General features: G+C 61.7%; 37 protein-coding genes. 19 read left to right on the top strand and 18 right to left on the bottom strand.

From position 1 onward, the window contains the following. Positions 1-296 precede the first annotated feature (296 nt). The 5 genes from AC3WKX_RS28350 to AC3WKX_RS28370 are packed head-to-tail and all read left to right on the top strand — an operon-like array spanning position 297 to position 5,851. On the top strand, positions 297-1,946 hold the full coding sequence (locus tag AC3WKX_RS28350) for an AMP-binding protein (protein WP_102604356.1): 1,650 nt from the start codon (positions 297-299) through the stop codon (positions 1,944-1,946). Between the two features lie 22 nt (positions 1,947-1,968). Continuing rightward, on the top strand, positions 1,969-2,736 hold the full coding sequence (locus AC3WKX_RS28355; RefSeq protein ID WP_003217603.1) for an SDR family NAD(P)-dependent oxidoreductase: 768 nt from the start codon (positions 1,969-1,971) through the stop codon (positions 2,734-2,736). 10 nt (positions 2,737-2,746) lie between these two features. Beyond that, positions 2,747-3,931, top strand: coding sequence for an acetyl-CoA C-acyltransferase (locus tag AC3WKX_RS28360; protein WP_102604355.1), 1,185 nt, complete (start codon positions 2,747-2,749; stop codon positions 3,929-3,931). Positions 3,932-3,940: 9 nt separating this feature from the next. Next, positions 3,941-5,068: an acyl-CoA dehydrogenase gene (locus AC3WKX_RS28365; protein WP_102604354.1), complete on the top strand. Its 1,128-nt coding sequence runs from the start codon at positions 3,941-3,943 to the stop codon at positions 5,066-5,068. A 9-nt stretch (positions 5,069-5,077) separates the two neighbouring features. Continuing rightward, positions 5,078-5,851: an enoyl-CoA hydratase gene (locus AC3WKX_RS28370; protein ID WP_003217608.1), complete on the top strand. Its 774-nt coding sequence runs from the start codon at positions 5,078-5,080 to the stop codon at positions 5,849-5,851. Between the two features lie 139 nt (positions 5,852-5,990). On the opposite strand, the gene AC3WKX_RS28375 is transcribed toward AC3WKX_RS28370, so the two are convergent. The 12 genes from AC3WKX_RS28375 to arnC all read right to left on the bottom strand — a co-directional run bounded on the left by AC3WKX_RS28375 (position 5,991) and on the right by arnC (position 19,282). After that, positions 5,991-7,142 (bottom strand): acyl-CoA dehydrogenase family protein, encoded by a 1,152-nt coding sequence (locus AC3WKX_RS28375; RefSeq protein ID WP_102604352.1) that lies wholly within the window; start codon positions 7,140-7,142, stop codon positions 5,991-5,993. A 3-nt stretch (positions 7,143-7,145) separates the two neighbouring features. After that, positions 7,146-8,249: an enoyl-CoA hydratase/isomerase family protein gene (locus AC3WKX_RS28380; protein ID WP_102604351.1), complete on the bottom strand. Its 1,104-nt coding sequence runs from the start codon at positions 8,247-8,249 to the stop codon at positions 7,146-7,148. Between the two features lie 124 nt (positions 8,250-8,373). Then, on the bottom strand, positions 8,374-9,090 hold the full coding sequence (locus tag AC3WKX_RS28385; RefSeq protein ID WP_102604350.1) for an HPP family protein: 717 nt from the start codon (positions 9,088-9,090) through the stop codon (positions 8,374-8,376). 176 nt (positions 9,091-9,266) lie between these two features. Continuing rightward, positions 9,267-9,446, bottom strand: coding sequence for a type VI secretion system contractile sheath small subunit (locus AC3WKX_RS28390; protein ID WP_256344058.1), 180 nt, complete (start codon positions 9,444-9,446; stop codon positions 9,267-9,269). A 521-nt stretch (positions 9,447-9,967) separates the two neighbouring features. Next, the gene (locus AC3WKX_RS28395; RefSeq protein WP_102604349.1) at positions 9,968-11,590 is read right to left on the bottom strand and encodes an ArnT family glycosyltransferase; all 1,623 of its coding nucleotides are present in this window, start codon (positions 11,588-11,590) and stop codon (positions 9,968-9,970) included. 3 nt (positions 11,591-11,593) lie between these two features. Further along, a complete protein-coding gene (locus AC3WKX_RS28400) occupies positions 11,594-12,973 on the bottom strand; it encodes a UDP-glucose dehydrogenase family protein (RefSeq protein ID WP_008433443.1) in 1,380 nt (459 codons plus the stop codon). Continuing rightward, entirely contained in the window at positions 12,970-13,383 is a 414-nt protein-coding gene (gene arnF, locus AC3WKX_RS28405) for a 4-amino-4-deoxy-L-arabinose-phosphoundecaprenol flippase subunit ArnF (RefSeq protein WP_003217623.1), read from the bottom strand. Before arnF ends, AC3WKX_RS28400 begins: the two co-directional genes overlap by 4 nt. Next, positions 13,380-13,727 carry a 4-amino-4-deoxy-L-arabinose-phosphoundecaprenol flippase subunit ArnE gene (gene arnE, locus AC3WKX_RS28410; protein WP_087693002.1) on the bottom strand — a complete coding sequence of 116 codons (348 nt, stop codon included), beginning with the start codon at positions 13,725-13,727 and terminating at the stop codon, positions 13,380-13,382. The genes arnF and arnE overlap by 4 nt, the downstream gene beginning before the upstream one ends. Further along, a complete protein-coding gene (gene arnT / locus AC3WKX_RS28415) occupies positions 13,724-15,379 on the bottom strand; it encodes a lipid IV(A) 4-amino-4-deoxy-L-arabinosyltransferase (protein ID WP_102604348.1) in 1,656 nt (551 codons plus the stop codon). The genes arnE and arnT overlap by 4 nt, the downstream gene beginning before the upstream one ends. Further along, positions 15,376-16,260 carry a 4-deoxy-4-formamido-L-arabinose-phosphoundecaprenol deformylase gene (gene arnD, locus AC3WKX_RS28420; protein ID WP_102604347.1) on the bottom strand — a complete coding sequence of 295 codons (885 nt, stop codon included), beginning with the start codon at positions 16,258-16,260 and terminating at the stop codon, positions 15,376-15,378. The genes arnT and arnD overlap by 4 nt, the downstream gene beginning before the upstream one ends. After that, on the bottom strand, positions 16,260-18,251 hold the full coding sequence (gene arnA, locus AC3WKX_RS28425; protein WP_102604346.1) for a bifunctional UDP-4-amino-4-deoxy-L-arabinose formyltransferase/UDP-glucuronic acid oxidase ArnA: 1,992 nt from the start codon (positions 18,249-18,251) through the stop codon (positions 16,260-16,262). Before arnA ends, arnD begins: the two co-directional genes overlap by 1 nt. Next, the gene (gene arnC / locus AC3WKX_RS28430) at positions 18,248-19,282 is read right to left on the bottom strand and encodes an undecaprenyl-phosphate 4-deoxy-4-formamido-L-arabinose transferase (RefSeq protein ID WP_008433430.1); all 1,035 of its coding nucleotides are present in this window, start codon (positions 19,280-19,282) and stop codon (positions 18,248-18,250) included. The genes arnA and arnC overlap by 4 nt, the downstream gene beginning before the upstream one ends. Before the next feature lie 469 nt (positions 19,283-19,751). Here arnC and AC3WKX_RS28435 point away from each other — a divergent pair, with 469 nt between their 5' ends. The 3 genes from AC3WKX_RS28435 to AC3WKX_RS28445 all read left to right on the top strand — a co-directional run bounded on the left by AC3WKX_RS28435 (position 19,752) and on the right by AC3WKX_RS28445 (position 21,898). Then, positions 19,752-20,540 carry a M949_RS01915 family surface polysaccharide biosynthesis protein gene (locus tag AC3WKX_RS28435; protein WP_023658829.1) on the top strand — a complete coding sequence of 263 codons (789 nt, stop codon included), beginning with the start codon at positions 19,752-19,754 and terminating at the stop codon, positions 20,538-20,540. Positions 20,541-20,643: 103 nt separating this feature from the next. After that, positions 20,644-21,558, top strand: coding sequence for a site-specific integrase (locus AC3WKX_RS28440; RefSeq protein WP_102604345.1), 915 nt, complete (start codon positions 20,644-20,646; stop codon positions 21,556-21,558). A gap of 115 nt (positions 21,559-21,673) precedes the next feature. Beyond that, positions 21,674-21,898, top strand: coding sequence for a DUF2188 domain-containing protein (locus AC3WKX_RS28445; protein WP_003217639.1), 225 nt, complete (start codon positions 21,674-21,676; stop codon positions 21,896-21,898). Positions 21,899-22,017: 119 nt separating this feature from the next. On the opposite strand, the gene AC3WKX_RS28450 is transcribed toward AC3WKX_RS28445, so the two are convergent. Together AC3WKX_RS28450 and AC3WKX_RS28455 are read right to left on the bottom strand one after the other, a co-directional pair. Beyond that, positions 22,018-22,875 (bottom strand): SDR family oxidoreductase, encoded by an 858-nt coding sequence (locus AC3WKX_RS28450; RefSeq protein WP_003217640.1) that lies wholly within the window; start codon positions 22,873-22,875, stop codon positions 22,018-22,020. 99 nt (positions 22,876-22,974) lie between these two features. Further along, complete coding sequence (locus AC3WKX_RS28455; protein WP_102369062.1) at positions 22,975-23,247, bottom strand: DUF2790 domain-containing protein; 273 nt, start codon at positions 23,245-23,247, stop codon at positions 22,975-22,977. Between the two features lie 229 nt (positions 23,248-23,476). Between AC3WKX_RS28455 and AC3WKX_RS28460 the strand changes: the two genes are divergently transcribed. From AC3WKX_RS28460 to AC3WKX_RS28500, 9 genes are all read left to right on the top strand, one after another. Further along, positions 23,477-26,398: a TonB-dependent receptor gene (locus AC3WKX_RS28460; protein WP_023658830.1), complete on the top strand. Its 2,922-nt coding sequence runs from the start codon at positions 23,477-23,479 to the stop codon at positions 26,396-26,398. Between the two features lie 169 nt (positions 26,399-26,567). Beyond that, positions 26,568-27,329, top strand: coding sequence for a GntR family transcriptional regulator (locus AC3WKX_RS28465; RefSeq protein ID WP_008433419.1), 762 nt, complete (start codon positions 26,568-26,570; stop codon positions 27,327-27,329). Next, positions 27,326-29,056 carry a fumarate reductase/succinate dehydrogenase flavoprotein subunit gene (locus AC3WKX_RS28470; RefSeq protein ID WP_003217648.1) on the top strand — a complete coding sequence of 577 codons (1,731 nt, stop codon included), beginning with the start codon at positions 27,326-27,328 and terminating at the stop codon, positions 29,054-29,056. Before AC3WKX_RS28465 ends, AC3WKX_RS28470 begins: the two co-directional genes overlap by 4 nt. A gap of 40 nt (positions 29,057-29,096) precedes the next feature. Beyond that, positions 29,097-29,342, top strand: coding sequence for a 4Fe-4S dicluster domain-containing protein (locus AC3WKX_RS28475; RefSeq protein WP_003217650.1), 246 nt, complete (start codon positions 29,097-29,099; stop codon positions 29,340-29,342). Positions 29,343-29,464: 122 nt separating this feature from the next. Beyond that, positions 29,465-30,871: an ABC transporter substrate-binding protein gene (locus AC3WKX_RS28480; RefSeq protein WP_087692993.1), complete on the top strand. Its 1,407-nt coding sequence runs from the start codon at positions 29,465-29,467 to the stop codon at positions 30,869-30,871. Between the two features lie 12 nt (positions 30,872-30,883). After that, a complete protein-coding gene (locus AC3WKX_RS28485; RefSeq protein WP_003217654.1) occupies positions 30,884-31,666 on the top strand; it encodes an ABC transporter permease in 783 nt (260 codons plus the stop codon). Continuing rightward, positions 31,666-32,505, top strand: coding sequence for an ABC transporter ATP-binding protein (locus tag AC3WKX_RS28490; protein WP_102604344.1), 840 nt, complete (start codon positions 31,666-31,668; stop codon positions 32,503-32,505). Before AC3WKX_RS28485 ends, AC3WKX_RS28490 begins: the two co-directional genes overlap by 1 nt. Beyond that, complete coding sequence (locus AC3WKX_RS28495) at positions 32,502-33,455, top strand: HEAT repeat domain-containing protein (protein ID WP_102604343.1); 954 nt, start codon at positions 32,502-32,504, stop codon at positions 33,453-33,455. Before AC3WKX_RS28490 ends, AC3WKX_RS28495 begins: the two co-directional genes overlap by 4 nt. Next, positions 33,452-33,751: a DUF971 domain-containing protein gene (locus AC3WKX_RS28500; protein WP_102604342.1), complete on the top strand. Its 300-nt coding sequence runs from the start codon at positions 33,452-33,454 to the stop codon at positions 33,749-33,751. The genes AC3WKX_RS28495 and AC3WKX_RS28500 overlap by 4 nt, the downstream gene beginning before the upstream one ends. 39 nt (positions 33,752-33,790) lie before the next feature. On the opposite strand, the gene AC3WKX_RS28505 is transcribed toward AC3WKX_RS28500, so the two are convergent. Both AC3WKX_RS28505 and hisD read right to left on the bottom strand, forming a co-directional pair. Beyond that, positions 33,791-35,182: a GntP family permease gene (locus AC3WKX_RS28505; RefSeq protein ID WP_003217660.1), complete on the bottom strand. Its 1,392-nt coding sequence runs from the start codon at positions 35,180-35,182 to the stop codon at positions 33,791-33,793. Positions 35,183-35,302: 120 nt separating this feature from the next. Further along, positions 35,303-36,610, bottom strand: coding sequence for a histidinol dehydrogenase (hisD, locus tag AC3WKX_RS28510; protein ID WP_003217662.1), 1,308 nt, complete (start codon positions 36,608-36,610; stop codon positions 35,303-35,305). A gap of 203 nt (positions 36,611-36,813) precedes the next feature. On the opposite strand from hisD, the gene AC3WKX_RS28515 reads away from it, so the two are divergent. Continuing rightward, positions 36,814-37,893 carry a LacI family DNA-binding transcriptional regulator gene (locus AC3WKX_RS28515; protein WP_102604341.1) on the top strand — a complete coding sequence of 360 codons (1,080 nt, stop codon included), beginning with the start codon at positions 36,814-36,816 and terminating at the stop codon, positions 37,891-37,893. 40 nt (positions 37,894-37,933) lie between these two features. Here the strand turns inward: AC3WKX_RS28515 and AC3WKX_RS28520 are convergent, their stop codons facing one another. Beyond that, positions 37,934-39,136, bottom strand: coding sequence for a multidrug effflux MFS transporter (locus tag AC3WKX_RS28520; protein WP_003217667.1), 1,203 nt, complete (start codon positions 39,134-39,136; stop codon positions 37,934-37,936). A gap of 198 nt (positions 39,137-39,334) precedes the next feature. Beyond that, positions 39,335-39,694: a winged helix-turn-helix transcriptional regulator gene (locus AC3WKX_RS28525; protein ID WP_008433396.1), complete on the bottom strand. Its 360-nt coding sequence runs from the start codon at positions 39,692-39,694 to the stop codon at positions 39,335-39,337. A 98-nt stretch (positions 39,695-39,792) separates the two neighbouring features. On the opposite strand from AC3WKX_RS28525, the gene AC3WKX_RS28530 reads away from it, so the two are divergent. Next, positions 39,793-40,542, top strand: coding sequence for an SDR family NAD(P)-dependent oxidoreductase (locus AC3WKX_RS28530; RefSeq protein WP_003217670.1), 750 nt, complete (start codon positions 39,793-39,795; stop codon positions 40,540-40,542). Positions 40,543-40,943 lie beyond the last annotated feature (401 nt).

Here is a 40,943-nt window from a genome sequence, read left to right on the forward strand (position 1 = left end):
AACGACCTTCGCGAGCAAGCCCGCTCCCACATTTGGACCGTGCCCGCTTTAGCTTTTGATTTTGCTCTTCAACACTCTTTTGCGCTGTTCAAAAGTGAGCCGCTGTAAGAGCGGAACCAATACAAGCCATCACCCAAAAAACGGATATACACACACACCAAACAGCGCCCCCCATTGGCCAAACCAGTCAACCAAGTTGAAAGCTTTGACCATTGCCCACCCACCGCTCTAGAGCGACTATTTCACCGGTCTACGTACCCATCCTGAAAATAAAAAACACACAGGGATTTGAAGCGATGCGTGATTACTCGGCTGCCACCACCCAGTTCAACTACCAACACACCGTCGACGCTGCCTTGTCGGGCAACCTGCAGGCCCTCAACGCCTGCGTCGAATGCTGCGACCGCCACGCATTACCTGGCCGCATCGCACTGTTCTGGGAGGGCAAGGACGGCCGCAGCGCCACCGTCACCTTCACCCAACTGCAAGACCAGGCCGCACGCTTCGCCAACTTCCTCCTGGCCCAGGGCGTCAATCGCGGCGACAAGGTGGCAGGCCTCCTGCCACGCACCGCCGAGCTGCTGGTGGTCGTCCTCGCCACCTGGCGCATCGGCGCGGTCTATCAGCCGCTGTTCACCGCCTTCGGCCCCAAGGCCATCGAACACCGCCTGAACAGCTCCGGCGCCGCGCTGGTGGTGACCGATGCAGTAAACCGTCCCAAACTGACGGAAGTGGCCGACTGCCCGACCATCGTCACCGTCGCCGGCCCCAACGGCGAAGGCATCGTGCGCGGCGATTTCAGCTTCTGGGCCGAGTTGCCCAACTATGTCAACCTCTGCGAACCCGTATTGCTGGGCGCCGACGATCCGTTCCTGCTGATGTTCACCTCAGGCACCACCGGCCCGTCGAAAGCCCTGGCCGTGCCGCTCAAGGCAATCGTCGCGTTCCAGAGCTACACCCGCGACGCCGTCGACCTGCGCCCCGAAGACGCATTCTGGAACGTCGCCGACCCGGGCTGGGCCTACGGCATCTATTTCGGCGTGACCGGCCCCTTGTCCATGGGCCACCCCATCACCTTCTACGATGGCCCGTTCACCCTCGAAAGCACATGCCGTGTCATCAACAAATACGGGATTACCAACCTCACCGGTTCTCCCACGGCCTATCGCCTGCTGATCGCCGGGGGCGAGCAGTTCGCCAAGTCGATCAAGGGCAAGCTGCGTATTGTCAGCAGTGCCGGCGAGCCGCTGAACCCGGAAGTGATCCGCTGGTTCGCCGATAACCTCGGCGTGACCATCCACGACCACTACGGCCAGACCGAGTTGGGCATGGTGCTGTGCAATCACCATGGCCTGGAGCATCCGGTGCACGTCGGCTCCGCGGGCTTTGCCTCGCCGGGCCATCGCATTGTGGTGCTGGACGACAACCATCAGGAGTTGCCCGCCGGCCAACCGGGCATCCTCGCCATCGACCGCGAGCAATCGCCGATGTGCTGGTTTGCCGGTTATGACGGCGTCAAGACCAAGGCCTTCGTCGGCAAGTACTACCTCAGCGGCGATACGGTGGAGCTGAACCCCGATGGCAGCATCAGCTTTGTCGGGCGCAGCGACGATGTGATTACCACCTCCGGCTATCGCGTGGGGCCGTTCGACGTAGAGAGCGCCTTGATCGAGCATCCGGCCGTGGTGGAGGCCGCCGTAGTGGGCAAGCCATGTCCGGAACGCACCGAGATCGTCAAGGCGTTTGTGGTGCTCAGCGAGCAGTACCGCGCCGAGCCGGCCCTGGCCGAAGAGCTGCGCCAGCACGTGCGCAAGCGCCTGGCCGCTCACTCGTACCCGCGGGAAATCGAATTTGTCAGCGAGCTGCCCAAGACCCCGAGCGGCAAGCTGCAACGCTTCATTTTGCGTAATCAGGAAATTGCCAAGGCCCAGGCGGCCACGGCGTGACCCATTCTTCAAGGAAACAATGATGCAGATTGAGAACAAGGTTTTTCTGGTCAGCGGTGGCGCTTCAGGCCTCGGCGCGGCAACCGCCGAGATGCTCGTGGCGGCCGGAGCCAAGGTGATGCTGGTGGACCTGAACGCCGACGCAGTGGCCGCCCAGGCGCAAAAGCTCGGCGCGCAGGCCCGCAGCGCGGTCGCCGATATCAGCCAGGAAGCCGCTGCCGAAGCGGCGGTACAGGCCACCGTCGCTGCCTTTGGCGGTTTGCATGGGTTGGTCAACTGTGCCGGTGTGGTGCGGGGCGAGAAAATCCTCGGCAAAAATGGCCCGCACGTGCTGGCCAACTTCGCCCAGGTGATCAACGTCAACCTGATCGGCAGTTTCAACCTGCTGCGCCTGGCTGCAGCGGCTATCGCTGAAACCGAGGCGAATGCCGATGGCGAGCGCGGTGTGATCATCAATACCGCTTCAGTGGCAGCGTTTGACGGCCAGATCGGCCAGGCGGCCTATGCCGCGTCCAAGGGCGCGATTGCCAGCCTGACCCTGCCGGCGGCCCGCGAACTGGCGCGCTACGGGATTCGGGTGATGACCATCGCCCCCGGTATTTTCGAAACTCCGATGATGGCGGGCATGACGCCGCAAGTGCGCGAATCCCTCGCCGCCGGCGTGCCATTCCCGCCGCGCCTGGGCAAGCCGGGCGAGTACGCCGCGCTGGTGCGGCATATCATTGAAAACAGCATGCTCAACGGCGAGGTGATCCGTCTCGACGGGGCCTTGCGCATGGCAGCCAAATAAGGAGATTTTCATGACTGATCCAATCGTTATTGTCAGCGCGGTACGCACCCCGATGGGCGGGTTCCAGGGTGATCTCAAAGGCCTCACCGCTCCGCAACTGGGCGCTGCGGCGATTCGTGCAGCGGTCGAACGCGCCAGTATCGCTTCCGATGCCGTGGATGAAGTGCTGTTCGGCTGCGTGCTGCCCGCCGGCCTCGGCCAGGCGCCGGCACGCCAGGCGGCGCTGGGTGCTGGCCTGGACAAGTCCACGCGCTGCACCACCCTGAACAAGATGTGCGGCTCGGGCATGGAAGCCACGATCCTGGCCCATGACGCGTTGCTGGCAGGCAGCGTGGAGGTGGCCATCGCCGGTGGCATGGAGAGCATGTCCAACGCGCCGTACCTGCTGGACCGTGCCCGCAGCGGCTATCGCATGGGCCACGGCCGGGTGCTCGACCACATGTTCCTCGACGGCCTTGAAGACGCCTACGACAAGGGCCGCCTGATGGGCACCTTTGCCGAGGACTGCGCCGAGCACAACGGCTTTTCCCGCGAGGCCCAGGACGCGTTCGCGATTGCGTCCCTGACCCGTGCGCAACAGGCGATCACCGACGGCAACTTCATCGCCGAAATCGTCCCGGTGCAGGTCACCGTGGGCAAGGAACAGAAAACCATCATCCACGACGAACAGCCGCCGAAAGCCAAGCTGGACAAGATCGCCACCCTGAAGCCGGCCTTCCGTGAAGGCGGTACGGTGACGGCAGCCAACTCCAGTTCGATTTCCGACGGTGCGGCGGCGCTGCTCCTGATGCGCCAGTCCGAAGCGCACAAGCGCGGGCTCAAGCCTCTGGCGGTGATCCATGGCCACGCGGCGTTTGCCGATGAGCCTGGCCTGTTCCCGGTAGCGCCGGTGGGGGCGATCCGCAAGCTGATGAGCAAGACCGGCTGGAACCTCGACGAAGTCGACCTGTTTGAAATCAACGAAGCCTTTGCCGTGGTCAGCCTGGTGACCATGAGCAAGCTGGAGATTCCCCACAGCAAGGTCAACATCCACGGCGGTGCCTGTGCCCTGGGCCATCCGATTGGCGCGTCCGGCGCGCGGATCCTGGTGACCCTGCTTTCGGCCCTGCGCCAGAAAGGCCTCAAGCGCGGCGTTGCAGCGATCTGCATCGGCGGCGGTGAAGCCACGGCCATGGCCGTTGAATGCCTGTACTAAGGAACACCTATGCTGCCGAATGACGAACAACTGCAAATCAGCGAAGCCGCCCGGCAATTTGCCCAGGAACGCCTTAAACCGTTCGCTGCCGAGTGGGACCGCGAGCATCGCTTTCCCAAGGAAGCCATTGGTGAAATGGCCGAGCTGGGCTTTTTTGGCATGCTGGTCCCGGAGCAATGGGGCGGCTGTGATACCGGCTACCTGGCCTACGCCATGGCCCTGGAAGAGATCGCTGCCGGTGACGGCGCCTGCTCGACCATCATGAGCGTGCACAACTCCGTGGGCTGCGTGCCGATCCTCAAGTTCGGCAATGATCAACAGCGCGAGCAGTTCCTCAAGCCCCTGGCCAGTGGTGCGATGCTCGGTGCGTTTGCCTTGACCGAGCCCCAGGCCGGTTCCGACGCCAGCGGCCTGAAAACCCGTGCCCGGCTGGAGGGTGATCACTACGTCTTGAATGGCTGCAAGCAGTTCATCACCTCCGGGCAAAACGCCGGGATCGTGATTGTGTTTGCAGTCACCGATCCGGCTGCCGGCAAACGCGGCATCAGCGCCTTTATCGTGCCCACCGACTCGCCGGGCTACAGCGTCGCGCGGGTCGAGGACAAGCTCGGCCAGCATGCTTCCGACACCTGCCAGATCCTGTTTGAGGATGTGCAGGTGCCGGTGGCCAATCGTTTGGGCGAGGAGGGCGAAGGCTACCGGATCGCCCTGGCCAACCTCGAAGGCGGGCGTGTCGGCATTGCTTCGCAGGCGGTGGGCATGGCGCGGGCGGCATTTGAAGCGGCCCGGGACTACGCCCGCGAGCGGGAAAGCTTTGGCAAGCCGATCATCGAGCACCAGGCCGTGGCCTTCCGCCTGGCGGACATGGCGACGCAAATCGCCGTGGCGCGGCAGATGGTGCATTACGCCGCCGCCCTGCGTGACAGCGGCAAGCCGGCGCTGGTGGAAGCGTCCATGGCCAAGCTGTTTGCTTCGGAAATGGCCGAAAAGGTCTGCTCGGCAGCCTTGCAAACCCTCGGCGGTTACGGTTACCTGAGCGACTTTCCCCTGGAGCGGATCTACCGCGATGTGCGGGTCTGCCAGATTTACGAAGGCACCAGCGATATTCAACGCATGGTCATTTCACGCAATCTCTGAGGAGTCTCTATGAGTTACGAAAGCATTTTGCTGGACGTGCAGGGCCGGGTCGGGCTGATCACCCTCAATCGCCCGCAAGCGCTGAACGCCCTGAACGCGCAACTGGTCAGCGAGCTGAACCAGGCGCTGGACAGCCTGGAAGCCAACCCGGAAATCGGCTGCATCGTACTAACCGGCTCGAAAAAAGCCTTTGCCGCCGGTGCCGACATCAAGGAAATGGCCGAGCTGACCTACCCGCAGATCTACCTCGACGACCTGTTCAGCGACAGCGATCGCGTGGCCAACCGCCGCAAGCCGATCATCGCGGCGGTCAACGGGTTTGCCCTGGGTGGCGGCTGTGAACTGGCCTTGATGTGCGACTTCATCCTGGCGGGTGACAACGCCAAGTTTGGCCAGCCGGAAATCAACCTCGGCGTGCTGCCGGGCATGGGCGGCACCCAGCGCCTGACCCGCGCCGTGGGCAAGGCCAAGGCCATGGAAATGTGCCTGACCGGGCGCTTTATCGATGCGGTGGAAGCCGAGCGCTGCGGGATCGTCGCGCGCATCGTGCCGGCGGATGAGCTGTTGGACGAAGCACTGAAGGTCGCGACCCTGATCGCCGGCAAGTCGGTGCCCATCAGCATGATGGTCAAGGAAAGCGTGAACCGTGCGTTTGAAGTGAGCCTTTCCGAAGGCGTGCGCTTTGAGCGCCGGGTGTTCCACGCGGCGTTTGCCACGCTGGATCAGAAGGAAGGCATGGCGGCGTTTGTGGCCAAGCGTGCGCCGGAGTTCAAGGACAAGTAAACACTGTCCTGAAACGCTGAAGATCAAAATGTGGGAGCGGGCTTGCTAGCGAAGGCGGTATTACAGTCACCCGATGTATCGACTGATCCACCGCCTTCGCGAGCAAGCCCGCTCCCACATGGGGTATGCGAAATACCTGTTACAGCTGGTAGTTTTTCAATTCTCTGGCAATCACCATCCGCTGAATCTCGCTGGTGCCCTCGTAAATCTGGGTAATCCGCGCATCCCGGTAGTAACGCTCCACCGGGTAGTCCTCCAGATAGCCATAACCCCCATGAATCTGCATGGCTGAAGAGCACACCTTCTCGGCCATTTCCGAGGCAAACAGCTTGGCCTGGGAGGCCTCCGACAGGCATGGCTTGCCCGCACTGCGCAATCGGGCGGCATGCAGGATCAGCAGGCGCGCCGCATTCAGGCGGGTTTGCATGTCGGCCAGCAAGTTGGCCACGCTCTGGTGCTCGATGATCGCCTTGTCGAACTGCACCCGGTCACGGGCATAGGCCAGCGCGGCCTCAAAGGCGGCACGCGCAATACCCAGCGCCTGGGCGGCAATCCCGATGCGTCCGCCTTCGAGGTTGGACAGGGCGATGGCCAGGCCCTTGCCGCGTTCACCCAGCAGGTTGGCTTCCGGTACGGTGCACTGGTTGAGGGTGACGGCACAGGTGTCCGAGGCACGAATGCCCATCTTGTGTTCGGTACGGTCCACCACGAAGCCCGGGGTGTTGGTCGGCACCAGGAACGCCGAGATGCCTTTCTTGCCCAGCTCCGGGTCGGTCACTGCAAACACGATCGCCAGCTTGGCGCGCTTGCCGTTGCTGACAAACTGCTTGGCGCCGTTGATCACCCACTGGCCGTCCCGCAGTTCGGCGCGGGTGCGCAGGTTGTGCGCTTCGGAACCGGCCTGGGGTTCGGTAAGGCAGAAGCAACCGATGGCCTGGCCGCTGGCCAGTTCCGCCAACCAGGTTTCCTTTTGTGCTTGTGAGCCGTAGTTGAGAATTGGCCCGCAACCCACTGAATTATGGATACTCATCAGTGCGCCGGTAGCGCCGTCGCCAGCGGAAATCTCTTCCACTGCCAGGGCGTAGGCCACGTAGTCGACGTAGGTGCCGCCCCATTCTTCAGGCACCACCATGCCCAGCAAACCCAACTCGCCCATCTTGGCGACCAAAGCATCGTCGATCCAGCCGGCCTTTTCCCAAGCCTGGGCGTGGGGGGCGATTTCGCCACGGGCAAAGTCCCGCGCCATGTCGCGGATCATCACTTGTTCTTGTGTAAATTCAATATCTTGCATGACTTAGTTCCCGTTCTTGTCGAAGTCGCGGAAGAAGCTTTCGACATGATCAGCCTCCAACGCCTGCAGGGTTGGAGGGTTCCAGCGAGGGGTTTTGTCCTTGTCGATCAGCAGGGCGCGGACGCCTTCGATCAGGTCGCCACGGGCAAACCATTGGCGGTCCAGGTGCAGTTCCAGGGCAAAGCATTGCTCCAGCGGCAGGTGGCGCCCGCGACGCAGCATCTGCAGGGTCACGGCCATGGCCAGGGGGGAGCGCGTCTGCATCAGGCTGGCGGTGGTCAATGCCCAGTCATGGCTGTCGGCGACGGTGACTTGCTGCAATTGCTCGACGATGCTCGGCACGTCCGGCAAGGCAAAGAAGTGATCGATGGCTGGGCGTAGCGCCGCCAGGGGGGCGTCGGGCAATTGTTGCACCGCGAGGCTGGCCAGCAGGCCTTGCAGGTCCTTGAGGGGAGAATCGTGCCATTCCAGGCGGTCCAGACGCTGGTCGAGGTCGGCGAGCCGGGCGCTGTCGAGGTACCAGTCCGCCAGGCCGCAATACAGGGCGTCGGCGGCACGAATCTGCACGCCGGTCACCCCGAGGTAGATCCCCAGTTCCCCGGGAATGCGCGGCAGGAAATAGCTGCCGCCCACGTCAGGGAAATACCCGATGGCCACCTCGGGCATTGCCAGGCGGCTGCGGTCGGTGACCACCCGCAGGTCGGCGCCTTGCACCAGGCCCATGCCACCGCCAAGGACGAAGCCGTCCATCAGTGCCAGGACCGGTTTGCGATAGTTGTGAATGGCGAGGTCGAGGGCGTATTCCTCGACGAAGAAGTCTTCGTGGAGGGTGTCGCCGCTCTTGAAGCTGTCGTACAGCGAGCGAATGTCGCCGCCGGCGCAGAAGGCTTTTTCACCGGCACCGCGCAACACCACGGCATGCACCTGGGGATCCTCCGCCCACGCCTGCAAATGCCGGCTGAGGCTGCGGACCATGTCCAGGGTGAGGGCGTTAAGGCCTGCGGGGCGATTGAGGGTCAGGTGGCCAATATGGTTGCGTACGTGCGCCAGGACCTCGTCTTGCACAATCCCGGCGCTGCTTGCCTCGGATGAAACCTGAGCAGTCATCTCTAACTCCCTGCTTTTATTGTTCTTTATCAAGATGTTCGCGGGCGAACCATCTCGCGATCGTACCAGTGCAAATTTGCCCAGTACAAGTCGGAATCATGCAGGTCGTTTTTGCATTTTTGCCTTATGGAGGAGGCTGGCCCTGGTGCTGGAAAACCGCGCCGATGGTGCGCCGCCGGGCATACCGCTCGCTGGCCTGGATCAGCTCTTCCAGTTCCTGCGGGGTAACGTCCAGGAACTGCTCGCGCTCGGCGAGGGCCTGCTTGAGGTCCTCGGCGCTGATCCCGGGGTTTTCGGTGGCCATTGGCATAAAGATCGGCGCAGCCGGTTCGCGGGTGCCCTTGGGGTAACGCGTGCGCGTGGCGTTGTTGTAGGCCAGCGCGCAGGCCAACAAGGCCGTGGCTCCCAGCATGACTGCGGCAAGTTCGTGCCAGCCCATGGCAATCGAGGCGGGGTCAGCCAGCACCAGGCTCATGGCCAGGCCGCCCGCCGGTGGATGCAGGCAGCGCAGCCAGCAGATCAGGATCACGGTCATCCCGGCAGCCAGGCATGCGCTGCCCAGCGTTCGGCCCAATACCCGGGCCACCAGCAGCGCAACGATCCCGGCACACAGGTAGCTGCCGATGATCGACCAGGGCTGGGCCAGCGCGCCGGAGGATACGGCAAACAGCAGCACCGCCGAGGCTCCCAGCGGGCCTATCAGGTGCAGGGCCACCTCGGTGCCGAACACCTGGGCGCATACCCAGACGCTGAACAGTGTGCCCAGGGCCATGCCGATGGCGGCACGACTCCATTCGGCAGGGCGGGTATTGATGGCAGCGGGTAACCAGCGAGCGAGCATTGACAGACGATCCGTGAAAAGCGGGCGAAAAAAAAGGCTTGCCTGGTTTCCCGGAAAAGCCCTTTAAAGAAGTTCCTGCATTTGGGGGAGGAACCTGCGCAGTGTGCCAATCGATGAAGACTGCTGCCAATGCATATTAATGCAGGTCAAGTGCAGTATTTTTGCAGTAAAACGTGTCAGCCAAACGGTATCAGGCGGGTTGGCGGTGGCATGGGGTTGCTGATCTTGCCCAGCACACGGTCATCGGTTTCCTCGTTGATCAGCAGGTTTTGTACATTTTCCCGCAGCGATGGATTGTTGGCCAATGGCCCCTTGAGCACCACCAGTGCATCACGCAGTTCCATCAGCCGATCCAGTTTTGGCAGCGGGATGTAACCCGCATTGACTCTGTCGCGGGACAAAGGCGCGACAGCGTCAGAGGTTGAGGGGTCGGGCAATCGACGGTCGGACACAAAACATTCCTCTAAATGAAATAAACGGCAGCGCTGAATGCTGTTTAAAAGGTCTTTATTGTTATTTCGACTGTTCGTTTAAGCGGGGCATGTCTTGATTGATGGCTTGCTGCTACGTTCGTCGAGTTTCTTTCGAAAGTAACAGGAATGCCTTACACCGCACCTTTGGAACTTCTGAAAATAGTTAAAAGGTATTAAATAATTAACTCGCTTGGCAGGCGAGTCTACAGTCGAGGGCTAGGGGCGGGAAGAGGGCGTCTTATCGGTAGCAGCGTATAGATGCGTAGGATGTTTCTCGATAGTTGCTACGCTAAAAGTTTCGAAGTTGAATGGGCAAAGAAGTTTCTTACATACACTTGGATTTATAACTACTGAATGTACTGGCGCGGGATAAGCGGTTGGTTCCGCTTATCCCGCGCCCTGTATCAAGGTTGTGCGGGTTTGATCAAATGCAGCAGTACGTAAGGGTTCTTGTCGAACTGGCCGGTCAGTACCGGCTGCAGTGAACGAAAACGCGGGTCGCTCAACGCTTCATAGTCCGACTGGCTCATGATCAGCCATGCAGGAGCCTGGATCGGCGCCAGGTCGGCAGGCAACTGGGTAAACAACGGCACCCGGTCGCAATCGAGGTTGACCATGAACTTGATGGCTTTTGCGTCCTTGCCGAGTGCGTGTAATACCAGCGGCGCCGGTTGTTGCTGGGTCAGCGCATGGGCCTGGAGGGTAAAGGTGCGCGTGTCATACAACCGGCGCTCCAGCGGCTCGACCATCACGATATACGCCAGCCACACCGCCAATACCGCGGCGAAGGCCGGGCCCACGTAGCGAAGCCGCCGGTTGAACAGCAAGCCCAGTGCCAGCACCTGGATCGCGATCAGGATCCCGAACACCGGATTGAGGCTGCCAATCTGCTCGGGGAAGCGGTGACGCGCCACGAACAAGCCTGCGATCAGCAGCCCCGGAATGACCGTCCACAACCCCAGCATCAGCCAGCGCAGCCCGGCGAACAGTCTGCCTCGCGACACCTGGAACGGATACGCGGCGATGATTGCTGCCAGGGGCAGCATCGGCAGTACATAGCGCGCTTTTTTTGCTTGGGGCACAGACAAGCCGATCATCACGATCAAGCCTGCAGCGAGGCAGTACAACACCAGCTTCAGCGCCGGGCCCTTGTCCTCCCGGCCACCGGCGACAATCGCAACCAGCGCGAGTATTGCCAGCGGATACGCCGGTGCGTAGTTGCCCAGCGAACTGCTGAAATAATACAGCGCGCTGCCGGAGCCTTCGGTGCCATCCATGCGACCCAGGAACTGCATGCGGATTACGTCCTGCATGAACGTTTCACCGCCACTGAGCTTGGCCAGCAGCAACAGCAGGCCCACGCACGCCGCCAGTAACGCCAACGCGAGCAGGCCGAAACTGAACAGCTGGCGCCATTGCCGGTTGATCAGGTAATAGCTGCACAGCATGCCGGTGGGAATGACCAGGCCAATCGGTCCCCGGATTGCAAACCCCAGGATCAGCAGCGCAAATAGCCAGTGCAGGCGCTTGGCGGCGCCGAAGTGGTCATGGGCATAACCCAGGTAAAACACCGCCAGGGCCACGGCAGCCAACATCTGGTCGAGGGACACCGCGCGGGTTTCGCTGATGAAGGTGCTGCTGAGCAGCATCACCGCGATGCTCAGCAGCGCCCAGCGCCGGGAGTAGGGCGCCGTCAGCCGGTAGACCAGCACCACGAGCAGCGCCGAAGCGATGGCCGTGGGCAGCCAGGCCGTCAGGCTGGTGACCTGCCCCAGGGGCAGGGACAGCAGCCAGGTCAGCAGCGTCGAGGTGGCCAGGTAATCGGCATAAGGTTGCCCGTACGTCGTCGGGAAGAACCCCGGCCCATGGCGCAGCATCTCCTGGGCGAACAGCACGAAGCGCGAGTCAAAGCCGATGATTGCCTGGTTCCAGTTGCCTGCGATAAACAGGACCAGTGCCAGGAGCCCCAGCACCCATGAGTGTCGGCGGATCGTCGGGCTGAGCAGGGGCGGATGAGCTTTGTCCACGTCTCAGGCTTCCTCGGCCTGAGGCGCCCAGTTTTGCTGGGGGATCGGCAAGTTGCAGGAATCGCCACGGCCCATCGGGAAGTACTGGATGCCTTTGCGTGCCAGGCGTTCGCCGTCGTACAGGTTGCGGCCGTCGAAGATCACCGGGGTTTTCAGGCGTTGCTGGATCAGGTCGAAGTCCGGTGCCTTAAACTGTTGCCATTCGGTGCAGATGATCAAGGCGTCAGAGCCACTCAGGGTGGATTCCGGGGTGCCCATCAGCATCAGGCGCGGATCATCACCGTAGATGCGCTGGGTTTCCTGCATGGCCTCCGGGTCAAACGCACGTACATTCGCGCCGGCGGCCCACAAGGCTTCCATCAGCACCCGGCTTGGCGCATCGCGCATGTCGTCGGTGTTGGGCTTGAACGCCAGGCCCCACAAGGCGAAGGTCTTGCCGCGCAGGTCGCCCTTGAAGAATGCATTGGCGCGTTCGAACAGCTTGCTCTTCTGGCGCTGGTTGATGGCTTCCACGGCTTCCAGCAGGTCGCTGGAGCAGTTGGCGGCCTTGGCGCTGTGGATCAGGGCGCGCATGTCCTTGGGGAAACACGAGCCGCCATAACCGCAACCTGGGTAGATGAAGTGGTAGCCGATACGCGAGTCGGCACCAATGCCCAGGCGCACGGCTTCGATGTCGGCGCCCAGGTGTTCGGCCAGTTCGGCGATCTGGTTGATAAAGCTGATCTTGGTGGCCAGCATGCAGTTGGCGGCGTACTTGGTCAGTTCGGCGCTGCGCAGGTCCATGAAGATGATGCGGTCGTGGTTGCGGTTGAACGGTGCATACAGCTCACGCATCACCTCGCGCACCTCCTCACGTTCGCAGCCGATGACGATCCGGTCCGGGCGGCGGCAGTCGGCAACGGCCGAGCCTTCCTTGAGGAATTCCGGGTTGGAGACGATATCGAACTCCAGGTGGCGGCCGGCAATGCGCAGGGCTTTTTCCATGTGCGCACGCAAAGTGTCGCCAGTGCCTACAGGTACGGTGGATTTTTCCACGAGGATCACCGGGTCGATACGGTGGCGAGCCACTGCATCGCCCACGGACAGCACGTATTTCAGGTCGGCCGAGCCGTCTTCGTCCGAAGGGGTACCCACGGCGATGAACAGCACTTCGCCGTGTTCGACCGCGAGTTTTTCGTCATAGGTAAACGTCAGGCGTCCGCCTTCGAGGTTTTCCTTGACCATGGCCGCCAGGCCCGGCTCGAAAATGCTCACATGGCCCTGTTGCAGCAACTTGACCTTTTTCTCGTCAACGTCCATGCAGATGACATCGTGGCCGACTTCGGCCAACACGGTGGCCTGTACGAGACCGACGTAACCGCTACCAAATACACTGATTTTCATGGGGCATTCCTGGGACTTGTGGTGCTAGCACGACGAGAGTTGATAGTCAGGACTCCGAGAATGACCAAGGCCACTCCCGCAGTTTTTGAAAGCGAAAAATGTTCGTTGAACACCGGCAGGCTGGCGGCCAGCAGGTAGACCAATGCGTAGCTGATGCTGAGCAGCGAGTAGGCACGGCCCAGCGGCAGGTCTTTGAGCGCGCCAAGCCAGCAGAGCATCGACAGGGCATAGGCGATGATCGCCAGGATCACCACGCCCAGTGCGCCGAGGTCGATGGCACCCGTGTCGAGTGCTGTCAGCCATTCAGCAGGCAGTGGCAGGCGCGTCATGCTCCAGCGCATGCCCAACTGGGCACCGCTGACCAGTGCCACGCTGCCCAGGGCCAGGGCAAAACCGCGAGCGCGACTCATACCTGGCGCCCCAGCAGCACCACACCGGCAATCACCAGCAGCACGCCGAACCAGTGGCGACCATCGATGTGTTCATGGAACACAAAGCGCGCCACCAGGGTGACCAATACAAAATTGAGGCTCAGCATCGGGTAGGCGATGCCGACTTCCAGGCGTTGCAGCACCAGCAGCCACACCAGCAAACCCAGGCCCAGGCACACCAGCGCCGACCACAGCCACGGCGAGCGCAGCTTCGGGGCCCAACCGTCGGGCTGGTCACGCCAGCCTTCCACGGCAAACTTCTGGGACACCTGGCCCATGCAGGTCAGCAGGCAGGCACCTAACAACAGCAACAGAGTGGTCATGGCGCGCTCTGCGGGAAGATCAGAATCACGATATTGCCCTGCTCGTAACGCTTGCCGTCTTTGGGCAGCAGGTCCACTTCCTGGCGTTCGTCGTCACCCTTGACCCGCATCACCACGCCCACCGAGCCTTGCTTGCGCGCCTCGCTCATCCATTGCTGGACGCTGGCGGCATCGATCTTGCGGTAAGCGGTGTCCGGGAAGGCGATGCCGTATTTCACTTCGCCAACGGTGTTGTAGAGCATCACTTCAGGACGCTGCAGGCGCCATGACAAGGCCGATGCGGCGCCGAGGTCGTTGCTCAGCAACGCAGTGGTCGGCTGCAGCTCCTGGAGGTGGTCGATGATGAACTGGTCGGGGGTCTTGTTATAAACCACCGAGTGCGGCAACGCGGCCGGCACCAGCGCCACCAGCAACCAGCTGCCGATCACCGGTGCGGCCCACATGTGCAACGGGCGGGCGGCTTGCAGCAGGTTGGCGATGATCCAGCCGAACAGGAAGACGAACACCAGCACCAGGCTGAGTGTTTCCTGGCCGTGCTCGTACACCGGTTTTTTCAGCTGGAACCAGGTCAGGGTCAGCAACGCCAATACGCCAATGACCAGATTCACCCAGCCGTTGATGCGCAGTACGCGGCCACGGGCCTGGGCCAGTTTGTCGGCGAGGGTATGCCCCATCAGCAGCGCCAGTGGCAGCAGGCAGGGCATGATGTACGACGGCAGCTTGCCCTTGGCCAGGCTGAAGAACGCCAGCGGCATCAGCAGCCACGGCAGCAGGAAGGCGACCTTGCTGTTGCGTTTTTCCAGCCATGCCTGCTTCACGGTGGACGGCAGCAACGCCATCCACGGCAGGGTGAACGCAACCATCAGCGGCAGGTAATACCAGAAGGGCTCGGAGTGCTGGGCGTCGTCGCCGGCAAAGCGCTGGATGTGCTCGTGCCAGAAGAAGAAATTCCAGTAGTCCGATTCCTGGGCATGCACCATCAGCGCCCAGGGCAGGCTCACGACAATCGCCACCACCACGGCCACCAGGCCATAGGTGAGCAGTTCACGAATGCGTTTTTGCCAGAGCACGTAGGGCAGGGCGATCAGCACCGGCAGCAACCAGGCAAGGAAACCCTTGGTCATGAACCCCATGCCGCAGGCGAACCCGAGCAAGGCCCACGACCACAGCCGGCCGCGGGTGGTGGTGCTGTCGAAGCAGAACCACAGCGCCGCCCCGGTCAGGTTGACCCAGAAGGTGAACTGTGGGTCGAGGTTGGCATAGCCCGCCAGGAACGCGACGCTGACAAAACTCATGTACAGCACGGCGCTGACCAGGCTCTTGCGCGGGTCGTTCCACAAACGCCGGGCCACAAAATACACCAGCAGGATGCTCAAGCCAGTGCTCAAGGCCGAGGCAAAACGCACGCCGAACAGGTTCTGCCCGAAAATCGCCTGGCCCAGCGCGATCATCCAGTAACCGGCCGCCGGTTTCTCGAAGTAGCGAATCCCCATGAAGTGTGGCGAGGCCCATTTGCCGGTCAGCAGCATTTCCTGGCTGATCTGTGCATAGCGGGTTTCGTCGGGAATCCACAGCCCGTGGGTGGCCAACGGGATCAGGTAGAACACCCCGAAGGCCAGCAGGAGCAGGGGCAGGGCCCAGCGCCGGATCATGCCTTTTGCACTCCGAGCCAGCCTTCACGGCCGCTCAACGCACCACGCACCAGGTGTTGCTGGGGCAGGGTGGTGAGGTCGGCGGGCAACAGGTCGCCCAACGGTTTGAACGCGATGCCGCGCTGCCCTGCCTGGGCGAGCATCTGGCGAAAATCATTGGCCATCAGAATCCCTTCTACTTCTGCGTGGATCGTATAGACGTTGAGCTTCGACGGCTTGAAGCGGTCGAGGATGTAGCTATTGAAATCCTTGGCGGCCACCACCGGGCCCACGACTTCATCGAAGGTCGGCATGTCCACCGGAATTTGTGGCGTGCCGGCACTGCCATCCGCCAGGGTCGGCCGGAACAGGCTGGTACCACGGCAATCGCTGTTGTAGCGGAAGTTGAACTGTTGCTTGGCTTGCACCACGCGCTCATCGGCACGCCAGCCGGCGGCGGCTGAGCAGTCGATGGGTTCACCGAGGATGTCGCTCAAGGTGTCGACGCCACGGCGAATCTGCTCGATCAGCTGTGCATCGCTCCAGCGCCCGGTGTTGGCTTGCCAGCCGTGATGATCCCAGGCGTGCAGCCCGACTTCATGCCCGGCGGCCTTGGCCTGGCGCATCAGGTGCCCCAGGTCGCGGCCAATGGGTTTGCCCGGCCAGGCGGTGCCGGCCAGCAAAATGTCCCAGCCGTACAAACCGGCAGCGTTGGAGCGCAGCATCTTCCACAGGAACTGCGGGCGGATCAGGCGCCACAAGTGGCGCCCCATGTTGTCCGGCCCGACGCTGAAGAAGAAGGTCGCCTTGACCCCGGCTTCATCAAGCGACTCCAACAACCTTGGCACCCCTTCACGGGTGCCTCGGTAAGTGTCGACGTCGATGCGTAGACCCGCTTGCATCAGCGCTTGTCCGCGATTTCGAGCATGGCTTCACGCAGGAAGAAATCCAGGGTGTTGCCGATGGTTTCGCTCATCTCCACGGTAGGCTCCCAGTTCAGCAGGCGCTTGGCGTTGTCGATGCTTGGCTTGCGGTGCGCCACGTCCTGGTAACCGGTGCCGTAGAACGCCTTGCTTTCCACGTCGCGGAAACCGGCAAACGGAGGGAAGTTGCTGCGCAGCGGGTGAGCTTCGAACTGACGCAGCAGTTCTTCGCCCAGCTGACGGATGCTGGCTTCGTTTTCCGGGTTGCCGATGTTGATGATCTGGCCGTTGCAGTTATCGTTGTCGTTATCAATGATGCGCGCCAGGGCTTCGATGCCGTCGGCGATGTCAGTGAAGCAACGCTTCTGCTCGCCACCGTCGAACAGACGGATCGGCGTGCCTTCCACCAGGTTCAGGATCAGCTGGGTGATGGCGCGGGAGCTGCCGATACGGGCCGAGTCCAGGCGGTCGAGGCGCGGGCCCATCCAGTTGAATGGACGGAACAGGGTGAACTTCAGGCCCTTGTCGCCGTAGGCCCAGATCACGCGGTCCAGCAGTTGCTTGGAGACCGAGTAGATCCAGCGCTGCTTGTTGACCGGGCCCACCACCAGGTTGGAGGTGTCTTCGTCGAAGTACTGGTCCTGGCACATGCCATACACTTCGGAGGTCGACGGGAAGATCACGCGCTTGTTGTACTTCACGCAGTAGCGAACCAGTTTCAGGTTCTCTTCGAAGTCCAGTTCAAATACGCGCAGCGGGTTGCGGGTGTATTCGATCGGGGTGGCGATGGCCACCAGCGGCAGGACCACGTCGCACTTCTTGATGTGGTACTCGATCCACTCGGAGTGGATGCTGATGTCGCCTTCCACATAGTGGAAATTCGGGTGGCTGCGCAGGCGCTCGATGGCGTCGGAGCCGATGTCCAGGCCGTAGATTTCGTAACGGTCGTCACGCAGCAGGCGCTCGGACAGGTGGTTACCGATGAAACCGTTCACACCCAGTATCAGCACGCGGGTACGACGGGGCTTGCGGCCGGACTCGGCGCCGCGCAGTACGGAACCGTCCACCAGGCCCAGTTCATCCGCCAGGGACGGGCCGGCCAGGTACAGGCCGTTCTCGTTGCGCTGGCCGAACTTGACCACCAGGGAGTCTTCACCGCAGGCGATGCGCAGCGGGTTGACGCTGATCACGCGGCCTGGCGCCAGGCCTTCGTTGCCCTTGACGACTTCGGCGCTCCAGACGATCAGCTTGTGCTCGCCCACGGCGCAGAAGGCACCCGGGTACGGTTGGGTAACGGCGCGAACCAGGTTGAACAGCTCTTCAGCCGGTTTTTTCCAATCCAGTTTGCCGTCAGCGGCGGTGCGACGACCGAAGTAGGTGGCCTTGCTTTCGTCCTGGGCGGTTTCGGTCAGCTTGCCTTGCGCCAGTTGCGGCAGGGCGTCGCGCAGCAGGTTGGTGGCGGCGTCACGCAGTTTGGCGTGCAGGGTCAGGCCGGTGTCGGTGCGCTCGATCACGACTTTCTGCTGGGCCAGGATCGCGCCGGCATCGGCACGCTTGACCATGCGGTGCAGGGTCACGCCGGTTTCGGTTTCGCCGTTCACCAGCACCCAGTTGGCCGGTGCGCGGCCACGGTACTTAGGCAGCAGGGAGCCGTGCAGGTTGAACGCGCCTTTCTTGGCGGTGGCCAGCAGGGCTTCGCTCAGCAGGTTGCGGTAGTAGAACGAGAAGATGTAGTCCGGGTTCAGCTTGGCGATGCGCTCGATCCACAGCGGGTGGTTGGCGTCTTCCGGGGCGTGTACCGGGATGCCATTGCGGGCGCATAGCTGGGCGACGGAACCGTAGAAATTGTTTTCCTTGGGATCATCGGCATGGGTGAACACGGCAGCAATTTCGTAACCCGCATTGAGCAGGGCTTCAATGCCAGCACAGCCAATATCGTGGTAAGCGAAGACAACAGCTTTTGAATTCATGACGAAACCTGATCGGAAGGAGAAGTAGAGGTGTGGGAGGACGTCAGGCCGTCGACTGTAAAGGTCTCGGCCGGTGCTGCCGGTTGGTTGCGCAGCACTTTTTCGATAAAGAACCGTGGGCGGGCCCGCACATCGCTGTACATGCGGCCCAGGTATTCACCCAGGAGGCCCATGCCGATGAACTGGCCACCGGTGAACACGAACAATACGGCGAACAGCACGAACATGCCGTCGCCAGCCCAGCCGGAGCCGAAAGCGAGACGCAGCACGATCAGTGCAAAGGCGAAGAGCATGCCCAGGGCCGCCAGGCTGAAACCGACGATGCTCAACAGGCGCAATGGCGTGGTGGTCATGCAGGTCAGCAGGTCGAACATCAGGCTGATCAGGCGCATCGGGCTGTATTTGGACTCGCCGTGTTCACGCTCGGCGTGATGCACCAGGATTTCCGTGGTGTGGCGCGCAAAGCTGTTGGCCAGGATCGGGATAAAGGTGCTGCGCTCGCGGCAGGCCAGCATGGCGTCGACGATGGTGCGGCGATAAGCACGCAGCATGCAGCCGTAGTCGCTCATGGCCACGCCGGTGGAGCGTTGCACGGCGAGGTTGATCAGGCGCGACGGCCAGCGGCGGAAGGCCGAGTCCTGGCGGTTGTTGCGCACGGTGGCAACCACGTCATAGCCCAGGGCGGCCTGTTCGACCAAACGCGGGATTTCTTCCGGCGGGTTTTGCAGGTCGGCGTCCAGGGTGATCACCACGTCGCCCCGGCAATGCTCGAAGCCGGCCATGATCGCGGCGTGCTGGCCGTAGTTGCGGTTGAGGATCACCGCCACCACATTGCTGCCTTCGAGCGCGGCGGCGTCTTCCAGCAATTGCGCGGAGTTGTCGCGGCTGCCGTCGTCCACCAGGATGATTTCGTATTCGTAAGCCAGTTGTTTGCAGGCCGCCATGGTGCGGCGCAGCAGTTCAGGCAGGCTTTCTTGTTCGTTGTAGACCGGGATAACGATCGACACGCAATGAATTGGATAGGGTTTCAAAGATTCATTACCTCGGGGGTTAGAGCAACTTGGAGCGTAAAGACAGCAGTTATCGTCAGCCTCGGATGCCGGGCATCCGATCAAAGATAGCGTTGATTTGTGGCATTCATTCGACAGTCCTGACAGGTCACAGTGGTTCTTCCATGGCTTACGTGAGTAAAGACTAAAATGCTCAAAGGTAAAGCGGAATCAACGAGTTAACCTGCAAAGTACGGTTCGTTCTCAAGTCGTGCCGCCAAGATTAAGCGCAAAAATGTTCAACGAATATGAAACGCAGATGAAAAAGTCGTTTTTTTGGCAGGTAGACAGCTAGGGTTCAGGTAAACAGCAGAAGCACGGACAACGCCGTGCCGATGAGGGGAGAAGGGCCGGTAGGCTTTTTCCGCGCGCGGGCTGGTTCCTGAAGAATCTTCTCTGCAATGCCGCGCAAGTGCCGGTAAAGTAAGCCATCTCTTGCCAGGGCAGTCGGATGAATAGCGTGCAGCGTTTACGGCCAATGTTGATGGTGTTGTTGATGACGGTGGCCTGGGCCACGAGCGTGCGGGCCGATGACGGCGTGGCACTGACGTCCATCGACCAGGTGCCCGATGGCGTAGAAGTGCGGGGTAAACAGGTCGGCGCCTTCGTCTGGAGCGATAAACAGGGCAAGAACCTGTTGGTACTCGCAGAGCAAGTCAGCGAACGCGACGACGACGGTGCGCAGTCGGCCTTTGTCTACGCCGCCCAGTACCTGCTCGACGGTGACCGGCCCAAGCGCCTGTGGATGCTCTACGACGACGTGCAGCATTGCGAGTTCGATGCCGGCGCGCACTTCAACAGCGACGCCACCCGGGTCACCGACCTGCTGGGCGATGGCATCAGCCAGGTCACCGTGGGGTATAGCCGCACCTGCACCAGTGACGTCAGTCCCAATGATTTCAAGCTGATCATGCACATCGGCAAGTCGCAGAAGTACCGCCTGCGCGGCATCGACCGCTATGGCGCCAGCTGGTGGGATGAAGACGCCGGCGCCCTGCAAGGCATGCCGTTGCCCAAGGATTGCAGCATCGCCGCCCAACAGGCGCTGGTCAGCCAGTACAAGGAGCAGGGTACCGAGCTGCCGCTTCCTGGCTGTTACGGCGACGAAGAAGATTTTGCCAAGGCGCCCAAACCGTACCTGGAGTTCATGCGCCAGCACTGGTTTGCCTTGATGCAGAAGCAGGACACCGACTGGAGCCAGCAGCAGACGCCAGCCCCGGCGGAAGACGATCAGGAATAGCCCCGGGGATTGACCTGCGCTAGACTCGGCGCTCGCCAATTCACTAAATATTTCGATTAAACAGATGGTTAGTCGACATATTTAATCCAAAGGCTGATCTACCTTGACTGAGTCTACCCGCAACCCGCTGACCCTCTACCTCACCCGCCTGGCGCCCTCCAGCCAGCTGACCATGCGCTACGTGCTGCAGGACGCCGCCGACCGCCTGGGTTTTGAAGACATCAACCTCGAAGACATCGACTGGCACCTGCTGCAGCCCGAACACGTCATGGCCCTGGTGGCGGTGCTGCGGGAAGACGGGTATGCGCCGAACACCTCATCGCTGTACGTCAACGCCGTGCGCGGGGTGATGAACGAAGCCTGGCGCATGAGCCTGATCAGCCAGGACCACCTGCTGAAGATGCGCTCGGTCAAGGCCATGGCCGGCACCCGCCTGAGCCAGGGGCGCAACCTGCGGCGTACGCTGATTCGTGAGTTGATGGAAGTCTGCGCCGCCGATCCGCGCCCCCAGGGCCTGCGGGATGCGGCGGTGATCGGGATCCTGTATGGCTCGGGCATGCGCAAGTCGGAATCGGTGAACATCGAGCTGGGCCAGGTCAACTTTGACGAGCGCAGCCTGCAGGTTACCGGCAAGGGCAACAAGCAATTGATCAAGTACGCACCGGCCTGGGCCTTTGCCAAGCTGGAGGCGTGGCTGGCGTTTCGCCGCAGCCAGTTGAAACCGGGTGAGCAGGACGACGGTTTCCTGTTCAACCGGATTCGCCGGGGCTGCCATATCACCCGCGAGCGCATCACCAAACACGCGATTTACTACATCGCCCGCCAGCGTGGGGAACAGGTCGGCGTGAAAATCATGCCCCATGATTTCCGCCGTTCGTTTATCACGCGGGTCATTGAAGAGTACGACCTGTCGATCGCCCAGAAGCTGGCGCACCACACCAATATCCAGACCACCGCCACCTACGATGTGCGCGACGACAATGAGCGGCGCAGGGCCGTGGATCGGTTTGACCTGTAGGGCCGCCCGTAACCTGGCCCGCCAACTGCCTTGAACTCTGCCCGGCAGTCGCGCTCGCAATAGTAGGGCGCGGGTTTTGCCGCGTGCCGTGTTTATTCAGTCGAAGGAGCAGACCATGGATACCTACAACATCAACAAGACCGGCACCGGTTGGGCGTTGACCAAGCAGGGCTCGGCACGGCCGTCGAAAACGGCAGAGACCAAGGAGGCGATCGTTGAGTTGGCGAAGGAGTTTCTCAGCGACAAGACGGCGTCGCTGAGGATTCACAGCATGGATGGGCGGATTCAGGAAGAAAGAACCTACCCGCGCAAGGCTGACCCGACACGATCTCCGGGCTGACCGAGCACCCAATGTGGGAGCGGGCTTGCTCGCGAAGGCGGTGGTTCAGTTACACATGCATTGCCTGACACTCCGCCTTCGCGAGCAAGCCCGCTCCCACACTGGATTTGCATCCGACTCTAGAGAATCGGCTTGCCACCCGTCACCGCGTACCTCGAGCCCGAGATGTAACTCGCCTCATCCGACGCCAGCAACACATAGATCGGTGCCACTTCCACCGGCTGGCCGGGGCGGCCCAGCGGTGTCTCGCTGCCGAAGCTGTTCACGTCTTCGTCCGGCATCGTCGAGACAATCAACGGCGTCCAGATCGGCCCCGGTGCCACGCTGTTCACGCGGATGCCCTTGCTGCCCAGCAGTTGTGCCAGGCCACCAGTAAAGTTGGCAATCGCGCCCTTGGTGGCGGCGTAAGCCAGCAACGTTGGCTTGGGCATATCGGAATTCACCGAGCTGGTATTGATGATCGACCCGCCGGCCTTCATATGCGGCAGCGCCGCCTTGCAGATGCGAAACATCGCGGTGATGTTGATATCGAAGGTCTTGACCCATTCCTCGTCGGGTATCTCTTCGAGGGTCTCGTGGGTCATCTGGAATGCGGCGTTATTGACCAGCACGTCGATCCGCCCGAACTGCTCGACGGTCTGGTCGACAATCGCCTGGCAGTTGGCTTTTTGCGCGAGGTCGCCGGGCAGCAGCAGGCATTGGCGGCCGGCTTCTTCCACCCAGCGTGCGGTTTCCTTCGCGTCCTCGTGTTCGTCCAGGTAGGCGATGGCCACATCGGCACCTTCGCGGGCAAAGGCAATCGCCACGGCGCGGCCGATACCGCTGTCGGCGCCGGTGATCAGGGCGATCTTGTTGGCCAGGCGGCCGGAGCCGGTGTAGCTCTTCTCGCCGCAGTCGGGATAGGGGTCCATCTTCTTCTGCGAACCGGGAACGGATTGGGCCTGGCTGGCGAAAGGTGGGCGTGGGTAGTCAGTCATCTCAATCTCCATAGATCACAACGGGTTCTATGGATTAGTGATTTTCAGCTGCCGGATAGTTGTAATCGATGCCGGCCGAGCCCGACGAATGGTTTGCGCTCAACCGTGCTGGCAGGCATCGCCCAGGCGCATGTAGTCCAGTTCATGACGCACGCCGTGGCTGTCGATGTAGACCATATGACCCTTGACCGGCCCGCACTCGGTGGAGGATTCGGTACTGACGCGCACCACCTTGGCGATGTCCAGGTCCTGGGAATAGTCGTACGCCTCGCTGGCGGGGGTGTTGGCACTCACAGTGGGTACCGGGGTTTCGCCCTGGGCGAAGGCAAGTGTGCTGAACAGGCCCAGCACGGCGATAAGCAGATAACGCATGAGAACCTCCGACACCACGAAGGTGGTGGCTTGACTGTGGGGTTCATTCTACAAAGCGCCTGGCGCGGGGATGAACGCTTGCGGGCCAATAGAAGACATCAGCCAAATCGATGCAGCAAGCCTCTTATAACCGGTTATAAACTCATAGCATCTTCGCCTAAACGCAGCCCTATAAATATCCGTCTGCCGTTGCTCATCCCTGTAGACACATACAACAGGGAGCTCCTCGATGTTTTTATTCAAACAACAACTACCAAGGCTGACGCTGGCGGCGGCGCTGGCGATGGGAGTGTGCACGACATCGGTGATGGCCCAGGAAGTGGCCGGCCAGGTGTTCACCTTCGATATCGCTGGCGGCCCGCTTGATACGGTGCTGCTGGATATCTCCCGGCAGACCGGGGTGATGATTTCGTTCAATCAACAGTGGGTGCAGGGCAAGCGCAGTGCCGCCATCCGCGGCGATTTGGGCAGCCTGCAAGCGGTGGACAAGGCATTGCAGGGCAGTGGCCTGCAAGTAAGCGACAGCGAACAGGGGCTGACGGTGCATCCAGCACCCGTGACGTCCACCAGCGTCGCACCGGCCGAGGGCAAAAGTACTGATTACCGCCTGGAAAAAGTCACGGTGACCGGCTCGGCGATTCGCCGGGTGGACGCGGAAACGGCAGTGCCGGTGACCATCCTGCGGGTCGAGCAATTGCGCGAGCAGGGTGTGAGCACCACCGAGGAGTTGATCAACCGCATTTCGGCCAACCAGTCTGCCGTTGGCTCTGGGCGTTCGGTGGGTTCCAGCAGCGGCGGTGCGGCGTATGCCGACTTGCGCGGGATTGGCGCGAACAAAACCCTGGTGCTGCTCAATGGCCGGCGCCTGAGCAACAACGCCGTCAACACCACCAACGGTTCCGGGGTGGATTTGAACACCATCCCGTTCGCCGCCATCGACCGCGTGGAAGTCCTGCGCGATGGCGCCTCGGCGCTGTACGGTACCGACGCGATTGGCGGGGTGATCAACTTCATTACCAAGACCAGCCTCACCGGTGGGCAACTTTCCACCAACTACGATTCGCCCACACGCTCCGGCGGCGGCGACAGCCATAACTTCAGTGGCAGCTACGGTTTCGGCGACCTTGAAGAGGACCGCTTCAACGTGTTCGGCGTGGTCAGCTACGACAAGCAGACGCGCCTGGCGGCCAAGGACCGTGACTTCACCTACAACTACCAGCCCGGTCGCGGCCTGGATTTCACCTCCGGCACCGCCGCGCCGGCCAACTGGAGCCAGGGCAGCAACGCGACCAACCCGCTGGCCGGCTCCGGTTGCAATTCCCCCGGGCTGCTGTCACGCAATGGCATCTGCCGCCAAAGCCTGTGGAGTTACCTGGACCTGGTGCCGGAAACCGAAAAAACCTCGGCCTTTGCCAAAGCCACCGGCAAGCTGGCCGATGACCATACCGTCAGCCTCGAATACTTCTGGGCGCGCAACGAAAACCGCACGCAGATTGGCCCAGGCACCCTGATGGGGGCCCAGGTCAATCCGGGTACGCCTTTCTATCCGGGCAACGGCATCACCCCGGGCCCCACGGGTTTCGCCCTGGACCCGACACAGCCGGTAGACGTGAACTGGCGTGAAACCGATGCCGGCGCGCGCAAGCACGAAGATGACAACACCAGCCAGCGCCTGCTGCTGAGTTTCGAAGGTAATGTGGCGAACTGGGACTACAACGTCGGCGCGTCCTACAACCAGAACAAAGTGGTGCAAACCATTCTTGACGGCTATGTAAACGACCAGACCATCAGCCAGGGGATTGCCAACGGTGTGATCAACCCGTTCGGGCCGCAGAGTGAAGCGGGCAGGGCGTTGCTCGCCTCCAGCCGCGTGGATGGCGATTACGCCACCGCCGTGGGCCGAGTGAAGAGTATCGACGGGCGCGTAAGCCGTGAAATCGGCGACTGGTTCGGTGCGGGGCCGACGGGCCTGGCGCTGGGCGGTGAATATCGCAAGGAGGATTTCCACCAGGATTTCGCCCAGTTTGCCGAGACCGTGCAGAGCCTGGGCGTAGACCCCAATGGCGCAGTGCGCGGCAATCGCAGCGTGTCGGCCGAGTACGCCGAGGTCAACGTGCCGGTGCTCGAAAGCCTGGAACTGTCTGCCGCCGTGCGTCATGACAAATACAGCGACTTTGGCAGCACCACCAACCCGAAATACTCGTTCCGCTTCCAGCCGTTCAAGGAACTGGTGGTGCGCGGTGCCTACAGTGAAGGCTTCCGTGCGCCGTCGCTGTACGAGTTGTACAACCCGACCTACACCAGCTACACCGTGGCCAACTACAACGACCCGCGCCTGTGCCCGGGCGGCACCCCGGCCAATGGCGGGATCGGCAACCGCGACTGCGCCCAGCAGTTCCGCCGGCAAAGCGGGGGCAACGGCAGCTTGAGCCCGGAAACCGCACGTAACGTGACCTTTGGTTTCGTGTTCCAACCGATCGAGCGCCTCAGTGCCGGCCTGGATTTCTGGTGGATCACCATCGCCAACCAGATTGCCGAATTTCCTGAGTCGTCGGTATTCGATGACCCGGATGCCTACGGCGACCGCTTGATCCGCAAGGCGGATGGCTCCATCGATCACATCGTTACCGGCCTTGCCAACCTGGGTAAGACCAAGACCAACGGCGTGGATGTGAGTTTCGACTACCGCTTCCCGAGCACCGCCATCGGTGACTTCGGCATCGGCCTGCAAGGCACCTACGTCAACGAATACAAATACCAGCAGGAGCTCAAGGGCGACTACATCGACAAACTCGGTGATTTTCGTGGCGGCGAGTTCTCCACCGCGGGCGCCGTTGCGCGTTGGCGCCACAGCCTGACCGGTACCTGGGCGCGGGGACCGCTGGGCGTCAGCCTGACCAACCGCTACACCAGTGGCTATCACGACTCGGACCCCGACACCCACGACTCCGTAGGCTCCTACAACGTCTGGGACCTGGCGGGTACCTACAACTGGAGCAAGTCCCTGGCCGTCACGCTGGGCGCGAAAAACCTGTTTGACCGCGCGCCGCCGTTCAGCAACCAGACCTATGCGTTCCAGAGCGGGTACGACCCGAAATACGCCGACCCGTTTGGCCGCATCCTGTATACCCGGGTCAGCTATAACTTCTGATTGTTCATCAGCGTCAGACACTGCTCTATAAAACAGGCGGATCCACTGCACCCATCCCGTAGGTGCAGCGGGATTCGCCGGTCCATAACCTTATTCCAAAACGGTATTTCCACGCTTTTCATAAGACTCCTTATGATCACGTCATAACTCGTTATGACAAGTGGTCCTGATGAACGAATCAACCGTCGCCTTATCCCCTCTGTCCAGCGTTCCGCTGCATGCCCAACTGCGGGACCTGCTGCGCAGCCGCATCCTTGATGGTGAGTACGCGCCGAACACCCAGATGCCTTCCGAGAGCGAACTGGGCACGCGCTTCAAAGTCAGCCGCATCACCGTGCGCCAGGCCCTGGGTGATCTGCAAAAGGAAGGCCTGATCTACAAGATCCACGGCAAAGGCACCTTTGTTTCCAAACCCAAGGCTTATCAGAACGTCAGCACCCTGCAGGGGTTGGGCGAGTCCATGACCGAGCGCGGCTATGAAGTGATCAACCGCCTGCGCAGCTACCGCTTCGTGCCCGCCGACAAGCTGGTGGCCGAGCGCCTGGGCGTGGAGGAGGGCAGCACTGTCGCGCAGATCAAGCGGGTACGGCTGATCAACCGCGAACCGGTGTCGCTGGAAATCACCTACCTCAGCCAGGCCCTGGGCGAACGCCTGGAAAACGCCGACCTGGTGACCCGCGACATCTTCCTGATCCTGGAGAACGACTGCGGCTTGCAACTGGGTCACGCCGACGTGGCGATTGACGCGGTACTCGCCGACAGCGAGCTGACCCAGGCGCTGAACGTCGAGGCCGGCTCGCCGATCATGCGCATCGAACGCCTGACCCACACCGCAGACGGTCAGCCCGTGGACTTCGAACACCTGTATTACCGTGGCGACGCGTTTCAGTATCGCCTGCGCATCGACCGTCAGCGAGGTAGCCGCCCGTGAGCCGCCAAACCCTGGAACTGGAATACGACATCGTGGTGATCGGCGGCGGTACAGCCGGCCCCATGGCGGCGATCAAGGCCAAGGAGGCCAACCGCGATCTGCGCGTATTGCTGATCGACAAGGCCAACGTCAAGCGCAGCGGCGCCATCAGCATGGGCATGGACGGCCTCAACAACGCGATCATTCCCGGCCACTCCACGCCGGAGCAGTACACCAAGGAAATCACGATTGCCAACGACGGCATCGTCAATCAGGCGGCGGTGTACGCCTACGCGACCCACAGTTTTGAAACCATCGAGCAGTTGGACCGCTGGGGCGTGAAGTTCGAGAAGGACGAAACCGGCGATTACGCGGTGAAAAAAGTCCATCACATGGGCGCCTACGTGTTGCCGATGCCTGAAGGGCACGACATCAAGAAGGTGCTGTATCGCCAGCTCAAGCGCGCCCGGGTCAGCATCACCAACCGCCTGGTGTGCACCCGCTTGCTGACCGACAGCGAAGGCGCGGTGAATGGCGTGATGGGTTTTGACTGCCGCACTGCGGACTTCCAGGTGATCAAGGCCAAGGCGGTGATCCTCTGCTGCGGCGCGGCCGGCCGCCTGGGCTTGCCGTCCTCGGGTTACCTGATGGGCACCTATGAAAACCCGACCAATGCCGGCGACGGCTACGCCATGGCCTACCACGCCGGAGCCGAACTGGCGAACCTGGAGTGCTTCCAGATCAACCCGCTGATCAAGGATTACAACGGCCCGGCGTGCGCCTATGTCACCGGCCCCTTGGGCGGCTACACCGCCAACAACAAGGGTGAACGCTTCATCGAGTGCGACTACTGGAGCGGGCAGATGATGTGGGAGTTCCACCAGGAACTGGAAAGCGGCAACGGCCCGGTGTTCCTCAAGCTCGATCACCTGGCGGAGGAAACCATCCAGAACATCGAGCAGATCCTGCACAGCAACGAGCGCCCCAGCCGTGGCCAGTTCCACGCCAACCGAGGCACCGACTACCGCAGCCAGATGGTCGAGATGCATATCTCCGAGATCGGCTTTTGCAGCGGGCATTCGGCGTCGGGCGTGTGGGTCAACGAGCGCGCGGAAACCTCGGTCAAGGGCCTGTATTCAGCGGGCGACATGGCGGCGGTGCCACATAACTACATGCTCGGCGCGTTCACCTATGGCTGGTTTGCCGGCACCAACGCGGCAAGCTTTGTGGCCGGGCGCGAATTCAGCGCGGTGGATGCCCGGCAAGTGGCCGCCGAGCAGGCTCGGGTCTATGCGCCACTGGACCGCGAAACCGGTCTGCCGCCGGCCCAGGTCGAGTACAAGCTGCGGCGCTTCGTCAACGATTACCTGCAGCCGCCCAAGGTCACCCGCAAGATGGAAATCGGCTTGCAACGCTTCGCCGATATCGAGCGCGACCTGGACCAGATGAAGGCGCACAACCCCCATGAATTGATGCGCGCCATGGAAACCAGCGTGATCCGCGACTGCGCCGAAATGGCTGCCCGCGCCTCGCTGTACCGCGCCGAAAGCCGCTGGGGCCTGTACCACTACCGGGTCGATCACCCGCAACGCAACGACGCCGACTGGTTCTGCCATTGCCACCTGAAAAAGGGCGAGGACGGGCAGATGGTCAGCTTCAAGAAACCCGTCGAGCCCTATGTGATCCCGCTGGATGCCGAAGAGATGCAGGCTTACGACCGCCTGCGCGTAGGGGCTGACGCCGCCTGAATGTGCCCCCCCAAGCTCGCTCACCACAGGACACCGTGAAATGGCCTATCAGCCCCAGGAAATATTCTTTCGCTCCAACGCCCCGGTAACGGTGGACGAGGACAAGTGCATCGCCGAAAAAGGCTGCACGGTCTGCGTCGACGTGTGCCCGATGGACCTGTTGGCGATCAACCCGGCAACGCAGAAGGCGTACATGGCGTTCGATGAATGCTGGTACTGCATGCCCTGTGAAAAAGATTGCCCCACCGGCGCAGTCAAGGTCGAGATTCCGTACCTGTTGCGCTGAGACCTGCCGCAAACGCCATCCGCCAACCCCGGACGCAGCCCTAGCCACACCCCCTCGTTTCCCACCGCGCCAGACCGTGGCGGAGACGATTCCTTCAACCATGATTCGAGGGGAACTACCCAATGTTATTGCGCGCAACCCTGGCCGGCCTGGTGCTGGCTTGCTTGAGCCTGTCGGCCCAGGCACAAACGATCCGGGTGGCCATCGGCACCCAGGACACCACCATCAACTGTGCCGCGGGCGGCTTGCTGATCCGCGAGCTGGGGCTGCTGGACAAATACCTGCCGCACGACGGCAAGTACAAGGACGCGACCTACGACGTGCAGTGGAAAAACTTCACCAGTGGCGCGCCGCTGACCAATGAAATGGTCGCCGGCAAACTGGACTTTGGCGCAATGGCCGACTTCCCCGGTGCCTTCAACGGCGTAGCGTTCGAGGCGGCGGGCAAGCACAGCCTGTTCATCAGCGTGTTGTCGGGCAACATCAAGGGCAGCGGCAACGGCATTGTGGTGCCGGTCGCTTCCAGCGCCCAGTCCCTGGCGGACCTCAAAGGCAAGACGATTTCCGTGCCGTTCGCCTCCACGGCCCATGGCATGTTGCTGCGCGCTGTTGCGGCCCAGGGCTGGGACCCGCTCAAGGACGTCAACATCATTGCCCAGGCGCCCGAAGTGGCAGGCTCGGCGTTGCAGGCCAACAAGATCGACGCCCATGCCGACTTTGTGCCGTTCGGCGAACTGTTCCCCAACCGTGGTTTCGCCCGCAAGATCTACGACGGCTCGCAATCCAACACCCCGACGTTCCACGGCGCGCTGGTGGACGAAAGTTATGCCAAACAGTACCCGGAAGTGGTCGTCGCCTACCTGCGCGCCAGTATCGAGGCCAATCAGTTGCTGGCCGCAGAGCCGGAGAAGTACAGCGAGCTGATCGAAAAAGTCACCGGCGTCGAAGCCGAGGTCAACTACCTGTTCCATGGCCCGCTGGGCGTGCAGACCCGTGACTTGAGCTGGAAACCCGAATACCGCCAGGCCGTGGGCACCGCGATCGACACCCTCAAGCTGCTGAAAAAGGCCGACCGTGGCCTGGACCTCAATACCTTTATCGATGACCAGTACATCCGTGCCGCGTTCAAGGCCTCGGGCCTGGACTATGCGGCGCAATTGGGCAACTACGCCCAGGCCCCGCTGAAGGCCAACGACGCCCTGAGCGGCGCGCCGATCACTGACTGGAAGCACGTCGCGCAAATCTGGGTCAAGGGTGAGCCCAAGGTGCGCGATTACGCGTCGGCCGAGGCGGCGTTCACCGCGCTGGACAGCCTGAACAAACAAGGCAAGGCGGTGCGCGCCGTGTATGCCCAGGCCGAAGACAGCGGCATCAAGCTGCTGGCGAGCCAGGCCTGGTTTGCCACCAACCAGCACGGCCAACTCAGTGCATTCCTGCTCAAGGGCCAGGCGCAGCAATTTGCCCAGGCCCAGGGCGGCAAGGTGTTCAACTTCACCGACGCCGGCGCGCAGGCCGTTGCCGGTCGCTGAGGGAGCGTGTTCATGACAAGCACCCCATGGCGCTGGCTGCCCAAGGCTGCTTCCTTGCTGTTGTGCCTGCTGTTCTGGCAGTTGGCGGCCAGCCAGCACTGGAACCTGTGGCTGGTGACATTTGCCAATGTGCCCACGCCGGGCTCCGTGGTGCAGGCTGCCCTGGGGCTGGCGGACTCGGGCAAGCTTGTGCGGCACTTGAGCGCAAGCCTGACCCGGGTGTTCGAGGGCTACCTGGCGGCCGCGCTGGTGGGGATCGGCTTGGGCATCGCGATTGGCCGCTGGAAGTGGGCGGAAGACCTGCTGTTGCCGCCGCTGGAGGTGATCCGGCCGATCCCGGCGGTGGCCTGGATCCCGCTGGCGATCCTGATGTTCCCGTCGTCGGAGCTGTCGATGATCTTCATCACCTTCACCGGCGCGCTGTTTCCGGTGCTGCTCAATACGGTGCATGGCGTGGAAGGCGTCGATCCTCGGCTGATCGCCTCGGCGCGCAGCCTGGGGGCAGGGCGCCGGGCGATCCTGCTGGAGGTGATTTTGCCGGGCGCCGCGCCGAGCATCATCACCGGCCTGGCGATTGGCATGGGCACTTCGTGGTTCTGCCTGGTGACAGCGGAAATGATCTCCGGTCAGTACGGCATCGGCTATTACACCTGGGAGTCCTACACCATCCAGAACTATGCCGACATTGTCGTTGGCATGCTGTTGATCGGCGTGCTGGGCATGGGCAGCAGCCTGTTGGTCAAGCGTCTCGGCGCACTGTTCACTCCCTGGCATCGACCACGAGGTAAAGCCTGATGAGTCATCTTGAAGGCCGTGTCGACATACGCGGCTTGTCCATTGTATTGGGCGAACAGCAGCAGGCATTCGAGGCGGTGAAAGCCCTGGATTGCAGGATCGAGCCGGGGCAGTTCGTGTGCATCCTCGGCCCGTCCGGGTGTGGCAAGTCGACCTTGCTCGGCGCGCTGGCCGGGCATCTCACGCCAAGCCAGGGCACGCTGGAAATGGATGGCCGGCCGGTTGCCGGCCCTTCCCAGCAACGGGGCATGGTGTTTCAGCAACACACACTGTTCCCTTGGCGTTCGGTACGCGAAAACGTCGCCTTCGGCCTGAAGATGCGCGGCGTAGGCAAGGCCGAGCGCCTGGCCGCCGCCGATGAGATCCTTCACCTGGTGGGCCTGGAAGGTTTTGCCCAGCGCTGGCCCAACCAGCTGTCGGGTGGCATGCAGCAGCGGGTGGAAATTGCCCGGGTGTTGATCAATCGTCCCGGCCTGCTGTTGATGGATGAGCCGTTCGGCGCGCTGGATGCCCTGACCCGCATGAAGATGCAGGCCTTGCTGCTGGACATCTGGACGCGCATCCGCACAACTGTTGTGTTTGTCACCCATGACATCGACGAAGCGCTGTTCCTGGCCGACCGCATCCTGGTGATGAGCCCGCGCCCCGGGCGCATCATCGAGGATTTCCAGCTGACTTTCCCAAGGCCGCGCAGCACCGAACTGATGACCTCGCCGGAATTTACCCACCTCAAGCGCCATTGCCTGGAGCTGCTGCACCACGAAGATGGTCGCCAGTTACCACGGCTGAACCCGCTCGGGCTACCCAACGATCACCCAAGACCGCGATTTGCCATATGACCTATGAAACCGAAAACCCCGACATCCAAGCCCTGCGCCCGCGGCTGCAAGCGCCGGATGCCGGCATGCGCCGGATCGCCCTGATTGACCTGGCTGACCTGGAAGACCCCGACGGCCTGGTGTGGCTGGTGGACAGCCTGCGCCACGACCCGGCCACCGACGTGCGCGCCCAGGCTGCCAGCCTGCTGGAGGCGTGGGAAGAAGACGCAGTGGTCGAGGCGCTGTGCCAGGCGCTGACCGACACTGAAGCGTCGGTACGTGATGCCGCCGCCCAGAGCTTGAGCGTACTCAAGACGACGCAGGCGGGCCGGCTGTTATTGCCATGGGCCACCCACGCCGACGTCAGCGTGCGCACGGCAATCTTCCGTGCCCTGCGCGAGTTGCGCCTTGAAGCGGCGGCGCCGTCGGCAATGCTGGCGCTGAACGATACCGATGCGGGGGTGCGCCGCGAAGCGGTCGGTGTACTCGGCTGGCTCAAGCACCTGCCGGCATTGGAGGCCCTGGCGAGGTTGGCCAGCAGCGATCCGGACACCGAGGTCCGGCGTGCCGCCACCGGCGCCCTCGGCCTGGCCAGTGATGAGCGGGTACTGCCGGCGCTGTATGAAGCGTTGCAGGACGCCACCTGGCAAGTACGGGAAGAGGCCGCGACCACCTTGGGCAAAGTCGGTAGCACCCGCGCGGGAGACGCCTTGATCACGGCGCTGGCCGATGACTACTGGCAAGTCCGCCTGCGCGCCACCCGCAGCCTTGGGCGCCTGCGGTATGCACCGGCGTTGCCGGCGCTGCTCCTGACGTTGGGCCACAGCATCAGCAACCTGCGCAAGGAAGCCGCCCTGGCGCTGGGCGAGTTGGGCGACCGACAGGCCCTTGGCCCGCTGCGTGACGCGGCCGACGATGGCGACCCGGAAGTACGCAAGGCGGTGCGCATTGCCCTGGCACAACTGCAATGAACAGTGCACCGAACGGCATTGGCCGCGATGATGATGGGCGCTTGAGGCTGGAATGGCGCGACGGCGTGCAATGGATCGACCACGCTCGCCTGCGCCGTGAATGCCCGTGCTCGCAGTGCCGGGCCTTTCGGTTGAGAGGCACGCCGCCGCTGGTGTCGGACCGTGTCCGGGTGCTGGAGGTCCATCCCCAGGGGTATGGCGTGCAGTTGATTTTCAGCGATGGGCACCAGCGGGGGATTTACCCGTGGGCTTATTTGGCACAGATGGAGCCCCAGGCCGGGGCTCCGTCGGACTAAAACAACGCGGCGGTATAACTTCCCGTCACACGGTCCGGATCAGACAAGCCCGGTGAGGTAGTACACGCCAATCACGAAAAACGCCGCCAGTACCTTGAAGATCGTCATGCCGAAAATGTCTTTATAGGCCTGGCGGTGAGTCAGGCCGGTGACCGCCAGCAAGGTGATGACCGCGCCGTTGTGGGGCAGGGTGTCCATGCCCCCTGCAGCCATGGCGGCCACACGGTGCATGACTTCCAGCGGGATATGCGCGGCGTTGGCGGAGGCGATGAAGGTGTCCGACATCGCCGCCAGGGCAATGCTCATGCCACCCGATGACGACCCGGTAATACCCGCCAGCAAGTTAATGGTGATGGCCTGGTTGATCAGCGGATTGGGGATCACCTTGAGCGCTTCAACCACTGCAACGAAGCCAGGCAACGCGGCAATCACTGCGCCAAACCCATATTCCGAGGCGGTATTGAGCGTAGCGAGCATGGCCCCGCCAACGGCGGTGCGGCTGCCTTCGGCGAGTTTGCTGACGAGGGTGCGCCAGGCGAATGCAAAGACCGTGACGATGCCTACCAGCAAGGCCGCCTGGACCGACCAGATGGCGATCATCTTCGATACCTGGGTCTGGATCGGTGCCTTCAGTCCGGGCAGGTCAATTTCATAAATGCTGCCGTACCACTGTGGAATCCAGTGGGTGAAGGCCAGGTTCATTACGCCTACCAACAGCAACGGCAGCAACGCCACTAGCGGGTGGGGCAGGGCGATGTCCTGGGGCGTTTCGGGCTCATTGCGCAGGTCGGTGCCATAACCCTCGCCCGCGCGCCGGGCTTTGCGTCGCTGGCGCTCCAGGTACAGCATGCCGCCGATCAGTACGAACAACGAACCCAGGACTCCCAGCCAGGGCGCCGCCCAGGACGTGGTACCGAAAAACGTGGTGGGAATTATGTTCTGGATCTGCGGCGAACCAGGCAACGCATCCATGGTGAAGGTGAAGGCACCCAGGGCGATCGTTGCGGGCATCAGGCGCTTGGGAATGTTGCTTTGGCGGAACATTTCCGCGGCAAACGGATACACCGCAAACACCACCACGAACAGCGAAACACCGCCGTAGGTGAGCAGCGCACAGACCAGCACAATCACCAGCATGGCCTGGCTGCTGCCTAGCACCTGGATCACGGCTTTGACAATGGAGCGGGAAAAGCCGGACAACTCAATCAACTTGCCAAACACGGCGCCGAGCAAAAACACCGGAAAGTACAGTTTGATAAAGCCGACCATCTTGTCCATGAAAATATCAGTGAACGCCGGCGCAACGGCGCCGGGGTCAGTCAGTAGAACGGCAGCGAGTGCGGCGAGAGGCGCGAAGATAATGACGCTGTATCCCCGATATGCAGCGAGCATTAACGCGAACAACGCCAGCAAGGCGATGATGACACTCATGGGATGTCCTTCGAGGCTGGGCCTTTGGCGCAGAGGGCCAGTGTTGGGCTGCGCGATGGCTATGATTTTTGTTGTTGTCGGGCCGCGCACGTGGCGCGACCCGTTGTAGCCAAGCTGTTTTTATTCTGCGATACCGGCGTAAGGGACGTGCTTGTGGCCGTAGCGACGCACGCGGATGTTGGCCTGTTCGCCATGCCCGGAGAACCCTTCGAGGGCACACAGGCGTGAGCAGTATTCGCCGATGAGGGAGGAGGCTTCGTCGGTCATCACTTTCTGGTAGGTGCAGGTCTTGATGAACTTGCCGACCCATAGCCCACCGGTGTAACGCGCGGCTTTTTTGGTGGGCAGGGTGTGGTTGGTACCAATCACCTTGTCGCCGTAGGAGACGTTGGTGCGAGGGCCGAGGAAGAGGGCGCCGTAGTTGCGCATGTTGTCCAGGAAGAAGTCCGGGTCACGGGTCATGACTTGTACGTGTTCGAACGCCAGGTCATTGGCAATGGCGAGCATCTCCTGTTCGTCTTCAGCGACGATCACTTCGCCGAAGCTTTCCCAGGCCTGGCGCGCAATCCCGGCGGTCGGCAGGATCGTCAGCAAGCGCTCGATTTCAGCCATCGTCTCGCGGGCGAGTTTTTCCGACGTGGTGAGCAGGATCGCCGGGGAATCCGGGCCGTGTTCGGCTTGACCGAGCAGGTCCGTGGCGCAGATTTCACCGTCCACGGTTTCATCGGCGATCACCAGGGTCTCGGTCGGACCGGCGAACAGGTCTATACCGACGCGGCCGAACAATTGACGCTTGGCTTCCGCCACAAACGCGTTGCCCGGCCCCACCAGCATGTCCACCGCAGCAATCGACTGGGTGCCCAGGGCCATGGCGCCGATAGCCTGGATGCCGCCCAGGCAGTAGATCTCGTCGGCACCCGCCATGTGCTGTGCGGCGACAATCGCCGGTGCCGGCTTGCCATGGAACGGCGGGGCGCAAGTGATGATGCGTGGAACCCCGGCGACCTTGGCGGTGATCACCGACATGTGCGCGGAGGCCAACAACGGATACTTGCCACCGGGTACATAGCAGCCCGCCGCGTTAACCGGAATGTGTTTGTGGCCGAGCACTACGCCCGGCAGGGTTTCGACTTCCAGGTCACGCATGCTGTTGCGCTGGTGCTGGGCGAAATTGCGCACCTGGGTCTGGGCGAATTCGATGTCGGTGATGTCGCGCTTGGTCAACTGCGCCATGCAGGCATCGATCTCGGCGCTGGAGAGCCGGTAGTCATCCCGGTCCAGGTTGTCGAAGCGGATCGACAGCTCACGAATCGCGTCATCACCCCGTTCTTCGATGTCTGCCAGGGTCTTTTCGACGGTGTCACGCACCTCACGCGCTGCTGATTTGATGACGGACGCTTCTGCGCCTTTTTTGAGCCAAATTGCCATGGGATGAATTCCTAGCGTTGTTGTTTTAGATATTGCATACGTATGCAATTGAGCCGATGCTAAGCCATTCCCGGACGAGATGAAAAGGGGGAGGGCGAAAAAAGACCGAGAAATTTGCGCGAGACGGGCGAGCATGGGACGGGCGACACACCGCGCTTTAAATGGCAGGTATGATCGGCATTTGAAATGTGGATGCAGACTCAATGGCAGACTCCAACGACCCTTCCAGACACCCGATCACTGCCCATGATGTGGCCCGGTTGGCCGGTGTCTCGCAGTCTGCGGTCTCGCGAACGTTCACCAAAGGCGCCAGTGTTTCGCCGAAAACCCGGCAAAAGGTGGAGGCGGCGGCGGCAGCATTGGGCTACCGTCCGAACCAGTGGGCGCGTTCGTTGATCAAGCGGCGCTCCAACCTGATTGGCGTGGTCGCGCCAAGTATGGAAAACCCGTTTTATTCTGCAGTGCTGGAAGCCTTGTCGGCGGCGTTCGAAGAGCTTGGCTATCGAGTACTGTTGTTCTCCACGGCCAACCACGAAGACTCTGACCCGGTGCTGGAAGAGATTCTGGGCTACCGCGTGGAGGCGCTGGTGCTGGTGTCGGCGAGCCTGTCTTCGCGGTTTGCCGAGGAGTGCAAGCAAACCGGGTTGCCAGTGGTGCTGGTCAACCGTCGAAATGACAGCACCAGTATCTCCAGCGTGACCAGCGACAACGCCCAGGGCAGCATGGAAATTGCGCAGTTCCTGGTGGCTGGCGGGCATCGCGAGCTGGCTTATATCGCCGGCAAGGAAAGCTCCTCGACCAGTCGTGACCGGGAAATCGCCTTCGTCGACGCACTGCAACGTCTTGGGCATCCGGTACCGCAACGCGCCGTGGGTGACTACACCTTTGAAGGCGCGATGGAGGCCGTACGCCGGCTGCTGTCGAGTGCCAGTCCGCCTGACGGGATTTTTTGTGCGAATGACATCATGGCCCTGGGCGCCATCAATGTCGCACGCGAGGAGTTCGGGCTCACACCGGGCAAAGAGATCTCGATCGTCGGGTTCGATGACATCGGCCTGGCCGCCTGGCCAGTGTTTTCGTTGACCACCTACGTTCAACCGGTGAGCGATATGGTGAGTCGTGCGGTTGGGATCATCTGCGCGCAATTGGAAAACCCCGATACGCCTGCCATTCAGGAAGTCGTAAGGGGGCGGTTGATCGTACGCAAAAGTGCGAAAGTCCCGGACAGCGGGGTAGAGCAGGGGCCCGACTGCCGGGTGTGGCAACCCCAGGAACAGGCGTGAGCCATTCGGTCGAAGGCTGGCGACGACCTACCCGGCGTCGCTATGACCCCGCGCGGGCCAGGTGCGGCGGCAATCGGTTGAGGGTCCACCACGCAGTCAGCATCGCCGCCACCGCGCTCAGGGCGATGCCGATCAACATCGGTGCCGGGGTGTGGTCGGCAAACACACCCACCACCGCCATGCACACGGCGGCGGTGATCATCTGGATCGCGCCCAGCAACGCTGATGCAGAACCGGCCACTGCGCCATGGTCTTCCAGGGACAATACCCCGGCCGCCGGCAACAGCAGCCCGAGAAAACCGAAGCCGATAAACAGCAGCGCCATCATCAACGGCAGGCTATTGACCCACAGCGTGGTGAGCGCCAGCAAGGCCATGACCGTTGCCACGCCCGCCACCGACCAGCGAATCAACGGCGCGAGGCCGAAGCGTGCACTCAAGCGCGCGGTCAACTGGCTCAGGGCAAAAAACGACGCCGCGTTGAGGGCAAAGCACAGGCTGAATTGCGTTGGCGTGAGCCCGTAGTACTCGATGTAAACGAATGGCGCGCTGCCGATGAACACGAAGAACGTCGCAAGGCCAAAACCGCCCACTACCGACAACCCGGTAAACACCGGATCACGCAGCAACGCGCCGTAGCTGCCGAACGCATTGCCCAGGGTCTTGCCCAGACGGCGTTCGGCGGGGTGGGTTTCCGGCAATTGTACGGCGGTCATGATCAGGCACAGCACTGCAGCCACACCCAGTACCCAAAACACTTCGCGCCAGCTCCACACGGCAATGATCACGCTGCCGGCCAGCGGCGCGAGAATCGGTGAAATGCTCACCACCAGCATCAGCAACGCCATCAGGCGCGCGGCTTCATGGCCGGTGTACAAGTCACGCACAATCGCCCGCGGAATCACCATCCCGGCGCAGGCGCCAAAGGCCTGCAACGCCCGGAAGCCGATCAGCACCTCGATGGAGGGGGCGAGGGCGCAACCAATGCTGGCCACGATGAAAATCGCCAGGCCGGCATAGATCGGCGGCTTACGCCCGAACACATCGCTGATCGGGCCGTAGAACAGCTGGCACACACCGATGATCATGAAGAACACCGTCAGGCTCATCTGCACCGCGGCAGGCGAGGCATGCAGGCTGGCGCCGAGTGTCGGCAACGCCGGCAGGTAGCTGTCGATGGCAAACGGGCCGACGGCGGTGATCAACCCCAGCAGCAGGGCGAGGTGGGCGATACTTCGAGACATGGTGGTTCCGGGCGGCGGTAAAAAAGAGGGGCCAGCTTAGTGATCGCCCTCGGCGCATACAAGCCGGTGTTTACAGACTCGCTACAGAGTCACCAGCGGCAGGGTGTCGTGAATAGGCAATGGATACGGGAGATAGACGTAAAGTATTGATTTAACTCAACTAAATATCCATTTAGTCGAGTTGGATATTTCGCGAATTTAAGGCTGGGCGAGGGCGGTCGCTCGGCGCTCACTGATGCGTTCAACCGCCAGCATATGGTCGGTGCCCCATTGGCAAAGCGGCCCCAATGCCTGGGCCAGCGAGCGTCCGAAGGGAGTCAGGGAGTATTCGACCTTTGGCGGTATCTCCTTGTAGTCGATGCGCGCGATGATCTCATCGCGTTCCAGCTCCTTCAATTGCTGGATCAGCACCTTGTCCGTCACGCCGCCAACGGCGCGCCGCAGTTCGCCATAACGGTGAACTTCATGGGCCAGGTGATACAGGACCAACGGTTTCCATTTCCCGCCAATCACCGCCAGGGCGGCGTCGAGCCCGCAGTTAAAGGTGCTGTTTGACATGTTTTTGCCCTCAGGCTGGGTACTTACCAAAAGGTGCATACTATTCAAAACAATAGCGCAGATCTACGCTTGGGCCTCAACATTTGAGGGAAACACTCATGAGCAGGCTCAACGGGAAAATCGCCATCGTCACCGGTGGCAACAGCGGGATCGGCTTGGCCAGCGCCATACGCTTTGCGGCCGAAGGTGCACAGGTCGTTATCGTGGGACGCCGCCAGGATGAACTGGACAAAGCCTTGGTCCTGATCGGGCATGACGCGATCGCGATCCAGGGCGATATTTCAAACCTGCGTGATCTTGAGCGGGTATTCGCGCAGATCAAGGCTGACAAAGGTCGTGTTGATGTGTTGTTCGCCAATGCGGGCCTTGGGGATCTGGAGCCCATTGGTGCGATCACGGAGGAATCGTTTGATCGCACCTTTGGCGTGAACGTGAAAGGCACGTTGTTCACCGTACAGAACGCGTTGCCATTGATGAGCGCCGGTGGCTCGATTGTGCTGACAGGTTCGACGACGGCCTCGATGGGCACCGCAGCGTTCAGCGTCTACAGCGCGTCGAAAGGCGCACTGCGAAACTTCGCGAGAAGCTGGGCGCTGGATCTGCAAGGCACAGGTATTCGCGTGAACGTGCTTTCACCTGGGCCGACAACGACACCAGGTTTGGACAGAGCGCTATCAGGTACCGGCCAGAAGGATGCGATTGTCGATTCGATGGTTACGCGTGTACCGCTGGGTCGTATGGGGCAGCCAGATGAAGTGGCGAATGCGGCATTGTTCCTGGCATCGGATGAGAGCAGCTTCATGACGGGCAGCGAGATGTTCGTGGATGGCGGTTTCGCTCAGGTGTGATCCAGGCTCATCGACCAAATCGAGACAGGCTGGGTTTGGTCGATGAGGAGCGTGGTGCACTGGTTGAAATCTGGCTGGCACTGACCCTGATAACGGATCATATGATTACGCATAATGTATATTATGTTAAATCAGGTGCTATGTCAGAGATGTTCATAAGACACGTAAGTCACTGATTCGACGAATTCGTATTTGACGTCTACTCTCTCAACGGGCCATGTCCATAGTGTTCATGACGATTCCTTGAATGAGGTGGCTGTCGATGAAACTGATTCAGTGCAGGTTCTCTTCAGGTCAACGACTACCGCTGCTTGTACAAGCTGGTTGCGGATTCCACGCTGACTCGGACACCCATTCCACGCGCATCCGGACAGTGATTCCACGCTGATCCGGACACTCAT

The organism is Pseudomonas sp. GP01-A4, assembly GCF_058780865.1.

Bases quoted from the DNA above. Each gene is read 5' to 3' on its own strand.
- AC3WKX_RS28350 (WP_102604356.1), top strand. From the start codon at position 297: ATGCGTGATTACTCGGCTGCCACCACCCAGTTCAACTACCAACACACC.
- AC3WKX_RS28355 (WP_003217603.1), top strand. From the start codon at position 1,969: ATGCAGATTGAGAACAAGGTTTTTCTGGTCAGCGGTGGCGCTTCAGGC.
- AC3WKX_RS28360 (WP_102604355.1), top strand. From the start codon at position 2,747: ATGACTGATCCAATCGTTATTGTCAGCGCGGTACGCACCCCGATGGGC.
- AC3WKX_RS28365 (WP_102604354.1), top strand. From the start codon at position 3,941: ATGCTGCCGAATGACGAACAACTGCAAATCAGCGAAGCCGCCCGGCAA.
- AC3WKX_RS28370 (WP_003217608.1), top strand. From the start codon at position 5,078: ATGAGTTACGAAAGCATTTTGCTGGACGTGCAGGGCCGGGTCGGGCTG.
- AC3WKX_RS28375 (WP_102604352.1), bottom strand. From the start codon at position 7,142: ATGCAAGATATTGAATTTACACAAGAACAAGTGATGATCCGCGACATG.
- AC3WKX_RS28380 (WP_102604351.1), bottom strand. From the start codon at position 8,249: ATGACTGCTCAGGTTTCATCCGAGGCAAGCAGCGCCGGGATTGTGCAA.
- AC3WKX_RS28385 (WP_102604350.1), bottom strand. From the start codon at position 9,090: ATGCTCGCTCGCTGGTTACCCGCTGCCATCAATACCCGCCCTGCCGAA.
- AC3WKX_RS28400 (WP_008433443.1), bottom strand. From the start codon at position 12,973: ATGAAAATCAGTGTATTTGGTAGCGGTTACGTCGGTCTCGTACAGGCC.
- arnF (WP_003217623.1), bottom strand. From the start codon at position 13,383: ATGAGTCGCGCTCGCGGTTTTGCCCTGGCCCTGGGCAGCGTGGCACTG.
- arnE (WP_087693002.1), bottom strand. From the start codon at position 13,727: ATGACCACTCTGTTGCTGTTGTTAGGTGCCTGCCTGCTGACCTGCATG.
- arnT (WP_102604348.1), bottom strand. From the start codon at position 15,379: ATGATCCGGCGCTGGGCCCTGCCCCTGCTCCTGCTGGCCTTCGGGGTG.
- arnD (WP_102604347.1), bottom strand. From the start codon at position 16,260: ATGCAAGCGGGTCTACGCATCGACGTCGACACTTACCGAGGCACCCGT.
- arnA (WP_102604346.1), bottom strand. From the start codon at position 18,251: ATGAATTCAAAAGCTGTTGTCTTCGCTTACCACGATATTGGCTGTGCT.
- AC3WKX_RS28435 (WP_023658829.1), top strand. From the start codon at position 19,752: ATGAATAGCGTGCAGCGTTTACGGCCAATGTTGATGGTGTTGTTGATG.
- AC3WKX_RS28445 (WP_003217639.1), top strand. From the start codon at position 21,674: ATGGATACCTACAACATCAACAAGACCGGCACCGGTTGGGCGTTGACC.
- AC3WKX_RS28450 (WP_003217640.1), bottom strand. From the start codon at position 22,875: ATGACTGACTACCCACGCCCACCTTTCGCCAGCCAGGCCCAATCCGTT.
- AC3WKX_RS28455 (WP_102369062.1), bottom strand. From the start codon at position 23,247: ATGCGTTATCTGCTTATCGCCGTGCTGGGCCTGTTCAGCACACTTGCC.
- AC3WKX_RS28460 (WP_023658830.1), top strand. From the start codon at position 23,477: ATGTTTTTATTCAAACAACAACTACCAAGGCTGACGCTGGCGGCGGCG.
- AC3WKX_RS28465 (WP_008433419.1), top strand. From the start codon at position 26,568: ATGAACGAATCAACCGTCGCCTTATCCCCTCTGTCCAGCGTTCCGCTG.
- AC3WKX_RS28475 (WP_003217650.1), top strand. From the start codon at position 29,097: ATGGCCTATCAGCCCCAGGAAATATTCTTTCGCTCCAACGCCCCGGTA.
- AC3WKX_RS28480 (WP_087692993.1), top strand. From the start codon at position 29,465: ATGTTATTGCGCGCAACCCTGGCCGGCCTGGTGCTGGCTTGCTTGAGC.
- AC3WKX_RS28485 (WP_003217654.1), top strand. From the start codon at position 30,884: ATGACAAGCACCCCATGGCGCTGGCTGCCCAAGGCTGCTTCCTTGCTG.
- AC3WKX_RS28490 (WP_102604344.1), top strand. From the start codon at position 31,666: ATGAGTCATCTTGAAGGCCGTGTCGACATACGCGGCTTGTCCATTGTA.
- AC3WKX_RS28495 (WP_102604343.1), top strand. From the start codon at position 32,502: ATGACCTATGAAACCGAAAACCCCGACATCCAAGCCCTGCGCCCGCGG.
- AC3WKX_RS28500 (WP_102604342.1), top strand. From the start codon at position 33,452: ATGAACAGTGCACCGAACGGCATTGGCCGCGATGATGATGGGCGCTTG.
- AC3WKX_RS28505 (WP_003217660.1), bottom strand. From the start codon at position 35,182: ATGAGTGTCATCATCGCCTTGCTGGCGTTGTTCGCGTTAATGCTCGCT.
- hisD (WP_003217662.1), bottom strand. From the start codon at position 36,610: ATGGCAATTTGGCTCAAAAAAGGCGCAGAAGCGTCCGTCATCAAATCA.
- AC3WKX_RS28515 (WP_102604341.1), top strand. From the start codon at position 36,814: ATGGCAGACTCCAACGACCCTTCCAGACACCCGATCACTGCCCATGAT.
- AC3WKX_RS28520 (WP_003217667.1), bottom strand. From the start codon at position 39,136: ATGTCTCGAAGTATCGCCCACCTCGCCCTGCTGCTGGGGTTGATCACC.
- AC3WKX_RS28525 (WP_008433396.1), bottom strand. From the start codon at position 39,694: ATGTCAAACAGCACCTTTAACTGCGGGCTCGACGCCGCCCTGGCGGTG.
- AC3WKX_RS28530 (WP_003217670.1), top strand. From the start codon at position 39,793: ATGAGCAGGCTCAACGGGAAAATCGCCATCGTCACCGGTGGCAACAGC.